General features: G+C 60.4%; 42 protein-coding genes (1 of these 42 cut by a window edge). 25 read left to right on the top strand and 17 right to left on the bottom strand.

The window, feature by feature from the left end:
- Positions 1-2259, top strand: a 2259-nt coding sequence (locus ASO19_RS08210) for an autotransporter outer membrane beta-barrel domain-containing protein (protein ID WP_258036103.1), incomplete at its 5' end; no start/stop codon positions are given.
- Positions 2260-2500: 241 nt separating this feature from the next.
- A complete protein-coding gene (locus ASO19_RS08205; protein WP_052348938.1) occupies positions 2501-4060 on the top strand; it encodes a Hint domain-containing protein in 1560 nt (519 codons plus the stop codon).
- A 114-nt stretch (positions 4061-4174) separates the two neighbouring features.
- On the opposite strand, the gene ASO19_RS08200 is transcribed toward ASO19_RS08205, so the two are convergent.
- Together ASO19_RS08200 and ASO19_RS08190 are read right to left on the bottom strand one after the other, a co-directional pair.
- Positions 4175-4537 (bottom strand): hypothetical protein, encoded by a 363-nt coding sequence (locus ASO19_RS08200; RefSeq protein ID WP_043558618.1) that lies wholly within the window; start codon positions 4535-4537, stop codon positions 4175-4177.
- A 669-nt stretch (positions 4538-5206) separates the two neighbouring features.
- On the bottom strand, positions 5207-6121 hold the full coding sequence (locus tag ASO19_RS08190) for an alpha/beta hydrolase (RefSeq protein ID WP_052348939.1): 915 nt from the start codon (positions 6119-6121) through the stop codon (positions 5207-5209).
- A 221-nt stretch (positions 6122-6342) separates the two neighbouring features.
- Between ASO19_RS08190 and phoU the strand changes: the two genes are divergently transcribed.
- From phoU to ASO19_RS08155, 7 genes are all read left to right on the top strand, one after another.
- On the top strand, positions 6343-7071 hold the full coding sequence (gene phoU, locus ASO19_RS08185; RefSeq protein ID WP_227449759.1) for a phosphate signaling complex protein PhoU: 729 nt from the start codon (positions 6343-6345) through the stop codon (positions 7069-7071).
- The gene (locus ASO19_RS08180) at positions 7068-7799 is read left to right on the top strand and encodes a response regulator (RefSeq protein WP_043558620.1); all 732 of its coding nucleotides are present in this window, start codon (positions 7068-7070) and stop codon (positions 7797-7799) included. Before phoU ends, ASO19_RS08180 begins: the two co-directional genes overlap by 4 nt.
- Before the next feature lie 8 nt (positions 7800-7807).
- Entirely contained in the window at positions 7808-9067 is a 1260-nt protein-coding gene (locus tag ASO19_RS08175) for a sensor histidine kinase (RefSeq protein WP_103765769.1), read from the top strand.
- Between the two features lie 92 nt (positions 9068-9159).
- On the top strand, positions 9160-9981 hold the full coding sequence (locus ASO19_RS08170) for an alpha/beta fold hydrolase (protein ID WP_103765781.1): 822 nt from the start codon (positions 9160-9162) through the stop codon (positions 9979-9981).
- Positions 9978-10835: a sugar phosphate isomerase/epimerase family protein gene (locus ASO19_RS08165; RefSeq protein ID WP_103765768.1), complete on the top strand. Its 858-nt coding sequence runs from the start codon at positions 9978-9980 to the stop codon at positions 10833-10835. Before ASO19_RS08170 ends, ASO19_RS08165 begins: the two co-directional genes overlap by 4 nt.
- A gap of 192 nt (positions 10836-11027) precedes the next feature.
- Positions 11028-12404: an L-serine ammonia-lyase gene (locus ASO19_RS08160; protein WP_043558632.1), complete on the top strand. Its 1377-nt coding sequence runs from the start codon at positions 11028-11030 to the stop codon at positions 12402-12404.
- An 88-nt stretch (positions 12405-12492) separates the two neighbouring features.
- Positions 12493-13176 carry a hypothetical protein gene (locus ASO19_RS08155; RefSeq protein WP_146046934.1) on the top strand — a complete coding sequence of 228 codons (684 nt, stop codon included), beginning with the start codon at positions 12493-12495 and terminating at the stop codon, positions 13174-13176.
- On the opposite strand, the gene alkB is transcribed toward ASO19_RS08155, so the two are convergent.
- Entirely contained in the window at positions 13145-13819 is a 675-nt protein-coding gene (alkB, locus tag ASO19_RS08150; protein WP_081562478.1) for a DNA oxidative demethylase AlkB, read from the bottom strand. The genes ASO19_RS08155 and alkB overlap by 32 nt on opposite strands.
- 21 nt (positions 13820-13840) lie before the next feature.
- A complete protein-coding gene (locus ASO19_RS08145) occupies positions 13841-14137 on the bottom strand; it encodes a putative quinol monooxygenase (protein WP_043558639.1) in 297 nt (98 codons plus the stop codon).
- Between the two features lie 201 nt (positions 14138-14338).
- On the opposite strand from ASO19_RS08145, the gene ybaK reads away from it, so the two are divergent.
- The 6 genes from ybaK (at position 14339) to ASO19_RS08115 (ending at position 21632) form a co-directional block, all read left to right on the top strand.
- Positions 14339-14821, top strand: coding sequence for a Cys-tRNA(Pro) deacylase (ybaK, locus tag ASO19_RS08140; protein ID WP_043558642.1), 483 nt, complete (start codon positions 14339-14341; stop codon positions 14819-14821).
- 154 nt (positions 14822-14975) lie between these two features.
- Entirely contained in the window at positions 14976-15431 is a 456-nt protein-coding gene (locus ASO19_RS08135; RefSeq protein ID WP_043558645.1) for a hypothetical protein, read from the top strand.
- A gap of 153 nt (positions 15432-15584) precedes the next feature.
- Positions 15585-18899 (top strand): efflux RND transporter permease subunit, encoded by a 3315-nt coding sequence (locus ASO19_RS08130; protein WP_103765766.1) that lies wholly within the window; start codon positions 15585-15587, stop codon positions 18897-18899.
- 112 nt (positions 18900-19011) lie between these two features.
- Entirely contained in the window at positions 19012-19683 is a 672-nt protein-coding gene (gene petA, locus ASO19_RS08125) for a ubiquinol-cytochrome c reductase iron-sulfur subunit (RefSeq protein ID WP_043558652.1), read from the top strand.
- Between the two features lie 15 nt (positions 19684-19698).
- Entirely contained in the window at positions 19699-20892 is a 1194-nt protein-coding gene (locus tag ASO19_RS08120) for a cytochrome b (protein WP_043558655.1), read from the top strand.
- Positions 20889-21632 carry a cytochrome c1 gene (locus ASO19_RS08115; protein ID WP_086431723.1) on the top strand — a complete coding sequence of 248 codons (744 nt, stop codon included), beginning with the start codon at positions 20889-20891 and terminating at the stop codon, positions 21630-21632. Before ASO19_RS08120 ends, ASO19_RS08115 begins: the two co-directional genes overlap by 4 nt.
- Positions 21633-21691: 59 nt before the next feature.
- On the opposite strand, the gene ASO19_RS08110 is transcribed toward ASO19_RS08115, so the two are convergent.
- Entirely contained in the window at positions 21692-22741 is a 1050-nt protein-coding gene (locus ASO19_RS08110) for an NADP(H)-dependent aldo-keto reductase (protein ID WP_043558659.1), read from the bottom strand.
- A 165-nt stretch (positions 22742-22906) separates the two neighbouring features.
- Between ASO19_RS08110 and ASO19_RS08105 the strand changes: the two genes are divergently transcribed.
- The 4 genes from ASO19_RS08105 to ASO19_RS08090 all read left to right on the top strand — a co-directional run bounded on the left by ASO19_RS08105 (position 22907) and on the right by ASO19_RS08090 (position 26352).
- Complete coding sequence (locus tag ASO19_RS08105; protein ID WP_043558662.1) at positions 22907-23593, top strand: winged helix-turn-helix domain-containing protein; 687 nt, start codon at positions 22907-22909, stop codon at positions 23591-23593.
- Positions 23594-23604: 11 nt separating this feature from the next.
- On the top strand, positions 23605-25131 hold the full coding sequence (locus ASO19_RS08100; protein ID WP_081562482.1) for a sensor histidine kinase: 1527 nt from the start codon (positions 23605-23607) through the stop codon (positions 25129-25131).
- A gap of 76 nt (positions 25132-25207) precedes the next feature.
- Positions 25208-25555: a hypothetical protein gene (locus ASO19_RS08095; protein ID WP_227449758.1), complete on the top strand. Its 348-nt coding sequence runs from the start codon at positions 25208-25210 to the stop codon at positions 25553-25555.
- Positions 25552-26352, top strand: coding sequence for an SIMPL domain-containing protein (locus tag ASO19_RS08090; RefSeq protein WP_103765765.1), 801 nt, complete (start codon positions 25552-25554; stop codon positions 26350-26352). The genes ASO19_RS08095 and ASO19_RS08090 overlap by 4 nt, the downstream gene beginning before the upstream one ends.
- A 17-nt stretch (positions 26353-26369) precedes the next feature.
- Here the strand turns inward: ASO19_RS08090 and ASO19_RS08085 are convergent, their stop codons facing one another.
- The gene (locus ASO19_RS08085; RefSeq protein WP_227656456.1) at positions 26370-27653 is read right to left on the bottom strand and encodes a S1C family serine protease; all 1284 of its coding nucleotides are present in this window, start codon (positions 27651-27653) and stop codon (positions 26370-26372) included.
- A gap of 345 nt (positions 27654-27998) precedes the next feature.
- Here ASO19_RS08085 and ASO19_RS08080 point away from each other — a divergent pair, with 345 nt between their 5' ends.
- Complete coding sequence (locus tag ASO19_RS08080) at positions 27999-29066, top strand: glycosyltransferase family 32 protein (protein ID WP_181005239.1); 1068 nt, start codon at positions 27999-28001, stop codon at positions 29064-29066.
- A 68-nt stretch (positions 29067-29134) separates the two neighbouring features.
- Here ASO19_RS08080 and hrpB read toward each other — a convergent pair whose 3' ends face one another.
- The 5 genes from hrpB to ASO19_RS08055 form a co-directional block, all read right to left on the bottom strand.
- On the bottom strand, positions 29135-31621 hold the full coding sequence (gene hrpB / locus ASO19_RS08075) for an ATP-dependent helicase HrpB (RefSeq protein ID WP_103765780.1): 2487 nt from the start codon (positions 31619-31621) through the stop codon (positions 29135-29137).
- 30 nt (positions 31622-31651) lie between these two features.
- A complete protein-coding gene (locus tag ASO19_RS08070) occupies positions 31652-32191 on the bottom strand; it encodes an adenine phosphoribosyltransferase (protein ID WP_043558665.1) in 540 nt (179 codons plus the stop codon).
- A gap of 95 nt (positions 32192-32286) precedes the next feature.
- Complete coding sequence (locus ASO19_RS08065; RefSeq protein ID WP_081847659.1) at positions 32287-33549, bottom strand: multidrug effflux MFS transporter; 1263 nt, start codon at positions 33547-33549, stop codon at positions 32287-32289.
- Positions 33546-34199, bottom strand: a complete 654-nt coding sequence (locus ASO19_RS08060; protein ID WP_227449756.1) for a TVP38/TMEM64 family protein — start codon at positions 34197-34199, stop codon at positions 33546-33548. Before ASO19_RS08060 ends, ASO19_RS08065 begins: the two co-directional genes overlap by 4 nt.
- A 14-nt stretch (positions 34200-34213) precedes the next feature.
- Positions 34214-34792, bottom strand: a complete 579-nt coding sequence (locus ASO19_RS08055; protein ID WP_043558668.1) for an NUDIX domain-containing protein — start codon at positions 34790-34792, stop codon at positions 34214-34216.
- Between the two features lie 274 nt (positions 34793-35066).
- On the opposite strand from ASO19_RS08055, the gene ASO19_RS08050 reads away from it, so the two are divergent.
- Complete coding sequence (locus tag ASO19_RS08050) at positions 35067-36308, top strand: MFS transporter (protein WP_043558670.1); 1242 nt, start codon at positions 35067-35069, stop codon at positions 36306-36308.
- Positions 36309-36430: 122 nt separating this feature from the next.
- Positions 36431-36985, top strand: coding sequence for an LOG family protein (locus ASO19_RS08045; RefSeq protein ID WP_043558779.1), 555 nt, complete (start codon positions 36431-36433; stop codon positions 36983-36985).
- Here the strand turns inward: ASO19_RS08045 and murA are convergent.
- The 6 genes from murA to ASO19_RS08020 all read right to left on the bottom strand — a co-directional run bounded on the left by murA (position 36951) and on the right by ASO19_RS08020 (position 42436).
- Entirely contained in the window at positions 36951-38225 is a 1275-nt protein-coding gene (gene murA / locus ASO19_RS08040; protein ID WP_043558672.1) for a UDP-N-acetylglucosamine 1-carboxyvinyltransferase, read from the bottom strand. The genes ASO19_RS08045 and murA overlap by 35 nt on opposite strands.
- Before the next feature lie 71 nt (positions 38226-38296).
- Positions 38297-38848: a dCTP deaminase gene (gene dcd, locus ASO19_RS08035; protein ID WP_043558674.1), complete on the bottom strand. Its 552-nt coding sequence runs from the start codon at positions 38846-38848 to the stop codon at positions 38297-38299.
- Between the two features lie 159 nt (positions 38849-39007).
- Positions 39008-39997 carry a DMT family transporter gene (locus ASO19_RS08030; protein WP_227431401.1) on the bottom strand — a complete coding sequence of 330 codons (990 nt, stop codon included), beginning with the start codon at positions 39995-39997 and terminating at the stop codon, positions 39008-39010.
- Positions 39998-40174, bottom strand: a complete 177-nt coding sequence (locus ASO19_RS09130) for a hypothetical protein (RefSeq protein WP_166651588.1) — start codon at positions 40172-40174, stop codon at positions 39998-40000.
- Positions 40171-41370 (bottom strand): glycosyltransferase family 4 protein, encoded by a 1200-nt coding sequence (locus tag ASO19_RS08025; RefSeq protein ID WP_086431746.1) that lies wholly within the window; start codon positions 41368-41370, stop codon positions 40171-40173. Before ASO19_RS08025 ends, ASO19_RS09130 begins: the two co-directional genes overlap by 4 nt.
- Positions 41371-41410: 40 nt before the next feature.
- Positions 41411-42436, bottom strand: a complete 1026-nt coding sequence (locus ASO19_RS08020; protein WP_081563344.1) for a hypothetical protein — start codon at positions 42434-42436, stop codon at positions 41411-41413.
- 484 nt (positions 42437-42920) lie between these two features.
- On the opposite strand from ASO19_RS08020, the gene dnaK reads away from it, so the two are divergent.
- From dnaK to dapB, 3 genes are all read left to right on the top strand, one after another.
- The gene (gene dnaK, locus ASO19_RS08015) at positions 42921-44819 is read left to right on the top strand and encodes a molecular chaperone DnaK (RefSeq protein ID WP_103765763.1); all 1899 of its coding nucleotides are present in this window, start codon (positions 42921-42923) and stop codon (positions 44817-44819) included.
- Between the two features lie 190 nt (positions 44820-45009).
- Positions 45010-46152: a molecular chaperone DnaJ gene (gene dnaJ, locus ASO19_RS08010; RefSeq protein WP_103765762.1), complete on the top strand. Its 1143-nt coding sequence runs from the start codon at positions 45010-45012 to the stop codon at positions 46150-46152.
- A gap of 12 nt (positions 46153-46164) precedes the next feature.
- Positions 46165-46521, top strand: the 5' portion of a protein-coding gene (dapB, locus tag ASO19_RS08005) for a 4-hydroxy-tetrahydrodipicolinate reductase (RefSeq protein ID WP_043558682.1). Its footprint extends 396 nt past the window's final position; the window shows 357 of its 753 coding nt (coding positions 1-357); its start codon is at positions 46165-46167; the stop codon falls past the right edge of the window.

Below are 46521 nucleotides of genomic sequence, written 5' to 3'. Positions count from 1 at the left end.
CTTGTCAACAACGGCCACTCCGCCCTCCAGGATGGTTCAGCCGTCACCGGAACGGTCACGAACAATGATGGATCACTGGTGGCGAACGGAGCCAGACTGGCCAATCTCGTTACCAATGCGGGGACCGTCACCCTGAATGACAGCATCGTCAAGGACGTCAGCAGCAATGGTGGACAGACAGCCCTTGCCGGAACATCCGCAGGGACCGTAACAAACGCTGCCAATGCCACCTTCAGCGCCACGGGCGGGTCCCAAGCCTCCACAACAAACAGCGGCGTCATGACCCTCGCCGGGGGCAACAAAACGGATGGTGCTGTCACCAATACGGGCAACGGGTCCCTGACACTCAATGGAAGCACCATCGGCGGTACCCTCACCCATGATGGCCAGAACCTGACCGTCACCAGCAACAATGCCTCCGCCGGGTCCCTCGCAGGAAACGGCAACGGCACGCTGGATGGCACGCTCACCCTGACAAAGGCCAGTGACACCTACGCCGGGTCTCTTTCCGGCAATGGTGGCCTGACCATCGATGGCGGGACGGAAATCCTGACAGGTGACAGCACCTATTCAGGCCCGACGATGATCCAGAACCAGGCAACTCTGGAAGTGGATGGTCGTAATGGTTCCAGCCCGGTTTCCGTCGGCAATGGCGCAACTCTGCGTGGTACCGGCACCGTCGGCTCAACCCAGGCTGTCTCCGGTGCTACAGTCGCCCCCGGTGCGATCGGCTCTGATGCGCTCTCCACCCTGCATGTCAGTGGTAACCTGACCATGGCCAAGGGCTCTGTCCTGCGGATCCGCGGGACGAGCGATACGACGGGCCGGACCATTGACACGGCAAAAGGCAACGGGTTCCATGAACTCACCTCCGACCGTCTGGCTGTCACGGGCACGGCTTATCTGCAGGGCGGGACTCTGGACCTCCAGCTGAAGAATGCAGGCGCGGGCCTGACATATGGGCAGGCTTACCGTGTCCTGACGGCATCCGGCGGTGTCAACGGCCAGTTTGACGAAAAACTGTCGAGCAATCTGGCACCCCAGTATGCCTATCTGGACCCAGCCTTTGCCTACAGTGCCGATGCTGTTGACATCGTCCTGCGCCGCAATGCCAGCTCGTTCAGCACGGTAGGTGAAACCCGCAACCAGATCACCACCGGCCAGGGGCTGGACCATCTCGCTCCCAGCTCGGCGCTCAGCCAGGCCATGACAGGCCTGACACGGGACCAGGCACGGCGGGCGCTGGACAATCTCTCCGGTGAGCTGCACGCCTCCATCCGTACGGCGCTGATTCAGGACAGCTTCTACATCCGCAATGCGGTGATGGACCGTCTGGCAAACAGCGACTGCGATTATGGCCATAATGGCCAGAGCCTCTATGACCTGAAGACGCATAAAAAGAATGGCGCCTGCTATTCCGACCATGCTGTCCTGTGGGGGCAGGCTTACGGAGCCCTCGGCCATAACAGCGGGGATGGCAATGCTGCCCTCATGCACCACAACACGGCCGGGTTCATCATGGGGGCGGATGCGCCGATCAACCGCAGCAACTGGCGTGTCGGCGGGCTGCTGTCCTATGGTCACTCCCAGTTCAACATCCAGCGGGGGCGCTCCTCCTCCGGCAACAGCAACAACATCACTGTTGGGGCCTATGCCGGGACACACTGGGGCCGCCTGAACCTGCGGCTGGGCGCTGCCTATAGCTGGAATGTCATCAACACCCGTCGGCATGTCGCCGTTGGTGATTATGGCGGGCGCCTCAGCAGTGGCTATCTGGGTGGAACTGCACAGACATTCGCTGAACTGGGCTACAAGATGCGCACCGGGCGCGGCGTCTTCGAGCCGTTCATGAACGTGGCGTATGTGAACATGCAGACCAACAGCTATCATGAGCATGGCAACGAGGCCGCCCTGCGCAGCCGTGGGACGGATACGGGGGTCACCTTCTCAACCTTCGGTTTCCGTGCCGCCACGACGCTGAATATCGGCCGGACGATCTTCATGCCGCACCTCACGGCAGCCTACCGCCATGGCTTCGGTCGCCTGGGGTCCCGCCAGCATGAGGCCTTTGCCACGACAGGCGGGACCAGCGACATGGACGTCGCCGGTGTTCTGCTCTCCAGCAATGCGGCTGTCGTGAATGCTGGCATGACGGCCCGCCTGACTGATCGTATTGATCTGGATCTGTCCTACATTGGCCAGTACGGCAACCAGTCGACCGAAAGCGGTGCAACGGGAACCTTCAAGATGAAGTTCTGATCCCGTATCTCCGGTATCGCAGACAGAAAAGGGCGGACCACCATGGTCCGCCCTTTTTGTTGGGTGTGGCTCCTACCAGCTGCCCCCTGGGGATACGCCTGCCCACAGTACAGAACAGACCGCAACAGACTGGACCTGTGCAGGTAATTATGAAGGACTGTCTTAATCTCTGATAAGGGAACAGCCCCTATCTTCAGACGGTTTCCACGAAAAAACCGGATACCGCCCAAGATAGCTGCTCATGATTGTCGCACAGAACCAGACCATCACGTACACTCCCCAATCCCGTAAAGCTGTCATCAACACCACGCTTTTCATGCCTGACAACCTGTCGTTGCCACAGGAGGATACGTTTTTCGCCTTTCAGGGAGGGTCACTGGTCATCTCACCGGCATCATGGAATGGCACCGTCAGCTCTTCTCTCATGGCTGCCCCCCATTCCCTGACCATAGACCCCGGAACAGGTGGACAGCTTGCTCTTGATTACGGAGGGCTGAGCGGTGCCTCCCTCCAGACCAATCTTTCCCTGGACCTCCATCTGGTCAGCCCACCACCATCCGGCTTCACATTCCAGTTCACATTTTCCGGCCAGACGACATCCAGAACAACAACACGGCAGCGCTACGATGCCTCGGCCAACCAGACCATCATCCAGATGAACGAGGATTACAGCTTCTACAGCACGGTCCATGCAAACATCTTCATTCCCGGCAATCCATATGGCCTCCCGCAGGATGGACGCTGGTCCCCGTTCACACCTCCGGCACCACCACAAACCAGTGCGGATGTTGTCTGCTACCTCGCAGGCACATTGATAGACACCCCCCAGGGCCCCAGACCCATTGAGGAGCTGAGGGCCGGTGATGCCATCCATGTCTTCCGGAATGGTCACAAACACATCGAACATCTCCGCTGGAGTGGCTGGAAATCCGTCACACCCACCTCGTCTGACGACTGGCCAATACGCATCAGACGCCACACATTCGGGGAGAACTGTCCCTTCCGTGACCTCTACATTACCGAAGAGCACTGCCTGCTGCTGAAAGGCAGCTTCATTCCCGCCCGTATGCTCGTCAATGGCAGGACGATCCTGCGGGAAGAACGGGACAGCTACGACATTTACCACATCGAGACCTATGAGCATCGCATCATCAGTGCCAATGGTGTCCTGTCCGAAACATATCTGGACACGGGCAACCGCCACAGTTTCACGACGCCTGAAGCAGCCCTGTCCATTCCCTCCCCAGCGTCCTTCCACTCCCGCCCCAAAGACTGGCAACAGGACGCCGCCGCCCCGCTGAACGTGGATCGGGCCTTTGTCGAGCCCCTGCATGCTGCACTGGCAGAACGGGCAACCCGGCTGGGATTCCCACCGGAAACCGCCAGACCAGCCACCACGGACGACCCGGCCCTGACCCTGCTGGACCCACAGGGGACCGAACTCGCCCTGTATCAGCGCAATGGCGGACACTACCTGTTCTGGCTGAAAAACAGTCCATCCTTTCTCACCATCAAGTCCCGGACAAGCCGGCCGGACAGACAGATTGGCCCTTTCGTGGATGACAGACGAACCCTGGGCGTTCTTGTCGGCGAGATAACGCTCGTTCAGCCTGATGGAACCGACATCCCCCTGACATCACACCTGACAGCCGCCCCGAACACAGGATGGGATGTTACAGAGCCTGTTCCATGCCGCTGGACCACCGGGGCAGCCCATCTGCCACTGCCTGACATGAAACAGCAGAATGGCTGCCTGCTGAAGCTCGAGATACTCAGTGCAGGCCCCTATGCTCTTGCCTGACAACCCACTGAAAACACATAAGGGGATGGCCCATACGGACCATCCCCTCACAGAGAGCCTGCCCTGACTGGACAGAGACCCTACCCACGGCCATCCCTTGCGGGATGACAGGGATCAGATCAGACGTGTGACGAAGTTCACAGCCTGCTGAATGCCCGTCCCTACGAGAGACAGGATCGTACGCAGAGGATGCTGCAGGAAATTGCTAAAAGCAGAGGTAAAGCTCTGGATAGGAGACAGCAGCTGCCCAAGACCACCAAGGCCACCAAGATTGAAACCGGCAGCAGGAGCAGCAGCCCCCTGCGGGTAGCTAACGGCCGGGATCGTATTGGTATTGGCAGCCGGGGCCAGAGCGGCCAGCGGGTTCTGTGCGCCGCCACCAAGACCACCAAGACCACCAACCAGACCACCAATCAGGTTGCCCAGACCAAAACCACCAGAAACGCTGTCCAGCTCGCGGTTGCTGAGAGCTCTCATGTCAAGTCTCCACACACTTTCTATTAAGGAGTTGGAAGCCCCATATGCGTCTTCCGAGGTTATAAATCCATATTCACGAAATACAGTCAACAGGAAAATGATGAATTCTTCCAGTTTAACTTTGTAATAACTTTAAATGCACAATTTATTTTATAATTTTACTTTGTATTTTTTTTAACATTTTGATCATATATTCGTATTTATATACATTTTATTTTAATAATTAAAATTAAAATACAAAAATTTAAAGTTGAGTTATGAAAAATTTTGCTAAAATTCCTTGAAACATCCAATAAACAGACCCACATCACACCCTACAATTAATGAATGGTAATATATATGACTGTTCATACACGCTCATGAAAAAGATGAAGAAACAGCAGACCATTGTCATGCTCTCCTCTTCAACACCCCAAAAGTCTCCACATACAGTCTTCTGAACCATCGGCCCGAAGCGATTCAGTCTCTCCTGACGCCAGCTGGTCAATGTTGCCAACAGCCACCCGAATCCTGCACGGGGGCCACTCCGGACAAAAATCATACGATTCCCGATGAGGCTGCCGGCCCCCATGAAGAAAGCAACGCCATTCCCTCCCCACAGATAACGGCAGCACAAATTCGAAACCCTGCGCAGGAATGTCACCAGCCCCAACGGGACGGTATGGCTGTTCACAGGAACCCCTGCCGTCTCATCCAGAATTCGGCCAGAATGGGCCACTGCCCTGTTGATCCATTCCTGCGCCCCAGACCAAAGCCATGACCCCCAGTTGCAAAACGGTGGTCTTCACAAGGTCGCCCATGCCGCTGATAGGCCTGCAACAGCAACGTCTCCTGCTCAGGTGACACGATCAGATCATCCAGCGCATGAGCCATGAACAAAGGCGGCGCATCATCCCGGACATGAGATGGCAGAGACCAGCGGACAGCCCGTTCCACTGTCGGATTATCCCCCAGACACACCCGACTGGTACGACTCCCGGTAAAAGGGGGCGCAACACTGACAACCGGATAAAGCAGCATCAGCAGGACCGGTGGCGCATCATGGTCCTGCAAAGCCGTCAGACCCAGCAGGTGCCCTCCGGCAGAAAAACCCATGAAACCCACACGCCGCACATTACCACTTCCACCAACCTGCCCGGACCGTAACAGATGCAGGGCCTGTCTGGCATCCGCCAGTGGGGCCTCCATGCCTTCAGCCCATCCCTCGCCTGGCAGACGATACAGAAGAATGGCAACAGTCACACCCAACGAGACCAGCCACCGGGCCGCAGGCAAGGCTTCATGCCCTACGGCAATATGCCCATAACCACCACCTGCTGCGATGATGACAGCCGATCCATTCGGATGGACAGGCCGCATGACATGCAGACCCGGCACATGAATACCGTAAACACGCCCTCCCCGCGCAACACGGGGCTGCTCCATGGTACCAACCTCCGGCCAGAGAGGATAAAAGCCAGACTCATCATGCAGCATGGCCTTCACAGGGCATGTCCCTCGGGCCAGACCACGCCTGCCCCCTCCCGCAGAGACCGCCAGGGAAAGAGCGGAACAGCCTTGCAGAAACTGGCGGCGGGTGCTCATCTATCGGCCTCTTTTCCTTCTGACGACGACACGGAAACCCTACCTGCACCCCCACCGTGCGGAAACATGAAATATTCATGACATCTCCGTAAAAGAGAGCCGAAACCTCTCCTGAACCCGGCAAAAACCCTACTCTTCCGCCGCTTGTGACCCGATTGGCGGTGCTGTTTCCGCTCCCCGTGAATTACGGTAGGTTAGCCCGCCTGAAAGGGGACAGACACATGATGCGCCAGAAGCAGCATATCGTGCAGCGTTATGAAGATGAGCTGCTCCATTTACGGTCCCTGATGGAGCAGATGGGGGGACTGGTAGAGCATCAGCTCTCCCTCATCCTTGCAGGCATTGCCGAGAATGATGGCCGGACAGCCCTTCAGGCAGCACGGCAGGATGATGAAGTGGATGCACTGGAACAAAAGGTGGAAACACTCGCCATCCGTCTGCTGGCCCTGCGCAGCCCCATGGCGGCAGATCTGCGGGAGATCGTCGCCTGCATCCCCATGGCTGGCGCCCTGGAACGCATGGGCGATTATGCCAGCTCCATCGCCCGGCGCCTCAGCCAGATGGAACAGCCCCTTCCCCGCCCCGCCCGCCTCGCCCTGAGCGAAATGGGACGGCTGGTGCTGGAGCATCTCCGCCGCATCATGGATGCCCTGGCCCACAAGGATGACAGTGCCGCCCATGCCATCTGGGCCGCCGACCAGCTCGTGGACAAATACTGTGAAGCCATGACGGCAGATTCCCTGGAACAGATGACCCGTCATCCCCATACCATCCGCCTCCATATCTCCCTGCTTTTCATCATCAGGAATCTGGAACGGATCGGCGACCACACCACCAACATGGCCGAACGTGTGGTCTTCATGGTCACGGGGGCTACGCTGCCTCCGACCCGCCCGCATGGCCATGACAGCCAGCCACTCCCACCCGGACAGGAGTCCCCCAGCCCATGAAACCCCCTGCCAGCCCCCAGAAAGGCTCTGTTCTTGTCGTGGAGGATGAACCCACCCTGCGGGTCCTTCTGGAACACAGCCTGAGGCAGCGGGGCTATCAGGTCAGCACCGTCATGGATGGCGAACAGGCACTGGCCTTCCTCGAAACAGAACGACCGGACGTCGCCCTGCTGGACTGGATGATGCCCGGTCTCTCCGGGCTGGAACTCTGCCGCATCATCCGGCAGAAACCGGGGCTGAAGGACCTGCCCGTCCTCTTCCTCACGGCCCGGACGGACGAGCAGGATGTCATCGCCGGGCTGGACAACGGCGCTGATGACTATCTGACCAAACCATGCAGTACCGACAGGCTGGATGCCCGCCTGCGGGCCCTGCTTCGCCGCACACGCCCCGTACAGGACATCGTGACATTCGGCCCCCTTACGCTGGAACCGGAGAATCATCAGGTCACACGGGCCGGGCGTCCCATCGCCCTGGGGCCAACCGAATACCGCCTGCTGGAACTCTTCATCCACCATCCCCGCAAGGTCTTCTCCCGGGAAACCCTGCTGGAACGTCTGTGGGGCCCCAACGTCCATGTGGAGATACGCACGGTGGACGTTCATATCCGCCGCCTCCGCAAGGCGCTGAATGAAACGGGGGAAGCCGACCTCATCAGGACCGTACGGGCCGCCGGTTATGCGCTGGATGATGGCACCATCAGCCAGCACGGCCCATCCTCCGGCTGATCCGTCGCATGGCCTCTCCGCTCCTGCCAGAGATCATCACGGCAATCTGTGCCTGCCTTGCCCTGACGGGCTGGGCCATGGTCTGGCACCTGTCCCGGCGCCCCCACGGCACCACCCGCCCCGACAGCCCCAGACCATCTGCCCCACCCCCGGGCAGCGTTCTGCCCTTCCATGAGGCCACCCTGCTGGTAGATACCATCCCGGGCATGGCCCTCATTCTCGGCTCCGTCGGACAGATCATGGCCTGCAACGAGGCGGCACGGACCCATTATGGCAACAGCCTCGGGGCGCTCCTTCGCCACCCCACGGCACACAGCACCCTGCATAGCGCCCTTCATGCTCCCCCAATGGATGATGGCCTTCCTGCACCCTGTTCAACCACCATCAGGCTGGATGTTCCCGTAAAATGCTCCGTCCATCTCGCCATGCGCAGACTGCCCGGTGCAGCAGGACGGAACAGCCTTGTCCTCGTCCTGCTGCATGACCGCAGTCTCATTCAGGCTGTAGACCGCATGAGAGCCGACTTCGTGGCCCACGCCAGCCACGAGCTCCGCACACCTCTGGCCTCCCTCACTGGCTTCATCGACCTGATGAAAGAGGGAGGCGACCAGACCGATCAGACATCACACACCCTGTATCTGGAGATCATGAGCCAGCAGGCAACACGGATGCAGCGGCTGATCGACCGGCTGCTCTATCTGTCCCAGCTTGAGATGAAAGGCCACCACCACCCCCGGGAAGAGCTGGAGGCAGAAGAACTGTTCGCCCTTGTGCTGGGCGAAGTCACCCCACGTTTCCAGCACGACAGCCGCAGGCTGACCGTGACGCAGGAAGACAGCCTGACCCTGCTGGCCAACCGGGATGAAATGGTGCAGGTTCTCCTCAACCTCATCGAAAATGCCATCCGGTACGGCACAATGCCGGAACGGACCCTGCACGTCCGCCTTCACGCCAGACGGGCCACCCCAGCCGAAGGACCGACCTCCTCCCTGCCGGGACTCCTGATCACGGTGGAAGATAACGGCCCTGGCATTGCCGCCCACCATCTCCCCCGCCTTACAGAACGCTTCTACCGCATCACGCCGCCATCCGACTCCAGCCATGCGGAGGCCGGACAGGGTACGGGGCTGGGGCTGGCCATCGTCCGACAGATTCTGGAGAGACATGGTGGGCAACTGCACTTCACCAGCACGGTTGGGCAGGGAACAACCTGCCACGTCTGGCTCCCGGCCGCCCCACTCCCACAGGACCAGGCAGCAGGAAAATGACAGCCCCCCTTGCAGACGGACGCTGGCCAGCCCCAAGTTGGAAGACAAGGCAGCAACCGCCTGCACAGGCCCATGAAACAGGGAGACCCTGCGTGCCCTACATCACCACCAGCGACCATGTGAAACTGCATTACGAGGATCACGGCCAGGGACGCCCCCTGGTCATGATCCATGGCTGGACTTTTTCCAGCCGCTTCTTCCACCGCAATGTCGGGTCATTCGCAAAACAGTATCGTGTCATCACGCTGGACCTGCGAGGGCATGGAGAATCCGGAAAACCGGACCACGGCTACCGTATCGCCCGTCTGGCAGCAGACCTCCGGGACCTGCTGGAAGCACTGGAAATTGAAGACGCCACCGTGCTGGGCTGGTCCATCGGCTCCCCCATCATATGGTCCTATCTGGAGCTGTTCGGCCGACACCGGCTCCGCAGCGCCATCTTCGTGCAGCAGACACCAAAGCAGTTCTTCGCCCCGGACTGGAAGCTGGGCCACGCCACCTGCTACGACGAGGCCGGGCTGACCTTCCTCCAGCAGCAGCTGGTTTTCAACCGGTCCGCTTTCGACAGGCAGAACCTCTCGGACTGCCTCAGCACCAGTCTTCCCGAAGACGAAAAGGCCATGCTTCTGGAAGAAATGGCCAAATGTCCCAGCCAGGCAGCCTCTCTCATGATGGCCGATCACACGACCCAGGACTGGCGAGACGTCCTGCCCCATCTTGACCTGCCCTGCCTGATGATGATTGCCGGCAAAGACAAGGTTCTTCCGGCTGCGGGGCCCCGCTGGGTCGCCGAGCACATGCCGCACTGTCAGGCCGTGGAGTTTGAAAACAGCTCCCACATGGTCTTTCTCGATGAGACGGAAAAATTCAATCAGACGGTTCTCACCTTCATGAAAGAAGGAGCAGCAGCATGAGTGGTTTCCCCTTCGCCTTCGGAATGAACGAATTCACAACCCAGCCATGGCCCTTTGAGGAAGACATCCAGCGCTATGCCGCCTTGGGCGTGGAGACAGTTGAGCTGTGTGAAAGCAAGCTGGATCCGCAGCGGGTGGACGAACAGATGGCGCTGCTGAAAACAAGCGGCCTGAAGGTCAGCTCCTTCCAGCCTGCCATCCGTACCTTTGGGGCCAGCAAAATGATGCCCTACCCCCAGGAGCCTGAGCGCCGCCTTGCCCGGCTGGAAGAAAGCATGCGCCGTTACGCTCCCTACACCCAAGGGGTGCCGTTTGTCGTCAATACCGGGGCCCCTGAGAATGGCGATGTTCTAGGGTGCATCACCCGCACGATCGATGCCCTGCGCCGCCTCTGCCCTCTGGCAGCGGAACTGGGCATCACCCTCTCACTGGAGCCACTGAACCCGACCTCCATCAATTACGAGACGGCCATCTGGACCATCGATCAGGCTCTGGACATCATCAAGACCGTGGACCATCCCGCTCTGGGGCTGTGTCTGGATTACTGGAACATCTGGCAGCAACCAGAAGCCTGTGCCGCCATCCGCCGTGCAGGGGCACTCATCAATGTCGTACAGATAAGCGACTGGCGCACGCCACGTTCCGCCGCAGACAGGCGCATACCCGGCAAAGGATGCATCCCCCTCCATGAGCTTCTCCACGCCACATGGGATGCCGGATTCCGGGGCGCCTGTGCCGTGGAGATTTTCTCTTCCGACGTGCCGGACAGCCTCTATGAGGGCGACCTCTCTGCCCTGATCACCCAGTGCCGGGCCGCACTGGAGCATATCTGGACCCATCCCGGCGCCGGATGAGCCTGCCATAAAGGCCATGGGAAGACCCTCCTGCCGTGGCCCTGTGTGCATGGCAGGCACTCCGGACAGTTTCCTTCATAACAGCGTCTGATATTTGTTTCATAATCAGAATAATTTATTTTTTAAGGCTTATCTCCGGCACAATTCTATCCCATAAAGATGGAGTGTCTTACGCAATGAGGGTCCGTTTCCATGCTCAGCCTGTTTGACCTGTTCAAGATCGGGATCGGTCCCTCGTCGTCCCATACGGTCGGCCCCATGCGGGCGGCACAACGCTTTGCCGATGTCCTGGCGGACCTGCCTGACGGCCCGCTGGAAAAAAGTCCGGCCCGCATTGTCGTCACCCTTTATGGCTCCCTGGCCCTGACAGCCGAAGGACACGGCACCATAAAGGCCGTCCTGCTTGGCCTTGCTGGCGAAACACCGGAACATGTCGACCCCGACGCAGCAAAAAAGCTGGTCCAGCACATTGAAAGCACGCATCTGCTGAACCTCAATGGCACGAGCTTTTCCTTTGATTATCAGACCGACATCTGCCTGGACACGGCCACCATCCCGCCCATCCATCCCAACACCATGCAGTTTGAAGCCTTCGGGCGGGATGGCACGCTGATAACCCGCCAGCGTTTCTGCTCCGTTGGCGGGGGATTCATTACACCAGAGGAACAGGCACGGACGATGTCCTACTCCCTGCCGGATGTCCCCTTCCCTTTCCGCAGTGGTGCAGACCTCCTCGCCCACACAAAACGACAGAACACCGATATTGCCAGCATCATGATGGCCAACGAGACCGCCACCCGCCCTCTCTGGGACGTGGAACGCGGCATGGACAGGATTGCCGACACGATGCTGGCCTGTATTGAAGCCGGGCTGCACAATACAGACACCCTGCCCGGTCCCCTGAAAGTCCAACGACGGGCGGCCAAACTGTATGCACGCCTCCAGGCCAAGACCAATGCTGCCCCATCCCCCCATGGCGTGATGAACTGGATCAGCCTCTTCGCCATTGCCGTCAACGAGGAAAATGCTGCTGGTGGACGGGTCGTGACCGCCCCCACGAATGGCGCTGCGGGCGTCATCCCGGCTGTCATGCGCTATTATCGGGACTTCTGCCCCGAATATACGACCAACGGGCTACGGACCTTCCTCCTGACAGCAGCAGCCATTGGCGGGCTGTTCAAGCTCAATGCCTCCATTTCCGGAGCGGAAGTAGGCTGCCAGGGCGAGGTCGGCGTGGCGTCATCCATGGCAGCAGCAGGGCTGACGGCCGCCCTGGGTGGTACGCCGGAACAGTGCGAACATGCTGCGGAAATCGCCATGGAACACCATCTGGGCATGACATGCGACCCGGTGGCCGGGCTTGTGCAGATCCCCTGCATCGAGAGAAACGCCTTTGGAGCCGTCAAGGCCATCAATGCTTCATCTCTGGCCATGAGTGATGACAGCGGGGCGCATTATGTCTCGCTGGACCATGTCATCAAGACCATGGCCGAAACCGGACGTGACATGAACCACCGTTACAAGGAAACCGCCCTGGGCGGTCTGGCTGTCAACGTCCCGGCCTGCTGATGGTTGCTGGAACCGCTTGCCTGAACACACCACAGCTCATACGATATCGTGAGTCCTTTTTCTCCCCGTGCTGCGGTATCCTTGCCTCATGACACTCCATCACATGCCCGCTCTTCTGCTTGCCGCCTCCATGATGGCGGTCGTGTCCACCGCCCGGGCAGAGCCGGGTGACCCTCTCCCTGTGGACAAGCGCCCTGCAGCACCGGCTCTTCTCATTCCCACCCTTCCCTGCCAGACGCTGGCCAGTACACCTCTCACCTATGCCTCCACAGGCAGTGACGACTCGCTGCATGTCCGTGTGCAGTGCAGCATGGAAAAAGGGCAGGACGATCTCTGGCGGGCCAAGGCGTGCCGATACGACTCCAGATGGAACGGATTTTACATGCCCCGCCATCATGGCGTCCGCCCCTACCGGGAGGCCGTAGCTGCCTACATGGGCCATGCCTGTTTCTCCGACAGCCAGCTGACGCCCTATTTCTCGGATGAGCAGACCGACCAGCCTGATGCCGTGTCCAGTGAAGACGCCTGGTCATCCCGTCTCATCGTTCCATGGCGGGGGACCCAGCCTGCCCATGGCATCAGCCGGGCACAGGATGAAACAGTCGGGAATGTCTTCCTGCACAACCGGGCCGTCACGGTAAAGCTGAGCTTTACACACGTGCCCCCCGTAACGGCAGAAGAAAACAACATGGACAAGGCCGCCCATTCTCCCCGGCGGTTCCAGCCTGCAACAAGTCTCATCAATCTGGATGATGTAGCCCCGTCCCGCTGAAGGGGCGGTCCACCACCCGGAAGGTAAGGTTGTACCGACAGTCCAGCCCGGCGACGGCTGGTGCGGCCCGTATCGGTGCCACACCGTGAAAATGACATCGGCTTGGGCCACCCCAGACCACCACATCCCCATGATGCAGCGGCACTTTGCGGCAGGGGGAACCCCGCAGGGCACCACCCCACAGGAACAGGGCTGAAAGCCCCAGCGAGACCGAAACGACGGGGGCCTGCATGGTGCGTTCGTCACGATCCTGATGCAGCCCCATTCCCGCTCCGACGGCATACCGATTGACAAGCCCGCATTGTGGGACAAACCCCTCGTAACCTGCCGCCCGTGCAGCACGCCCTGCCATATCTGCAAAAAGGGCAGGCATGGCCGGCCAGGGCTGGCCCGTCAGCGGGTCGGTCTGCATGTAACGGTAGCCCTGCCCGTCACTCACCCAACCATATGGACCACAGGCCGTCATGCCCGCTGCCATCACCCCTCCACCAGCCGTCCTGTAATGACGGAAAGGAGCCTTCTGGCTGATGGATTCCACAGCCTGAAGCAGCACCTGCGCCTCCGCACGGGCAAAGCCACCCAGCAGAACCGCCCCGGGCGACAGGACAAGCTGCTCCCGGGTCTCCGGGAAAAGATCATCCATCAAGGGCCAGTCACTCCCCTCTCATTGCCGATGAAAGAACCGTATCTGCCTCGTGACAATCTTCAGATCCTGCAACGCTCTGGAAAAAACGGCAAAATGCGGAGCAGCCTCATGCGCCCGGAAGGCAGCCCGGCTCTCATACACCTCATGCAGCACAACAAGCATGGGATCATCCTCACTGCACTGAATGGTAAATTCCAGACAGCCTGGCTCATCAGCCCTGGAACGGGCCGCATCATGACGGCAGACCTCAAGGAATGCCTCCAGAGTATCTTCTCTGGCCTCGAATTCTGCCAGAACGACAAGTGGTCCGCACATGGAACGTCTCCTGCATGACGGATGGATGAAGACCGACCCACCCTTCTGGCAGAATGGCCCGCAACCGGACCAGACGCAACCATCCCGGCCGTGAGGCCAAAGCAGGGCAGGGCTGTATCATGACGGCTTGCCAGACGAAGAGTCGCAAGGTTTTCTGACTGGAGCCTCATCCACCCCTGCATATCCAACAGGAGACACCCCATGACAGACAGGCAGGATACCGCCGCCACCCGGTTTCTCGACAGTGCCGCCATTTCATACAGGACATGCCGCTACGACTATGCCCCACAGAAAGGCCATATCGGCGAGCAGGCCGCCAGCGCCATTGGGGCAGAGCCTTCCGCCGTCTTCAAAACCCTTGCCGTCAAGATCGACAGGAAGCAGCCCGCTTTTGCAGTCATCCCGGTGGACAGACGGGTCAACTTCAAGGCACTGGCAGCGGCTCTGGGTGGCCGGAATGCCAAGATGATGCAGCCCGATGAGGCCCATGACCGCACGGGATTCGTCTCGGGTGGAACAACGCCTTTCGGCTCCCGTGAAACCCTGCCCACCGTCATCGACCGCAGCGCACAGAAACACAGGACAATCTGGATCAATGCCGGGGACCGGGGATTTCTGGCCTGCCTGACACCCCAGGATGTGCAGATGGTGACGCAGGGGATTTTTGCCAGCATTGCCGAATGACCGGTCTTCACCCCCCACAGACATGACCATTTCATGACAGTGATTTCACTAACATTTTATCACCCTGCTCCTGTATCTTCCCATGCGGACAGCCCCACATGAGAGAGGCTGGACAGGCAGGCAGCCTGACAGAACTGGTACAAGGAAACGCAAGATGATCCATGTCTCCGGACTACTGATGAAGCGGGCAGCCGCAGGCCTTGCTCTGGCAGCTCTGGCCTGCGGTCTGGCCATCACGCCAGCCGAGGCACACCATCACCACAGTTTCGGCCACAGCTTCGCCCGGGGGCTTGGCTTCGGCGTAGGGTCCGGTGTGGGGTACAACGTGGTTGACCGTGTCTTCAACGGCTATGGCGGAGGCGGCTATTACGATGGTGGCTACGCCATGCCCTACATGGCCCCGAGCTATGCCCCGCCGCCACCGCCACCACAGAGCACGAATGTCATTGTCATCCAGCAGCCTGCGGCTCCTCCGCCTGTACCCGGCTACCCCTACCCCGTGCCCGGCTACACCCATTTTCAGCCCGGTCAGGGATATGTCGCCCAGACGACCACATACGTACAGGGCTATGGCTATGTTCCAGCACAGCCCCAGCCCGTGACACCCTGAGCAGGCCAGACGAAAGGGGAGGATTTTAACCTTTTCTTCCCAAACTGGTATTACTTGAATAACCAGTAAAAACTGGTTGATTTGAGTGGGATAATATCTCTATGGAGGCACAGGTTCTGCAATAACACGATAAGAAAGAGTTAATAGTCAGGGATGGTCTTCTGTCGTCTTTTCATTGACCGCCCCGTGGCGACAACACTTCTGGCACTCGCCATCTTTCTGTCCGGCATGATTGCCCTGCCTTTCCTGCCCATTTCCACCATGCCGGACATGACGGCGACCTCCATCATGGTGATCGCCAACCAGCCGGGGTCGGACCCGCAGCAGATGGCCACCTCCGTCTCCACTCCACTGGAGCGGCGGCTGGCGACCATTGCAGACATCCAGACGCTGGAATCCGTCACGACCAGAGGGCAGACGTCCATCTTTCTGGATTTTTCCTCATCCCGCAACATCAATGGCGCCCTGCGGGATGTGCAGGCAGCCCTCCATGCCGCCCGAAGCGACCTGCCCACCAGCACGCTGGAAGCAGACCCGCAGGCCTTCAAGCTGGATGGCGACAAACCGATCTATCTGCTCCATCTGACATCAGACCAGCTCCCCAGGGCACAGCTTTATGACCTCGCCACCATAAGGGTCCGCCCCATACTGGCACAGATAGCCGGTGTGGGGCGTGTCGAGCTGTTCGGGGCCTCCAACCCGGCTGTCCGGGTCGAACTGAACCCCTATCCTCTCTACCGCTGGGGGCTGAACCCCGAGGATGTCCGGGCGGCGCTGGCCTCGGCCAATGCCTTCACGCCAAAGGGCTTCATCACGTCGGGCAACCAGCGCATCCAGCTCCAGACGAATGACCAGGCTACCGAGGCCGCCCATTACAGGGACCTCATCGTGGCCTACCGCAACGGGAAAAATCCCATCTACCTCAAAGACATCGCCACCGTACGGGATGACGTGCAGGACGTGTACCAGAACAGTACACTGAACGGGAAAACAGCCATCACAATCGCTGTCATCCCCCAGCCACACGCCAATGCGGTGGAGATTGTCAACGACATCGTCAGGCGTCTTCCCCGGCTCCAGCAGGCCCTGCCTGCCAGTGCGGAACTCCGCACCGGCCTGGACCTGTCCCTGACCATCCGGGCCTCGCTGGCGGATGCCAAACAGACACTGGTCATTTCCATCTTTCTGGTCGTGCTGGTCATTGCCCTCTTCTTCCGCCACATGGCCAGCACGCTCATCCCGGCCATCACCATCCCTGTCGCTCTCTCGGGGACGCTGACAGCCATGGCGTGGTTCAATTTCTCGCTGAACATCCTTTCCCTCATGGCTCTGACCATTGCAGTCGGGTTTGTCATTGATGATGCCATTGTCGTGCTGGAGAACATCGCCCGCCACATGGAAAACGGGATGAACCGCTATCAGGCCAGCATCGTCGGCACCTCCGAGATCGCCTTCACCATCATCTCCATCAGCCTGTCCCTCATCGCCGTTTTCATCCCGCTGCTCTGCATCCCCGGTACGCTTGGTTCGGCCCTTCATGAATTTGCGCTGACAATGGCTGCGACCATTGCCATCTCCATGGTCTTGTCCCTGACCCTGACGCCCATGCTCTGCGCCCATTTCCTGACGATAGAACCAGCAGGCAGAACGCCGGCCATTCCCGAAAGGCCCCGCTATTCTCCCCTGGCAGACCCTGTCTCCTGGCTTCTCTATGGTGCCATGAGGACTGTCCGCGCCGTGGAAACGGGACTTTACCACCTGACGTCGCTCTATGACCGTTCAATGCACTGGAGCCTCCGCCACCCCATCATCATCGGGCTGACCCTGCCGGGAAGCTTCCTGCTCATGGTCGGCATCATCATTCTCATGCCCAAGACGGCCATACCCTCCATGGACCTTGCCATTCTTCAGGGCAGCATCAATGGCGAACCAAGCCTCTCCTTCAAGGCCCTGACACGCCGGATGCATCAGGTGGAAAGCATCATCCAGAAAGACCCGGCCGTGCAGACCGTCGTGACCTTCAACCGCACGAGCCATACGGGGCGCATCTTCGTCACGCTCAAGGACAAGAGCGTGCGTGACAGCATCCCCGTCATCCTGGCCCGGCTACGCAAGGCCATTCCCCAGCAGGCCGGGGCGGAGGCCTTTTTCTGGGCTCTGAACAATGGCCGCCAGGGAGGGGGCGACAGCAACACCACGGGCAATTACCGTTATGTTCTCCAGAGCGACAGCAACGGCCCCCTTTACGCCACCATACCTCCCCTGCTGGCCCAGCTGCGGGCCAGCGGGAAGTTCCGCAACCTCTCCACCGATGCAGAGGATCTGAGCTTTTTTGCCAATGTCCTCATCCACCGTGACCTGGAAGCCCGCTACAACATCACGCCCCAGCTCGTGCAGAATGCGCTCTTCGATGCCTACGGGCAGAGCATCGTCTCCACCATCCACCTTCCCCTGACCAATCACCGGGTGGTCATGGTGGTGGCGGAACCGTTCCGGGAATATTCCAACACACTGCACCATCTCTGGCTGTCCACCTCGGCTGGTACGGCAGCAGGGGGCCTTGCCTCCAACCTCATCCGGGTCAGGACCAAAGGCACGCTCAGTACCCAGGCCTCCCTCTCCCGGGATTCCGTCACCAACTCCCTGGCCAACAAGCTCTCGGGCAACAGCTCGAACGGGGCCGCCGTCTCCTCATCCCAGGAAACGATGATCCCGCTGGACAATGTTGCCAGCATTGTCAAAACGCCCATGCCGCTCAGCATCACCCACCATAATGGCTATTATGCCACGACACTCTCCTTCGATCTGGCCGAAGGCACCAGCTATGATGATGCCATCTCGCTGATACACAGGGCACTGGTGAACCTTCATGCTTCGGACAGCATTCATGGGGAGTTCACGGGGACAACCGGAGAGACGACGGACCTCATGCTCAATGCCCTGCTGGCCTTCCTGGCAGCCATCACCATCATGTACATTGCCCTCGGCGTTCTCTACGAAAGTCTCCTCCACCCCATCACCATCCTTTCCACCCTGCCGTCCGCTGGCGTGGGGGGCGTGCTGGGGCTATGGGCCTCCGGTGAGCAGTTCAGCCTTGTGGCCATCATCGGCGTCATCCTGCTGACGGGCCTCGTGAAGAAGAATGCCATCCTAGTGATCGACTTTGCCCTGCACATCCACCACCATCATCCAGACATGACAGCCGAGGAGACCATCCGCCATGCCTCTGTCACCCGCTTCCGCCCCATCCTTATGACAACACTGGCCGCAGCCCTCGGCGGTATCCCGCTGCTGATGAGCCAGGGGTATGGCTGCGAACTGCGCCGCCCTCTGGGCGTGGCCATTCTGGGCGGCATGGCCATCAGCCAGCTGCTCACCTTCTACACCACACCAGCTGTCTATCTGCTGATGGAAAAGCTGAAACACCACAGTCTGTCCCTGATGAGGCGGGTCCGGGCCGCCCTGTAAGCCTGCCCCTTATGAACCCGACAGGAAAAAACGGTCAGCCGGACCCTCCACGGGCCAATTGCACCGCGCTGCGGCTCTTTCTATAAAAAGGGCCTGAGGAGAACGCCCGCCCATGACCCGGAACCATGATGCCAGCACGCCCCATCCATCCCTTGATGAAGAGTCCCTCCTGCCCCGCCCGACACGCCGCACGGTCCTGACGGCTGGGTCCGTGGCGCTGGGAGGGGCCGGGGCCTGTACGCTGGCCGCACCCTTTCTGGACAGTCTCCGCCGCACCCGGGCAAGCTCTGCTGCCAGCACACAGGAAGAAACGGTCCTGGATATTTCCGTACAGGACCTGGAGCCCGGTGCGCACAAGATCGTCGTCTGGCAGGGGATGCCCGTTGCCATCCAGCGCCGCACACCAGAGATGATCCGTGCGCTGGAGGACCCCGCCCTGCTCGCCCAGCTGCTGGACCCGCAATCCCGCATCCGGCAGCAGCCCCGTGAGGCTGAAAATGCCCACCGGTCCCTCCGGCCCGACTATGGCGTGTATGTCACCATCTGCACCCATCTGGGCTGCGTACCGGACTATCAGAACATCACCAGCCTGCCCGCCTCTGGCGGATTCTTCTGCCCCTGCCATGGGTCGCAGTTTGATGGAGCTGGCCGGGTCCTTCGCAACATGCCCGCCCCCTACAATCTCCCGGTTCCCCCACTCCATTTCGTGGATGACCATACAATCAGGCTGGGAGAAAGCCTTCTCTCACCCCATTACGGCATGAACAGCATCCAGCAGCTCTGAGGGACGGTCCACACGATGAACGACAACACACACCCGACCAGAAGCTGGCTCGACTCCCGCCTGCCCTTCCTGCGGCCTTTCTGCCAGCACATGACCCGCTTCCCCATGCCGCCGGTCAATCTGCTCTGGACACTTGGTGCCTGTCTGATGGTTGCTTTCGGGCTGATGGTCGTAAGCGGTCTGTTCCTCTCCCTGCATTACCAACCCGATCTCGCCCAGGCTTTCGACAGTGTGGAAGCCATGGAACGGCGGGTCCCCTCCGGCTGGCTCATCCGCAGCATCCATACAGGCGGGGTCAGCCTGCTCTTTGCTGCGCTCTATCTCCATGTCGGCCGAGGCCTCTGGTACGGGTCTTACAAGGCCCCACGGGAACTTGTCTGGCTCTCCGGCCTGTTCCTGATGCTTCTGTTCATGACGACCGCCTTTGCAGGTTATGTCCTGCCATGGGGGCAGATGTCCTATTGGGGGGCCACCGTCATCACCCATGCCGTGGAGGCCATACCCGGCATCGGTCACGGGCTGCTCGTCTATCTTCTGGGAGAAGACACGCTGGGCGGTGTGGCCCTGCACCGCTTCTTCATCCTGCATTTCACCCTTGGCTTCATCATCGCTGCGGTGGTCGGGCTCCATATACTCTGCCTGCATGGTACAGGCTCCAGCAACCCCACGCTGGACAGCCCCCACCCGGACCGCACGACCCGCCCCTTTGCTCCATTTTATGTGGTGAAGGACTGTCTGGCCGTCTGCGTGTTTCTGGCCCTGTTTGCCGGGCTGATCTTTTTCCTGCCGGGGCTGCTGGGCAAGTTGGACAACATCATCCCAGCCAATCCCCTCAAAACACCGACAGACATCACACCGGAATGGTATCTGGCCCCGTGGTTTGCCATGCTGCGGGCTGTCCCTTCCCGTCTGGGCGGGCTGATTGCAGCAGCCACCAGCCTGCTTGTCCTCTTCATCCTGCCCTGGCTGGACCAGTCCCCCCGCCATAACGCTACCTACCGCCCGCTGGCCCGGATGGGGCTGGGACTGTTCTTCATCGCCTTCATCATCCTCATTCTGGCAGGAATGAACAGAGCTACCCCCCTCTGGGTCTGGCTCAGCCGGGGCGCCATGCTGGTCTGGTTCCTCACCTTTCTGGGGCTGCTCCCTCTGGCAGCCTACAGGGAACGGCGAGCCAGTGACGCCTCCACACAGGGAGATGCACCATGATGCGTTCATGCCTCCGCCCAACGGGCATGGTTTTTCTGGCCGCCCTGTCCCTGGCCCATCTCCCCGCCACGGCCAGAGCGGATGACCCTGCCCCAACACAGGCCCCTGCCGCTGCGCAGGTGGCGGCCCCTGCAACAGTCCCGCCAACCACCATGCGCCCGGAAGAACGGGGGCTGATGATCTTCCAGCAGGTATGCAGCTCCTGCCACAGCATGGAGCGTGCCCATTATGGGGACATGATTGACCTCCAGCCCTCCGTCACGGCCCTGCAACACTGGGCACAGCAGCGTCATGCCGGGCTGGAAAGCCCCATCGCCTCCCCCTATCCCAGTGTGGCTGTAGGCAAGGCCAATAATGGCGGGGACTATCCACCGGACCTCTCCCACATTGCCCGCACCATCCGGGGCGGCCCGGACTATATCCGCCAGATGCTGGCAGGTTACCGCCCCGTTCCGCCCGGCGTCACCCTGGCACCGAATACCTATTACAACCCCATCGCCCTGACGCATCATCACAGGTTTAAGATGCGCCCCCCACTGCATGAGGGCATGATCGCCTTCCCGGACGGTACACAGGCCACCATTCCCCAGATGGCCAGCGACGTGACGGCCTTTCTCCAGTGGGCTGATGATTCCCACCGCAGCACCCGCCATTTCATCGGCACGGCCGTCCTGCTCTATCTCGCCCTGCTGGGCGGAATACTGCTTGCGCTCTGGCGGCTGCTGAAAAAAGAAGCCTGAAACGGAAAAGCCCCGCCCCAGAAACCGGGACGGGGCCAACCTCGGAACGACATCCGGCCTCAGGGCGCTGGATTGGCGTTCAACTGGTGGATGGCGTTGATCTTCTCTTCCAGCTCCGGCGTGATCTCCACCTGAATGGAGGTCAGAGCCGTCTCAAGCTGTTCCATCGTCGTGGCACCGATGATGTTGGATGTCACGAACGGGCGTGACGTGACGAACGCAATAGCCATCTGGGCGAAATCAAGCCCGGATTCCTTCGCCAGAGCCTGATAGGCCCGGATGGCATCATCCACACCCGGCTTTTCATAACGCTGGCCCCGGTTGAACAGGGTCGTCCGGGCTCCCGGCGGGCGGGCACCATCCAGATATTTGCCGGTCAGATAGCCCTGCGCCAGAGGGGAATAGGCCAGCAGGCCGACATCTTCCCGCAGACCCATCTCGGCCAGACCGATCTCATAGGTCCGGTTCAGCAGATTGTAGGCATTCTGGATGGAAGCAATGCGGGGCTGCTTTTCCTCCCGGGAAACACGCAGGAACTCGGACACGCCCCAAGCGGTCTCATTGGAGAGACCGACATGACGGACCTTGCCTTCCTTCACCAGCTCACCCAGAGCGCCCAGTGTCTCGGCAATCGGTACCTCATCAGCATCGGAGAGCGTGCGGAAGGTCGTGCCGCCCTCACCAAAGATGTTCACCACCCGGTCCGGCCAGTGCAGCTGGTAAAGGTCCAGATAATCAGTGTTCAGCCGCTTCAGGGACTCATCAATGGCATAACGTATCTGTGCCGGTGTCAGACGTGGCTTTTCACCATCGGGGCGAAACCAGTCATTCTGGCTGCGTCCGACAACCTTGCTGGCAAGGATGACCTTGTCCCGGTTGCCACGGGCCTTCAGCCAGCTTCCCACGATCCGCTCAGTCGAACCCTGCGTCTCCGCACGCGGTGGAATCGAATAAAGTTCAGCCGTGTCGATGAAATTTACGCCATGTTCAAGCGCCATATCGAGCTGGGCATGACCCTCTGCCTCGGTATTCTGCTGGCCGAACGTCATGGTGCCAAGGCAGAGCTCACTCACCTTCAGGCCAGTCCGTCCCAGTGTTCTGTACTGCATGGGCATTCCTTCCTGTCATGGTCACTATATGGCGGGCATCCTGACATGCCCGTAATGTAGGGCCCGACCACCAGGCAAGGGCCTGCTTCCCTTTTGCCCCGGCTTGCCGCTATCCTGCCCCACAACGATACACCACGCAGCATATCAGGAAAACAGGCAGGACCAATGCGTATTCTACTGGTTGAGGATGATCCGACTGTCCGCTCCTTTGTCCTCAAGGGGCTGAAAGAAGCTGGCCATAACGTGGACCAGGCCGACAACGGCAAGGATGGGCTGTATCTGGCCATTGGCGAGAAATACGACATCATCATCCTCGACAGGATGCTCCCCGGTGGCATTGACGGGCTGAACATCCTTGAAACCCTGCGTGGCCAGAAGAACAACACCCCCGTGCTGCTGCTCTCCGCTCTTTCCGACGTGGATGACAGGGTGGATGGGCTGCGGGCCGGCGGGGATGATTATGTCACGAAGCCTTTCGCCTTCTCCGAGCTTCTGGCCCGTGTGGAAGCCCTGGGGCGCCGGGGCCACAATGAATCCGCCCCGGAAACATCCCTGACCGTAGGCGACCTGACGCTGGACCTCCTCTCCCGCGAAGTCCGCCGTGATGGGCAGAAAATCGATCTCCAGCCCCGTGAATTCCGCCTTCTGGAGTTTCTCGTCCGCCATGCGGGGCAGGTTGTCACCCGGACGATGCTGCTGGAGAAAGTCTGGGACTATCACTTCGACCCGCAGACGAACGTGATTGATGTCCATGTCTCCCGCCTGCGCCAGAAAGTGGACAAGCCGTTTGAGACGGCCATCATCCACACGGTCCGCAATGCAGGCTATATCCTCCGCCCCACGCAGGACTGACAGCCAACACCATGGCAGAGGAAAGGACACCCCTATACCGCCGTCTGTCCCGCCGCCACCTGTTCCGACTCCCTCTCCTCCACAGCCGGAACGGAAAACGGCGCTGGCCCATCCGCTCGGCGGGCATCAATTTTGCTCTGGGCTATGGTGTCCTGTTTCTCATTTCGGCCACGCTGTTTCTCTCCTTCATCTGGTGGAGCAGCACAAACCTGCTGAACGACCATGTCCGTGCCTTCATCGAGACAGATGCGCAGGAACTCCGGCACCGCTGGGGGCACGGCGGAGCCCCCGCCCTGAGTGAGGCCATCAATGACAGGCTGGAACAGAACATTGATGATGACGCCCTCTATCTGCTGATAGACCGCCATGGGCGGCGAATGGCGGGCAACCTGCCGGGCTGGCCGGTGGCCGTCAAAAAGATGAACCACTTTTACGAGCTGACCATCCGCCGCTACACCTTCACGACGCCTGCCCAGTTCAAGGCCTATACCCTGCCGCATGGCTTCAAGCTGATTGTCGGGCACGACATACGGGGCCGCACCCTCCTCAGCACTGTCATCACCCGCACGCTCATCTGGTGTGCCGTCATGATCTCCCTGCTGGCCGTGGGCGGCGCCCTGGTGGTACGGGACCTCTTCCGCCGCATGGTTGGCTCCATCGCCCGTACAGCCTCTGCCGTAGCCAATGGCGACCTCAACCACCGCATCGCCCTGACAGGCAGTGAAACCGATCTCGTCGCCGAAACGGTCAATACCATGCTGGACAGGATCAACCGGCTGATGGAGGGCGTCCGCCAGGTCTCCAACGCCATTGCGCATGACCTCCGCACCCCCATAACCCGGGCCCGCAACCAGCTGGAAGAAGCTTTCTTCTCTGCCACCTCACCCGATGAACTGCGCACGGCCGTGGACAGGGCCATCGGGGACCTGGACCACATTACCGGCATCTTCGAGGCCCTCCTCCGGATCGCCCAGATAGAAGCAGGAGCACGCCGCTCGGCCTTCACGACCGTCAACCTCAACCAGCTCCTGTCCAACATGGCTGAACTCTACGAAGCCTCGGCCGAGGATGCCGGGCTGAGCCTGGCACTGGATGTCACCCCTCTGCCCTCCCTGTTTGGTGATGAAAGAATGCTCCAGCAGGCACTGGCCAACCTGCTGGACAATGCCATAAAATTCTCCCCACCAAACAGTACGCTGACCCTCAGCGCCCATCCCGTCATGGCCGGAACAGCCCCGGGCAGCGGCGCAGAGAAAAAACCACAGGGACTCGAGATCAGCGTCCGGGATCAGGGGCCGGGAATGAATGATGCCGACATACTGCGCGCCCACGAGCGCTTCTTCCGGGCTGAAAGCGCCCGCAACACGCCAGGCTCCGGCCTTGGCCTCTCTCTGGTACAGGCCGTCACCAGCCTGCATCATGGCCGTCTGACCCTTACCCAGGCCAATCCCGGCCTGAAAGTCACACTCTTCCTGCCCCTTCTGCCAGAAGCAGAACGGACCGGCAGAAGCACCACTCCGGCGGAAACCACACCATGAGACACCGTCCCGTCAGGCCTGTTACCAAATCTTCATTCCTCGCCCATCTTCCGGGCAAACAAGCTGTGATAGTCTGATGACCATGCGCACCGTTTTCTTCCTCACTGTCCTTCTCCTGCTGGCCCAGATGCCGCTCCGGCCGGGGCACGCCTGGGGGTCACTGCTGCCGGAAGAAGAACCCTCCACCCCTGCGCAGGACCTTGTCATCACCAGCGACAGCCAGGCTTACTGCGCCCAGCTCAGCGAGCATCTGGCAGAAAAGATGCGCATGCCTCATGATGTTCCCGTCGGGGCCATGGATGATGCACGGCATCTTCAGGAAGAAGGGCAGGAACTCTGCCAGCAGAACCACATACGGGCGGGCATAGGCCGCCTGCGGCGCGCACTTGTTCTGCTGAAAAATCAGGAAGGCTCCCACCAATGACCCTCCATCGTTCGCTGAAATTCACGGGCCTGACTGCACTGGCCACCGGATGTCTGCTAGGCAGCGTGGCCATGGCAGCTCCCCCAGCACCAACCATCCCCGATGGCGAACCCCCTGCCATGATCCCGCCAGAGCCGCCACACCCACATGGTACGCTGCTCGCCTTTGCCGTTTCTGATGAAGCACAGGCAAAGGCAGATACGCTCTCCATACGCTTTTCAGCCAGAACGGAGGGCAGTTCTCCCACCGGCACCCAGCAGCACCTCAACCAGCTTGTCAGCAGTGCCATGGCCATCCTGAAAGATCAGCCGGACGTGAAAAGTACGGCGGAGACTTACACGGTCGGGCAGGAATATGGTCCTCATGACAAACGCAGCTGGGTTGCCCGCCAGAGCCTGACCCTGAGCAGCCAGAACCGTGACGGCCTGCTTGCTCTGGCCGAAAAACTTCAGAAACTGGGGCTAGGCCTTGAGGACATGCAATGGACTCTCAACCCCGAGACCCGTGAAAAGCTGGAAAAGCAGGCCCGTCTGGGAGCCCTGAAAAAGCTCCGCCAGCAGGCCGAAGAAGATGCCGCCGCTCTGGGCCAGACCCTGATTGGTCTGGAACGTGTGCGTATCGGGAGCCACGGCGCAGATGGTTTTGAACCGCTCCACCCCGCAGGCCCAATGCTCATGATGGCCGAAGCCCGCAGCTCTGCCGCAGCACCGGAGAGCACGGCAGAAATGCAGACCGTCCGTGTCACCGTCAGCGCCCAGGCCCGTCTGGCAGACAGGGAACCCCCGACTGCACCCTGATGGAGGGGCAGCCAGCCCTAGAAAACCGTCGTGGGGCGCTTGCCCAGCGCAACCGGGAGGGTGATGATCTTGCCCTCCCGCCTTATGGTGAAATTGAAAACCGTCCCGGGATGGGCTGCCGCAACACTGCGCAACACCGTCCGGGCATCATGCACCGGGATGTTGCCAATCGCCAGGATGGCATCCTTCTTCCGTAGGCCTCCCCGCCATGCCGCTCCGTGAGGATCCACATCCTCCACCCACATGGGGAAACTGGAATCGTTGAGCGTCACACCCAGCCAGCCATGTTCCACATGGCCCGTCTGGCGGATGGCCTCCACGACAGGCGCCACGATTTCCGACGGAATACCAAAGCCAATCCCCACGGAACCATCACTGGGGGACGCAATGGCGGCGTTCATTGCCACGACCTGCCCCTGGAGATTGAAAGCAGGCCCACCAGAATTGCCCGGATTGATGGGGGCATCCAGCTGCATGAAGTCATCCAGCGCCCCACTGCCCAGATCACGTCCGACAGCAGAAACAATGCCCGCCGTCACTGACGACCCGAACCCGAACGGATTGCCTGCCACAAGTATCCAGTCCCCAATTTCCACCTGCCGGCTGTCCCCCCAGGAAACGCAGGGCAGCGGTGTCGGGCTATCCACTTTGATGACGGCAATATCCGTCATCGGGTCATCCCCCAGGCTGTGAGCGGGCAGGGAGCGGCCGTCAGACAGGGACACCATGATCCTCGTGGCGTGGCCGATGACATGCCGGTTCGTCACGATGATGCCAGAAGCATCCACCACGAAACCGGATCCCGCCCCTGTCAGCTCGTCATCAGCCGGATGCAGCATGTGATGCCCCTTGCCCGTCACATGATGCCGGAGACGATGCTTCTTCCGGGGGGCCGGTGAAGCGCGGCGCTGCTCCTGGCTGGCAGGCGGAGAGGCCGTATCAGGCTCTCCCTCATCATCCTCATCCGCCGAGGATGACGCATGAGAGATTGAAATATTCACCACCGCCGGAATGACCTGATGGACCAGAGGCGCAAAACTGGGCAGATTCAACGCCTCCCGCAAAGCGGGCGCTTCATGGTTCACACCCACGGGCAGGGCCCCCACCGGCGTGGCAGCAGGCGGCAGCACAAGCGGAGACGATACCGGAACAGGCGGATGACGGACCGCCTTATACAGGCTCGTATTCTTTATCGGCTCGGGAACTTTTTCCCCACCAGGCACCCACCACAGGCATACGCCCGCAGCCACCATGCTCCCCACGGCCGCCGGCAGCAGGACAGACCAGACCAAGTGCCTCATAACCGGCTGCATTCACATGCGCTCCCCTCACTGCGGCACGGCTGCCGCAATGTCTCTTCAAGTCTTCCACTCCCTACCACACTCCATCCCGTTTGAAAGCACCTTCCTGACCTTCAGGCTGTACCACATATCAGCCCGCCTCAGCAGAAAACACCCCGTCTCCACCTTGCAAAATACTTGCAGGGACCCGGTCTCCGTGGCAGTTTACTTTTCTTTCATTTTCAGGGCAGGTAAGGCAGGTCAGGAAAGACCCAGCATTCAGACAGCACGGGCTGAAAACAACCATGCCCCCCACCTCCTGAAGACCTGAAAAAGACATGCCGGATGCGCCAGAAGGACGGATACATGACAGCCCACAGCGAACGTAATGCAATTGCCCTGCATCACCCGATTTTCGTGACGTATTTCTTTACGGTTCTCATCATCCAGAATGATGAGTTCAGGCATGTCGATTTCTGCGACATCGAACATTACAGGGCCTGCCTCCCCACCCATGGACAGCTGACGGCACATGGCATCACCGTCCTGAACCCGAAGGATGATACGTTCGTCCTGCTGAAAGACGGCAATTTCCTGTCCGCCCGCCCCGAAGGCACCTTCGGCTTCGCCAACAAGGCCAACTGGTGGGAAGAGTTCAGACGCCTCTCAAGCATTCCTTTCAAATTCGTTCAGGAAAAACCTTTTTCTCCCCGTATACCGCACATCATCCACCAGACAGACAATGCCCTTCACCCGGAAACAGGCTATCTTGAAAACATAACGTCCCTGAAAACAATGAATAAGGACTGGGAGTACCGGTATTATTCAGAAAAAGACCGCATTGACTTCATCCATACCCATTATGGATGGGACGTGCTGAGTGTCTATCTGCGGCTGAACCGCCTCTATGGCGCAGCACAGGCGGATTTTTTCAGATATCTCTGCCTGTATCAGCATGGCGGTGTCTATCTGGACATGAAATCGGGCAGCAGCCGGCCATTATCCTCCATTATCCGTGATGACGACCAGTTCATCATTTCACAATGGGACTGGAGCCTGCCCCAATACTTCGAATGGGGCAAAAAAGCCGAACTTTCCCACATTGAAGGGGGCGAATTCCCCATATGGTGTCTCATCTGTGCGCCAGGTCATCCTCTTATGGCCAAGGTCATCAACCAGCTGATCGCCAACATCTTCCTTTACACGCCCAACCTGCACAGCACGGGCAGCGTGGCAACACTGAAAGTGACCGGCCCCATCCTGTTCACAAGAGTCGTCTTCAACAACCTGAACAAATTCGACATCAGGATGGAAAACATTCTGGCGAAGGGCCTCAATCCCCACATGGTGAAGAACATTTACCGCAAGGACCAATATCACGAGCAGGTCCTGCCCCTCGTCATACAATCCACCCGTGTAGGCGATACCATATGATGGCTTCTCCTCCCCGAAGCAGTACATGCTCGAACCACCGGGGACAGAAAACCGGAGACTGAACGGCCTCAAGCCTCCTCGGCGGGATTTTCGGGCCATTTATGTCTGGGGTAGCGCCCCCGCATGTCCCGCCGCATGTCCAGCCAGCCTGACGTCCAGAACTGGGCAAGGTCCGCCGTCACGGCCTGTGGCCGTCCGGCAGGGGACAGCAGGGTAGCATGGAGCGGCACCCGGCCACCTGCCAGCTTCGGCAGGGCCGTGGTGCCATAAAAGTCCTGCGCCCGGGCAGAAAGGGATGGCACGACCGTCGTGTAATCAATGCGCCTGCGCCCGACCTTCAGAGCCACATGGGACGGAAGCTGGCGGTCCAGCTCCTGCCTGTCCTCATAGGACAGACGGCTGGCCAGAATGGCCGCAAGGTCCAGCTCCTGAATCTGTGTGAGCCGGTCCAGTCCCGCAAGCCACGGTTCCAGCCACTCCATGTCCTCGGCCAGAGCCTCGTCAGACAGATCAGGCAGATGGGGCGCATAATGCGTCCGGGCCAGAGCGACACGGGCCTGAAACTGGCGGGCCGCCGCCGACCAGTCCAGATGCCGGGCCAGATCAGACCGCACCTTCGCCAGAAGGGCCGCCGTGATGTCTTCCGCCTCGGGGGAGACGTTACGATCCTTCAGCACCAGATTGCCCAGCCGCAGCCTCTGCCGGACAATAACCTTGCCCGATGTACCATCAAGGGCCGGTTCCCGCTGTTCCTTCAGGCTGGCCTGTACGGAATCGGGCAGGGTCTCCAGCGTGACCGGAGCCGCAAGGGTCATGTCCGTCCCCTTGCGGACATGAAAGGCCGCCCCAGCCAGAAGGTCCTCCTGCACCAGCGGGTCTGTCGCCCCCAAGCGGGCACTGCCACCTCCTGCCAGACGGTACCGTCCATCGGCACTGGTCCGCTGTGCCAGACGGTCAGGGAACCCCGCCGCCACCAGACGTCCCGCGATGTGACCCGTCAGCCCATCGCTCACGAGGTCCGCAAGACCATCCTGCCCTGTCCCCTGCCCGGCCCGGCGCAGGAACCGCCCCGCAGCATGGCGGAGCTGCCGCACCACATGCCTGGGAACACGGGCATCATCCTGCATGAAGAGTTTCAGACGCAGCCGGAGGTCAGCGGAGGCCTCTCCTCCCCGGCCCCCACGACCGCCCAGCGGATCACGTTCTTCCAGAAGGGCCGCCAGACAGGCCGCCACGGCCATCTCCTCCACCGTCCGGGCAGCGCAGAGCATCGCAGCCAGCCGGGGATGCGTGCCAAACCCGACCATCCGCTGCCCCAGAGCCGTCAGCTCCCGCTGACCATCCAGAGCCCCCAGAAACTGGAGAAGGGACTGCGCTGCGGCCAGTCCCCCCTCCGGGGCTGGCTCGATGAGCGGCAGGGCCACCGGGGCCGTGCCCATCGCCTGCTGCCAGGCTGCCGTCACGAGGGCAAAATCACACAGGTCCGCCTCCCTTATGGCGGGGACTTCCTGCACAATCAGGCTACGCTGGGTCATTTCAGACCAGAGACGGATGGCAATACCGGGAGCCTGACGCCCCGCACGGCCTGCCCTCTGTTCCGCCGTTGCCCGGGAAATGCGCCGTGTATGAAGGCGGGGCAGGCCCGTACCGGCATCACGCTGGGGCAGACGCCGCCAGCCACCATCCACCACCACACGCACACCGGGAACCGTCACGGACGTTTCAGCAATGGATGTCGCCAGCACGATACGCCGCCCGGACTCCGGAGCCAGCGCACGGGCCTGATCCTCCACCGACTGCTCCCCGTACAGAGGATGGACAGGCACCCGGTCCCCAAGAAGTCCCTGAAGACTGGCCTGCGCCCTGCGGATTTCTCCCACCCCGGGCAGGAACGCCAGAATGGAGCCCTCTTCCTCCCGCCAGGCCTGTGCCACGGCCTGGGCACAGCTCTCCGGCAGATCACGCAGATGGGCAATGTCCCGCCGGTAGCGGACCTCCACCGGGTGCTGCCGTCCGTCACTCTCGATCAGCGGGGCCTGAAGGGCGGTCGTGAAAATGCCCGCATCCAACGTGGCCGACATGGCCACGAGCCGCAGCTCCGGCCGCAGGCTCTGCTGCATGTCCCGGCAGAACCCCAGAGCCGTGTCGCCATCCAGTGACCGCTCATGCACTTCATCAAACAGGACGGCAGATACGCCATCCAGCAGGGGGTCTGCCAGCAGACGGCGGACCAGCAGACCCTCCGTGACGACTTCAATACGAGTCCGGGCCGAAACGGCACTGTCGATGCGGGTGCGATAGCCGATCACCCCGCCGGGGGCTTCACCCCGCAAGGCCGCCATACGCTGGGCCGCTCCCCGTACGGCCACACGCCGTGGCTCCACAAGCAGGATACGGCCATCCCCCAGCCAGTCAGGCGCAACCTCCAGCAGAAAAGGCGGCACGGCCGTGGTCTTCCCGGCACCCGGCGGCGCCACCAGCACGGCATTGGAGCCAGCAGCCAGTGCCTCCAGCAAAGCCGGCAGGACCGCCGTCACGGGCAGGGAATCCGACATCATGCTGCCTCCTGTAGGCCCTGTCCCGGCTCAGTCCTCGTATGTCAGAAGGGACGTGACCGGCACGTCAACCTTTCCACGGCCTCCCAGAGCCAGCAGCTCGATCATCACGGAAGCCCCGACAACCTCAGCCCCAGCCTTGCGCAGAAGGTCGATGGAGGCAGCCAGCGTACCGCCGGTTGCCAGAAGATCATCCAGCACCACCACACGCTGGCCGGGACGGACAGCATCCGCCTGGATGTGCAGCTCATCCTCACCATATTCGAGGCTATATCTGTGGGAAATGGTCTTGCCCGGCAGCTTGCCCGGCTTGCGCAGCATGGTGAAACCACAGCCGAGGCGGGTTGCCAGCGGAGCTGCCGTGAGGAAGCCACGGCTCTCGATCCCTGCCAGAAGGTCTGGCTGGAAGCGGGCCACCGCCTGCGCCAGACGCCCCGTAGCCACCTGCCACGCTTCCGGATTCCGGATCAGGGTGGAAATGTCATAAAACAGGATGCCCGGTTTCGGAAAATCCGGAACTTCACGGATATACTGTTTCAAATCCAGCGGAGCAGGGTCTTCAAAGGACATGGCAGGCCTTCACATTGCAGGTCATGATATGCACGAAGCCCCCCTTATAGGCCCTTGTGCCGTCCTTTTGAAAGGGAAGGCTCTCCTTGCTGCCATCAGGGAGCCATGCGGGCAAACAGGATCATGAGGAGGAAAGCCGCCAGCAGCATTCCCCCCATCGGGATCGCCGTACCCACCGGCAGCCATGAGAACATGACACTGGCCAGAATACCGAACACATACTGCCCCGTCCCCGCCAGAGCGGTAGCGACACCGGCATTGCGCCCCTGTGTCAGCAGGGCACCGGCCATGGCATTGGGGCCAATGCATCCCCCCGGCCCCAGCGCACAGAGCATCGCCCCGAACAGTGGCCAGAGATAGATGTGCCTGAGATGCCCTGCCGCATCGACATCCAGTGCAGACCAGATGGCCAGCCCCAGCAGTACAACCGCCCCGACGCAGCTGATGGCAAGCCCGGCCCGAAGCAGGGTCCGGCTGTGATAGTAGTTCAGCAACCAGGCATTGATCTGGGACGAACCGATCATGCACACCGCCATCACACCAAACAGCACGCCATACTGGAACGGCGTGAACGCATACACGCTCTCGAAGAGGAAGGGTGCAGCCGTCAGATAGGTGAAAATGACGAATCCCTGCACCATCCAGATGAGCGCATTGAAGCGGTAGTTCCTGTCCTTCAGGGTCTGCCCATACCGGACGATAATGGGCCAGAGACGCATGGGGTGACGGTCTTCGCCATCCAGTGTTTCTGGCAGGAAAAGGAAGACCGCCAGCAGCCCCACTACACCATAAAGGGACGTTGCCCAGAAAATGTCCCGCCAGCTGATGAACTGGAGAGCAAAACCACCCAGAGCCGGCGCCAGAATGGGCACGACACCCTGTATGAGAATAAGGCGGGACATCATCTTCGCCGTGGCGTCACCGACTGTCAGGTCCCTGACGCAGGCATTGGGCACCACGAGGCTGGCAGCCCCCATCAGGGCGGCAAAAGCCCGGAAGAAACAGAGCATGGGCATGGAGGTCGAAAGGGCACAGCCTGCTGCGGCCAGAGCATAGAACAGGGTACCCACAAGCAGCGGACGACGACGACCAAAGCGGTCCGTCACCGGCCCGACAATGATCTGCCCGATGGCCAGCCCCGCCACCCAGGCCGCCATCGTCAGGCTGCCCGTTCCCGGTGCGGAACCAAGCTGCTGCTCCATCTCTGGCAGGGCCGGCAGATAGATATCTGTCGAGACAGGGCCAACCGCCGTCAGCGTTCCCAGAAGGATCGGCAGCCAGAAAGGCATCTTCCCACCCTTGATAAGCGGTTTGCCAATCAGGGCATGTTCAAAAAAGCCATGCTGTGACGTCTTCATGCTCCGCTATCCTGCCTTTCCCATCTCATCTCTTTGTGAAACCCGCGTAATACCCAGCCTCCCAACACGGCGGAAAGAAGTGCCAGCACGGCGGCGGTAACCAGTGCCCAGCCATGGCGTAGTTCTACACCCCTGCCAGCCAGAAGAAAAACCAGATTCTGGGGCAATCCTCCCAGCATGGTCGCCAGCAGGAACCGGCCAACTGCAAGCCCCGCCATGCCAGACGAGACCGATACCAGGAGGGCAGACCCGACCGGCAGCAGCCGGGCACAGGCCACCATGCGGAATGGAGCCCGCTGTCCAGCCCGGATGAACCACGGCACGGAAGCCGCCCTGACCGGGCATTTCCACCGCCAGAGCCGCCCCCAGCCATAGCCCAGCAGGGCACCGGCCCCATAGGCCAGGCTGGCCTCCACCACCCCGATGCCAATGCCAAACCCCGCTCCCAGCACGAAACAGAGTGCCTGCCGGGGCAGACCAAAAGCACAATACAGCACGGCCAGCGGCAGGACCCGCAGGGCCGCATAAGGCTGCCCGGCCCACTCCCGCATCAGTCCCAGCCCATGCTGGATGGCCGGAATCCGCCACAAAAGCAGCGGCCCTCCCACCAGAAGCAGGACCAGAAGAGCGGGGCGGACTGCCGCCCGCAACGGAACGGGACTCCTCAGAGCAGACCCCGGGCCCGTATCTGGGCATAGGCGGCCAGCGTAACCATGCAGGTCATCTCCCCTTCCACGATCATGCGCTCAAACTCGGCAAGCGGGATGTCTTTCACCTTCATGTCGGCTTCCGTCGCTTCCCGCTCGGCCTCACCACGGACAAGATTCCGGGCCAGAAAAACATGCCCCATCTGCGTGGAGTATCCAGCTCCCTGATACAGTGTCCCTGCATGGATCAACTCACCGGCACGCAGGCCCGTTTCCTCCCGCAGCTCACCAAGGGCAAGCTCCGTGGCATCTGCATCCGGCCGTGTCTCCCACATGCCCATGGGAAACTCCCAGAGCCGCTTTCCCACCGGGTAGCGGAACTGCTGGACCAGTGTCAGGCGACCATCAGCATGCATGGGCATGATGACGGCAAACGTCCCCCGTTCGACAACGCCGTACAGGCCCTTCCTGCCACCAGGATGGATGATCCTGTCTTCCCGCACCGCAGTCCATGGGTTTTCATAAACCATCTCGGAAGAAAGAATCTGGTAGCCTGCATCCTCACAGGCTTTCTTTACCGCATCATCAATCATCATCGGCTCCTTCGCAGCAATGGCCGGTCGCTCATCATCGTGATCAGGCCGCCCTGTATCATGGTGAAGAAGAAAAAGTGAAACGCTTTACCCCAACCAGCCAGATATCATCCTACTGACATCCCTGCATGGCAGCCATTCATAACTATGCAAGCTGGGCAAATCATTGCCCCGTGACGCAAAAGGCTTTCTCACCTATGGTCGATAACCAAGAAAGGCTGTGCCGGTTACAGTTACCAGGTGGGCACGGCTTGCGGAAACTGCAAAGGGGACGCCCATGTCTGATGAAGACGCAACCTATACGTGCTCGCCGACCATGCGGGTCATGCCCGTAGTCCTGTTCAACCTCCTTGTCTATTTTGTCATCGGGCTGCCCAATGCCATCATTGGTGCCCAGTTCGTGCACAACACGCTGGGTTTCAGCACAGCCATTGCCGCCAGCACCATCTCCCTGCAGTACATCGGTACCGCCATGGGGCGTGTGATCGTCGGTCATCGCATTGACGTGCATGGCCCCAAGGCCATTCTGCGGTATGGTCTCATCTTCTGCACCATCTCCGGCCTGCTGATGTGCCTTGCGGCTCTGATCCCCAGCTTCATGGGCCTGAATGACACGTCCCGCTATGTGGCCCTGGGCATTGCCCTCATCAGCCGTCTCTTCATCGGCTGGTCCGAGAGCTGCACCTCCACCTCCGTCACGACATGGAACCTGCGCCGCGTCGGCCCTGCGCACTCCTCCGTCGCCATTTCCTGGAACGGTGTCACCTCCTACGGTGGTATCGCCGTTGGCGTGACCGTCGGCCAGTTCCTCAGCGGCATCCTGCCGAACATCCGGCTGCTGCCCGTCGGCATTTTTGCCACCCTGCTGGGTATTGGCGGCATCATCCTGCTGACCTTCTACAAAGCCATCAAGCCGCTGCCGAGCAAAGGCAAGCCGATGTCCTTCGCCCTCGCCGTCAAGAAAGTGCTGCCGTATGGTGCCGCTCTGGCTGCCGGGTCTGTCGGCTTTGGTACGGTCAACAGCTTCCTGGCCCTGTATTACACGGATAACCACTGGACTGGCCTGGGTGTGGCCTTCGGCGTTTTCGCTGCCTGCTTCATCTTCATGCGTATTTTCGTCTCCGGCCAGATCGACAAGCATGGCGGTGTGCCGATCGCTTACATGTCCCTGGTGACGGAAGCCATTGCCATGGCCGTCTTCTGCCTGGTGCACAACCCCACGGGTGGCCTGATCGGTGCTGCACTGACGGGTGCGGGCTTCTCCCTGCTCTTCCCCGCCATGGGCACCATGGCCGTCCGTACCGATGGGCCGGAGTTCCACGGTATCCTGATCGCCGCCTACTCCATCTTCACCGACCTGACCATCGTGATTTCCAGCTGGTTCATGGGCGGTCTGCGTGACCACATGGGCTGGGGTGTCATGTTTGCCGTGGCTGGTGTGCTCTGCATCAGTGGTATCGCCTTCAGTGCCATCTTCTCCCGTATTCCGGGATGTGGTGTGCCGAAAAACGCTGCCTGACCAACAGCCGCCTGCTGGGTGGGGCCTTTCCCGGTTCCTCCCCAGCGGGGCTGCCAGTTGCCAGAATGCCGGGTACAGTCTTCTCTGCCCGGCATTTTTCTGTTCGGAGGAAACAGTCCATCATGACCATCCGCTCCTGCTCCGTCTTCTGCGGGTCACGCCCCGGGCACGATCCGGCCCACATGCAGGTAGCCCGTGCCCTCGGAACAGCCCTGGGGGAAGCGGGTCTCACTCTCGTCTATGGGGGCGGGACTGCTGGCCTGATGGGCGCCGTGGCCGATGCTACCCTGCTGGCCGGCGGTACCGTAAAAGGCATCATTCCCCGCTTTCTGGAAGCGCAGGAAATCCTGCATGAAGGCGTCACAGACCTGGAAGTGACAGAAGACATGCCCAGCCGGAAAGCCCGGCTATTCGAAGAAGCTGACGCTTATGTCATCCTCCCCGGAGGGTTTGGCACATTCGACGAATTCATGGAGGTTCTCGTGAACCGCCAGCTGGGGCTGAGCCAGCGGCCCATCATCATTCTCAACACCAATGGCTGGGCCGACCCGCTCATCGCCCTGCTGCAGGCCACGCAGGCACAGGGTTTCGCCGATGCAGGGGCAGAAACCCTCTACGAGGTCGTAACGGACGTGCCCAGCGTCATGCGGCGTCTGAAGAAACCTTCACACGCCTGATCTTGGCCCCGCAGGCGGAGAGCTTCTTCTCCACATGCTCATACCCACGGTCGAGATGATAGACACGGCTCAGTTCCGTCTCACCCTCGGCCACGAGGCCAGCCAGGATCAGTGAAAAAGATGCCCTCAGATCCGTGGCCATCACCTTGGCACCAGAGAGGCGTTCCACCCCACGGATCACGGCTGACCGCCCCTGGATGGTGATGTTGGCCCCCATGCGGTTCAGTTCCGGCACATGCATGAAACGGTTCTCGAAGATCGTTTCCGTAATCATGGACGCTCCCTCCGCTACAGAGAGCATGGCCATGAACTGCGCCTGCATGTCGGTCGGGAAACCGGGGTAAGGTTCGGTTGTCAGGTCCAGCCCCCGCAGCTTTCCCTCACTCCGTATCCGCAAGCCATCAGCCTCTTCCGTAACATCCACGCCAACCTGCTGGAGCGCATAGACAACCGCTTCCTGATCTACCATGCGGCCACCTTCCAGCAGGACATCCCCACCCGTCATGCCCACGGCGCAGGCATAGGTGCCACACTCGATGCGGTCTGGCATGACGGAGTAACGAGCACCATGAAGCTGCTCCACCCCCTCTACCATGATGGTGCCGGAATGTGCCCCGGTGATCTTCGCCCCCATGGCATTGAGGCAGTTGGCAAGGTCCAGAATTTCCGGCTCCCGGGCAGCATTGACGATCTCCGTCGTGCCACGGGCCAGCGTGGCTGCCATGAGAACATTCTCCGTCGCCCCCACACTGGGGAATGGCAGCACGACACGCCCGCCCTTCAGGCCATTGGGCGCTCTGGCATTGATGTAACCCCCCTCCAGCGTGATCTCGGCGCCCAGGGCCTCCAGTCCTTTGAGATGAAGGTCCACCGGGCGTGTCCCGATGGCACACCCACCCGGCAGGGAGACACGGGCTTCTCCCATACGGGTCAGCAGAGGTCCCAGAACAAGAATGGAGGCCCGCATCCGGGACACGATGTCGTAAGGAGCCTCTACCGACTGGATGGTTCCACCAAGGCTGAGCTGCCGGGGACCATCAATCTCCACCACGTCATAACCCAGCTGCCCCAGCAGGGTCCGCATGGTACGGATATCCGCAATATCGGGAATATTGGAAAGGATGAGAGGCCCTTCGGAAAGCAGGGCGGCCACCATCAGTTTCAGGCCCGAATTCTTGGCCCCACCAACAGAAATGCGCCCCTCAAGACGGTGGCCACCTTCGATCAGGAAATAATCCATCTGTCTCTCTCCATACCTCATCCCATCACCGTGCCTCACAGGCTGGATGAGGTTCTCTGCTTGTCTGAATTTTAAAGCCGCGGGGGCGTTACACCGGACTGGCGCATATACTTTCCGGCACGGTCAGCATAGCTGACTTCACAAGGACTGGCTCCCTGAAAAAACAGAAACTGGCAGATGCCCTCATTGGCATAGATACGGGCTGGCAGGGGGGTGGTATTGCTGATCTCGATGGTCACCTGCCCCTCCCATTCCGGCTCCAGCGGTGTGACGTTGACGATGATCCCACAGCGGGCATAGGTGGACTTGCCAAGGCACACGACCAGCGTATCACGGGGGATGCGGAAATATTCCACCGTATGGGCCAGGGCAAAACTGTTGGGCGGGATGATGATGTCCCCGCGGCGTGTCACGAAACTGTCAGCAGAGAAATTCTTGGGGTCCACCACGGCACTGTCAACATCTGTGAAGATGTGAAATTCATCAGCGACACGAGCATCATACCCATAGGAGGACAACCCGTAGGAAATGACCTTCTCACGCTTCTGCGCCTCGACAAACGGCTCTATCATGCCGTGTTCCTGCGCCATGTGGCGTATCCAGTGGTCAGGCATGATCGACATGGCCGTTCTCCCTTGTGGATGGTGATGTCTTACTGAAAATCGACAAAAACCTGACAGGGACAGACCGCCCCCGGACAGAGACAGACCCGACCAGCCGGGCCTGCCCTGTCATATCATCTGTCTGCCCCGGCGCAAAGCGGAGGAACGGCCCGGAGGGGGTCAATCCCCCGATGAACCACGGATCACCAGCTCAGACATGCTGAGCCGACGGCGACGCTTCCTCTCCGAAGGCAGTTCACGCACAGCACCACCACGCAACGTCCGACGGAAGCGGGGCCAGCGGGGTTTGACCTCACTGGCCAGCACACCAGCCACAATGAAACCAGCCCCAATGAGCGTGGTCATCGTCAACACGTCACCCGTCACCCAACCAACCAGCCCCCCCCAGATCGGCTCACTGGAATAGATGAGGGTCGCCTTGGTGGGAGAGACCGTTTTCTGCGCCCAGTTGAGCACCAGCTGGGTAGCCGCACTCACAATGCCCATCACCAGCGCACACCCCATCCAGCCCCAGCTGAAGGCGGGCACATGCTCTCCCATTACCGGCATGGCACAGAAAGCAAAAAGTCCACCCGCCACAAGCTGGACAAACGCCATGCGGCGGCTATCCGTGTGAAGAGCGAACAGCCCGACGCAGATGATCTCAAAAGCGTAAGAAAAAGTCCCCAGCAGGGTCAGGCCGTCACCCGTGCTCATGGTCAGGCCGGTCTTCCACGGCTCGGCCAGCAGAACCAGCCCAACGAAGGCAAGAAAAATGCCGGCAATCCCACTCCTGCTCGGAGCCTTGCGCAGGATGATCCACTGAAGCAGCGGCACCAACGGCACATAGAGAGCTGTCAGAAAGGCAGAACGGCTGCTGGTGATGCTCATCAGCCCGATCGTCTGACAGATGTAACCGAAAGCCAGCACAATACCGATCAGCCCGCCACGCCATATCTCCGAACGTGGAATCCCCTGCATGATATGCTTGCGCCCAACAAAACAGACCACAAACAGGGCAGCGATGAGGAACCGGACCCCGATGAAAAACAGAGGACCGCTAGTCTTCAGCGCCATCTGGATGATGTAGTAGGTCCCCCCCCACAACACCGTGATGATACCGAGGGCAACCTCCTGCCGCGATGGCAGTGGCAGACGCGGGCTGGTCACTCAGCGATCCCCCTGGCTGGCAGAGGCTGTTACACGCCCAGACACGGCCGGACGGCTGCGCTGCTGCTGTTTGCGACGCAGAAGGTTGGCCCGCAGGGCCTGGGCTTCCCGCAGCTGGCGCTCCTGCCGTGCTGTCATGGGGGCTTCGCCGGTCTTTCTCTCCTGTTCAGGCTTCATGAACCTGCATCCCTCTCCTCATGAAAGCGCACAAACGCTTCCCGCAAGCCAGCAGGAAGCAGCTCATCATACACGCCCAGCGTCGCCCGCTGCATGTGCTGCTTGGTATAATGGGCAAGAGCATGGGCACGGATCTCGTCCTGCCGCTCTGCCATAAGTTCTGGTGGCACGTCCAGCACTTCCCTCAGGGCACCGGCCAGCGCCCGATGGTCCCCCGCCGGAACAAGCGTCCCGCTTTCACCATGCTGTATGGTTTCCTTCAGGCCGCCACGGGCCGAGCCGATCACCCAGCAGCCCATCATCTGTGCTTCCACCGGCACCCGCCCGAAGGGCTCAGGTCGGAGAGAAGGCACCGTCACAACATGCGCCAGCCGGTAGGCCGCTGCCATGTCCCGGCAGGGACCAGCAAAACGCAGACGAGTCGCTATGCCCCGCTCCTCGGCCATCCTGTGCAGCATCCGGGCATAGCTGCTGTCCTCCCCTGGCCCGACCATGACGCAGACCCAGTCCAGCCCCGGATGATGGGTGGCCAGATAGCCAAGAGCCTCGATCAGACATTCCTGTCCTTTCCAGCGGGTCATGCGGCCGGGCATGAGAATGATGCGGCTTTCCTCACCAATTCGCCAGCGCTCCAGCAGCGTCTGCATCTGGAGGCCTTTCACCGCCCCCGGGGAAAAAATCTCCGGATCACTGCCACGGGGGATGATGCGCAGCCTGTCCTCCCCAACCCTGTAATCATGCCGCAGTCTCTCGCCGATATGCTCGGAAACGGCAATGACACGCTGCCCCCGTACCAGAGCGGAATTATAGAACTTCTTGAGCCAGAAATTCGTCTGGTGGTCACCGTGCCAGGTCGTCACCAACGGCACTTTCTCCCGACGGCAGGCCACAACCGCCACAAGAGCCGGATACCGGGACCGGGCATGGACAAGATCGACCCCCTCCTGCCGGATCAGCATCTGCAAGGCCTTCACCCGGCTGAAAAAATACCGCAGGGACATCCTCTTGCGAAACGCCAGCTCCACATGTTCACCACCGACATACCGCAGACGGGACAGCAGAGCTCCACTCTCCGCCGCCACGAGCGCCCGGCCACCGGCCTGACTTATGGCTTCGGCCATGTCGATGGCGCCACGCTCAAGGCCGCCAATACCCAATGCCGGCAGAATCTGAAGGATCACCGGTTTCTGCTTCATGACCATTTTTCCGCTATGTCCACACCCATCCCGTGCCCGGTCACCCTGCCGGAATCGTCACGACGGCACCGCCGCCATGACTGGTTGCCGCAAGGGTACTGAGGACCTGCACCATGGTGAATGCCTCCTTGCTACGGAAATCCGTATCGGAAATCCAGTACCAGCACTTTTTATAGAAAACGGAAACATAGCTTTCCCCAGGTTCATTCCTGCCGGAATGAATGGCAACCTCAGGGCGGCTCTCGATGCCAACCTGCCCGATGGTCGGCAGGGTCCTGCCGGAGCGGACATCCTTCTCCGGCACTTCCATCTCGTAGGAAAGCTGGGTCAGCATGGCGAGCATGGACCGTGTGAGAATGGCGATCTGCCCCTGTTTCTTCGGATATGGCCCATAGACGATCTCCGCCTCCGCCGTATTGGGCTCCAGATGCAGCAGGCGGCGTACCTCCCCCTGTATGGCCTGAAGATTGCTGTCCGCCGTGGTTGTCAGCACAAGATAGATATGCTCGCCAGACGTATTGCCTGATCCCCCGCCACCATTGCCGGACCCGGCATTGCCATTCCCCTGACCGGTTGCACTGCCAGTACCCGATTTCCCCCCCTTGCCGGAGGCAGCCGGGTCATCGGTAGAAATACGTACCGTCATCGCCCCGGCCAGCTGAAGCTGGCGCAGGTCATGCAGAAGCAGGTAGAACCGCACGGACCCACCCCCGAATGGCCCGACACCCCGCACATTGGACAATCCATCAATGGACTGTGCCGTCAGCCGCAGGAGAGTGTCGATGGCCATGCCACCAAGACTGAGCGGCATGATGGCCGTGGGCGAAATGGGACGCACCACATTTTCCGCATACTGCTCACCTGTCAGAGGCTGATAGGTGATGGTCGGATTTTCCGCCTGGGAAAGTGTCCCCGTTCCAAACAGGTAATTGCTGACAGCAGAAGCCGGATAGCCATAGTACCCCCCCGAAACACTGCGGGAGAAGTTGTAACCGGCGATCACCTGTGTCGTGTCAAGAAACGCAGGCGGCTCGCCATAACGCAGCCGCACGATATTGAGCAGCATCTCACGCTTCTGCACTTCCCCCAGTGCCCGGGAATAAGCCAGCTGATCATTCTGGAGATGTTCCGGCCCTATGGGCTGGCAGGCACACAGCAGCAGAAAAGCAGCAGACGGCAGAAAAAGAACCGAACACCAGGTCGGGCCCCGCCCCGGCTCGGAAAACAGGGGCAGAAGACGGCCCGCCTTGCGGAACAGGGAAAACAGACAGGACAGAAGACAGGCTCCCACGGATGAAACCGGTTGCAGGGTAAAGGTGGGACCTTACCCGAAAAAGAAGACCTTGACCAAAAAGAAACTCCTCACACCTCCAGCAGGACACTGTAAATCTTTTCCATTCCTGCTCTTGAAACACAAGACACCCCTCCCCAGATCGAACAGCAAGGGTGTTGCAGGCCTTGGCCTGCCCCCAGACCTGATAACGTCGCAATAGGGCTTCTCCCAATGCCTTGAGGGGTTGTGGGAAGCCGCTGAAAAGGGACAGATATCCATGGGCAAGATTATTGGTATTGACCTCGGGACCACCAACTCCTGCGTTGCAGTCCGCGAGGGTAACGAGAACAGGGTGATCGAGAACAGCGAAGGTGCCCGCACCACGCCGTCTGTCGTTGCCTTTACAGATAGCGGTGAGCGTCTGGTCGGTCAGGCCGCCAAGCGTCAGGCCGTCACCAACCCCACCAACACGCTTTATGCCGTCAAGCGTCTGATCGGTCGCCGCTACGATGACCCGACCGTCGCCAAGGACCAGAAGACCGTTCCCTACGAAATCGTGAAGGGTGACAACGGCGATGCATGGGTGCGTGCCCGTGGTGAGAACTACGCTCCGTCCCAGATTTCCGCCTTTGTTCTCGGCAAGATGAAAGAGACGGCAGAGGCCTATCTGGGCGAGAAGGTGACCGAAGCCGTCATCACCGTTCCGGCCTACTTCAACGATGCACAGCGTCAGGCCACCCGTGATGCGGGCCGCATCGCTGGTCTGGACGTCAAGCGCATCATCAACGAGCCGACCGCCGCCGCTCTCGCTTACGGGCTCGAGAAGGGCGATTCCGGCAACGTGGCCGTGTATGACCTTGGTGGTGGTACGTTCGACATCTCCATCCTCGAAATCTCCGATGGCGTGATCGAGGTGAAGTCCACCAATGGTGATACCTTCCTCGGTGGTGAAGACTTCGACAACAAGCTGATCGACTATCTGGCTGACGAGTTCAAGCGTGAGCAGGGTCTGGACCTGCGCACGGACAAGATGGCCCTCCAGCGCCTGAAGGAAGCCGCCGAGAAGGCCAAGATCGAGCTGTCCTCCGCCAAGGAAACGGAAGTCAACCTGCCCTTCATCACGGCAGATGCCTCCGGTCCGAAGCATCTGGTCGTCAAGGTGACCCGTGCAAAGCTGGAAAGCCTCGTTGAAGACCTCATCAAGCGCTCTCTGGAGCCCTGCCGCAAGGCCCTCAAGGATGCTGATCTGACACCGGCTGACATCAAGGAAGTCATCCTTGTCGGTGGCCAGACCCGTATGCCGAAGGTCGTGGAAAGCGTGAAGGAGTTCTTCGGCAAGGAACCCGCCCGCAACGTGAACCCGGACGAAGTGGTTGCCATCGGTGCCGCCGTGCAGGGTGGCGTGCTCCAGGGTGACGTGAAGGACGTGCTGCTGCTGGACGTGACCCCGCTGTCCCTCGGTATCGAGACGCTGGGTGGTGTCTTCACCCGTCTGATCGACCGCAACACGACGATCCCGACCAAGAAGAGCCAGACCTTCTCCACAGCCGAAGACAACCAGCCTGCCGTGACCATCAAGGTCTTCCAGGGTGAGCGCGAAATGGCTGCGGACAACAAGCTGCTCGGCAACTTCGACCTGACAGGCATCGCTCCGGCTCCCCGTGGTGTGCCGCAGATTGAAGTGACCTTCGACATTGACGCCAACGGTATCGTGAACGTCTCCGCCAAGGACAAGGCCACAGGCAAGGAGCAGAACATCTCCATCAAGAGCGATGGTGGTCTCTCCGATGCCGACATTGATCGCATGGTCAAGGAAGCTGAGGAGAACGCCTCTGCTGACAAGGCCCGCCGTGAGCTGGTGGACCTGCGTAACAGCACCGAAGCCATGATCCATCAGACGGAGAAGACCCTCTCCGAAAATGGTGACAAGGTTCCGGCCGCTGACAAGACCGAAGCCGAGGAAGCCATCAAGAAGGCCCGCGAAGCTCTGGAAAGCGACAATGCCGAGACCATCAAGAGCGCCAGCGAGCATCTGACACAGGTTGCCATGAAGGTTGGTCAGGCCGTCCATCAGGCCGGTGCCTCCGCCGGTGAGGAACATCAGGCCGGTGGCAAGACTGACGAAGATGTCGTCGATGCTGAATTCGAAGATGTTGACGACAAGAAAAAGAAATAATCGCTGAAAAGGGACGGAGTCCGTGTCGGCAGGCCGGGCTCCTTTCCTGCGGTTGGCGTCTTGTTTCCCTCTCTCTGCGGGGAACAGGCGCCCTTTTTACATTGAGGGCCTTGCACCTGTCCGGCTCCGGCAGGCCACACCCCGCACGCCTTGTCCGGGTGTCCGCTCTCCTGCGTGACTGAGGATCACTATGGCTACACAGATGGATTATTACGAGACACTCAGTGTCTCCCGCTCCGCAAGCGGTGAAGAGATCAAAAAGGCCTATCGCAAGCTGGCCATGCGCTACCATCCCGACCGCAATCCGGGGGACGAAAAGGCCGAGCTGAAATTCAAGGAAGTCAATGCCGCTTACGAAGTGCTGAAAGACGACCAGAAACGGGCCGCCTATGACCGTTTCGGCCATGATGCCTTCCAGAACGGTATGGGCGGCAGCGGTGGAGCCGGTGGTTTTGGTGGCGGCTTCGGCGGTTTTGATGCTGGCGGTCTGGGCGACATTTTCGAGCAGATGTTCAATATGGGCGGACGTCGTGGCCGCCAGCAGCGTCAGGCCGAGGATGTACAGGTCCAGGTCGACATTTCCCTGACGGAAGCCTTCTCAGGCATCAGCAGGGAGATCGAAATCGCCACACGCAAGGCATGTTCCAGCTGTCATGGTTCAGGTTCGGCCGATCCCAACGCCAGCCGGCAGACCTGCCAGACCTGTCACGGGCAGGGTGCCGTGCGGGTACAGCAGGGCTTCTTCGTGGTGGAGCGCCCCTGCCCCACCTGTAACGGCGCAGGCCAGACTGTCAGCAATCCATGCCACAGCTGCCACGGCAGCGGTACGGAAGCCGCCAGAGAGACCGTAAAAATCGACATCCCGGCTGGGATCGAAGATGGCACCCGCATCCGTGTGGCAGGCAAGGGCGAAGCCGGAGGTGAAGGTGTCCAGCCCGGGGACCTTTATGTTCTGGTCACAGTGGACAGTCACAGCATCTTCGAGCGTGAAGGAGCCAATATCCACTGCCGTGTGCCCCTGCGCATGACACAGGCCGCTCTGGGCGACGAGATCGAAGTGCCGCTGATTGATGGTGGCCGGACAATGGTGAAAATCCCTGCCGGGACACAGACAGGCGACAATTTCCGCCTTCGTGGCAAGGGCTTCTCCGTCCTGCACTCCAAGGCACGAGGTGACATGTATATCCGCATCACCGTGGAAACACCCAGCCATCTGACCAAGCGCCAACGTGAGCTGCTGGAGGAGTTTGAGGCCGAAAGCGGTGACCACAGCAAAGGCAGCCCGGAACATACCGGCTTCTTTGCCCGTGTCAAAAAGCTCCTTGACCGGTAAAGGACACCAACGATGAGCAACACCTCCCCCCGCATCGGCATTGCTGGCATCACGGGGCGTCTTGGCCATCTCTGCGCCGAGGAGGCCGGGGCCCTTCTGGCTGGCGGCCTGTCCCGCACGGCAGACCCTGCCCGCAACATCGTCTCCAGCGCATCAGAACTGGCCAGCCGATGCGATGTCATCATTGATGTCAGCCATGCCAGTCTTGTCCCCGCCCATGCCAAAGCCTTCGCTGCGGCAGGCTGTGCCTGGGTTCTGGGCACAACAGGGCTGGACGGAGCAGCCCAGCAGGCCGTGCATGAAGCCGCCGGACAGGTAGCCGTTCTACAGGCGGCCAATTTCTCCCCGGCCCTGACGATGCTGCTTTCC

It is taken from the genome of Parasaccharibacter apium (assembly GCF_002917995.1).
GTDB classification, from domain to species: domain Bacteria; phylum Pseudomonadota; class Alphaproteobacteria; order Acetobacterales; family Acetobacteraceae; genus Bombella; species Bombella apis.
The sequence above is the reverse complement of the archived record's forward strand: the minus strand, read 5'-3'. Positions and strand labels throughout refer to the sequence as shown.

What these genes read in the sequence shown, in the direction of transcription:
- ASO19_RS08205 (WP_052348938.1), top strand. Translation starts at nt 2,501, where the DNA reads ATGATTGTCGCACAGAACCAGACCATCACGTACACTCCCCAATCCCGT.
- ASO19_RS08200 (WP_043558618.1), bottom strand. Translation starts at nt 4,537, where the DNA reads ATGAGAGCTCTCAGCAACCGCGAGCTGGACAGCGTTTCTGGTGGTTTT.
- ASO19_RS08190 (WP_052348939.1), bottom strand. Translation starts at nt 6,121, where the DNA reads ATGAGCACCCGCCGCCAGTTTCTGCAAGGCTGTTCCGCTCTTTCCCTG.
- phoU (WP_227449759.1), top strand. Translation starts at nt 6,343, where the DNA reads ATGATGCGCCAGAAGCAGCATATCGTGCAGCGTTATGAAGATGAGCTG.
- ASO19_RS08180 (WP_043558620.1), top strand. Translation starts at nt 7,068, where the DNA reads ATGAAACCCCCTGCCAGCCCCCAGAAAGGCTCTGTTCTTGTCGTGGAG.
- ASO19_RS08175 (WP_103765769.1), top strand. Translation starts at nt 7,808, where the DNA reads ATGGCCTCTCCGCTCCTGCCAGAGATCATCACGGCAATCTGTGCCTGC.
- ASO19_RS08165 (WP_103765768.1), top strand. Translation starts at nt 9,978, where the DNA reads ATGAGTGGTTTCCCCTTCGCCTTCGGAATGAACGAATTCACAACCCAG.
- ASO19_RS08160 (WP_043558632.1), top strand. Translation starts at nt 11,028, where the DNA reads ATGCTCAGCCTGTTTGACCTGTTCAAGATCGGGATCGGTCCCTCGTCG.
- ASO19_RS08155 (WP_146046934.1), top strand. Translation starts at nt 12,493, where the DNA reads ATGACACTCCATCACATGCCCGCTCTTCTGCTTGCCGCCTCCATGATG.
- alkB (WP_081562478.1), bottom strand. Translation starts at nt 13,819, where the DNA reads ATGGATGATCTTTTCCCGGAGACCCGGGAGCAGCTTGTCCTGTCGCCC.
- ASO19_RS08145 (WP_043558639.1), bottom strand. Translation starts at nt 14,137, where the DNA reads ATGTGCGGACCACTTGTCGTTCTGGCAGAATTCGAGGCCAGAGAAGAT.
- ybaK (WP_043558642.1), top strand. Translation starts at nt 14,339, where the DNA reads ATGACAGACAGGCAGGATACCGCCGCCACCCGGTTTCTCGACAGTGCC.
- ASO19_RS08135 (WP_043558645.1), top strand. Translation starts at nt 14,976, where the DNA reads ATGATCCATGTCTCCGGACTACTGATGAAGCGGGCAGCCGCAGGCCTT.
- ASO19_RS08130 (WP_103765766.1), top strand. Translation starts at nt 15,585, where the DNA reads ATGGTCTTCTGTCGTCTTTTCATTGACCGCCCCGTGGCGACAACACTT.
- petA (WP_043558652.1), top strand. Translation starts at nt 19,012, where the DNA reads ATGACCCGGAACCATGATGCCAGCACGCCCCATCCATCCCTTGATGAA.
- ASO19_RS08120 (WP_043558655.1), top strand. Translation starts at nt 19,699, where the DNA reads ATGAACGACAACACACACCCGACCAGAAGCTGGCTCGACTCCCGCCTG.
- ASO19_RS08115 (WP_086431723.1), top strand. Translation starts at nt 20,889, where the DNA reads ATGATGCGTTCATGCCTCCGCCCAACGGGCATGGTTTTTCTGGCCGCC.
- ASO19_RS08110 (WP_043558659.1), bottom strand. Translation starts at nt 22,741, where the DNA reads ATGCAGTACAGAACACTGGGACGGACTGGCCTGAAGGTGAGTGAGCTC.
- ASO19_RS08105 (WP_043558662.1), top strand. Translation starts at nt 22,907, where the DNA reads ATGCGTATTCTACTGGTTGAGGATGATCCGACTGTCCGCTCCTTTGTC.
- ASO19_RS08100 (WP_081562482.1), top strand. Translation starts at nt 23,605, where the DNA reads ATGGCAGAGGAAAGGACACCCCTATACCGCCGTCTGTCCCGCCGCCAC.
- ASO19_RS08095 (WP_227449758.1), top strand. Translation starts at nt 25,208, where the DNA reads ATGACCATGCGCACCGTTTTCTTCCTCACTGTCCTTCTCCTGCTGGCC.
- ASO19_RS08090 (WP_103765765.1), top strand. Translation starts at nt 25,552, where the DNA reads ATGACCCTCCATCGTTCGCTGAAATTCACGGGCCTGACTGCACTGGCC.
- ASO19_RS08085 (WP_227656456.1), bottom strand. Translation starts at nt 27,653, where the DNA reads ATGAGGCACTTGGTCTGGTCTGTCCTGCTGCCGGCGGCCGTGGGGAGC.
- ASO19_RS08080 (WP_181005239.1), top strand. Translation starts at nt 27,999, where the DNA reads ATGACAGCCCACAGCGAACGTAATGCAATTGCCCTGCATCACCCGATT.
- hrpB (WP_103765780.1), bottom strand. Translation starts at nt 31,621, where the DNA reads ATGTCGGATTCCCTGCCCGTGACGGCGGTCCTGCCGGCTTTGCTGGAG.
- ASO19_RS08070 (WP_043558665.1), bottom strand. Translation starts at nt 32,191, where the DNA reads ATGTCCTTTGAAGACCCTGCTCCGCTGGATTTGAAACAGTATATCCGT.
- ASO19_RS08065 (WP_081847659.1), bottom strand. Translation starts at nt 33,549, where the DNA reads ATGAAGACGTCACAGCATGGCTTTTTTGAACATGCCCTGATTGGCAAA.
- ASO19_RS08055 (WP_043558668.1), bottom strand. Translation starts at nt 34,792, where the DNA reads ATGATGATTGATGATGCGGTAAAGAAAGCCTGTGAGGATGCAGGCTAC.
- ASO19_RS08050 (WP_043558670.1), top strand. Translation starts at nt 35,067, where the DNA reads ATGTCTGATGAAGACGCAACCTATACGTGCTCGCCGACCATGCGGGTC.
- ASO19_RS08045 (WP_043558779.1), top strand. Translation starts at nt 36,431, where the DNA reads ATGACCATCCGCTCCTGCTCCGTCTTCTGCGGGTCACGCCCCGGGCAC.
- murA (WP_043558672.1), bottom strand. Translation starts at nt 38,225, where the DNA reads ATGGATTATTTCCTGATCGAAGGTGGCCACCGTCTTGAGGGGCGCATT.
- dcd (WP_043558674.1), bottom strand. Translation starts at nt 38,848, where the DNA reads ATGTCGATCATGCCTGACCACTGGATACGCCACATGGCGCAGGAACAC.
- ASO19_RS09130 (WP_166651588.1), bottom strand. Translation starts at nt 40,174, where the DNA reads ATGAAGCCTGAACAGGAGAGAAAGACCGGCGAAGCCCCCATGACAGCA.
- ASO19_RS08025 (WP_086431746.1), bottom strand. Translation starts at nt 41,370, where the DNA reads ATGAAGCAGAAACCGGTGATCCTTCAGATTCTGCCGGCATTGGGTATT.
- ASO19_RS08020 (WP_081563344.1), bottom strand. Translation starts at nt 42,436, where the DNA reads ATGCTGCTCAATATCGTGCGGCTGCGTTATGGCGAGCCGCCTGCGTTT.
- dnaK (WP_103765763.1), top strand. Translation starts at nt 42,921, where the DNA reads ATGGGCAAGATTATTGGTATTGACCTCGGGACCACCAACTCCTGCGTT.
- dnaJ (WP_103765762.1), top strand. Translation starts at nt 45,010, where the DNA reads ATGGCTACACAGATGGATTATTACGAGACACTCAGTGTCTCCCGCTCC.